The sequence below is a fragment of the Marinomonas mediterranea MMB-1 genome (genome assembly GCF_000192865.1).
Taxonomy (GTDB): domain Bacteria; phylum Pseudomonadota; class Gammaproteobacteria; order Pseudomonadales; family Marinomonadaceae; genus Marinomonas; species Marinomonas mediterranea.
This window is the reverse complement of sequence record NC_015276.1, coordinates 461,373-519,043: the sequence shown is the minus strand read 5'-3', so window position 1 is coordinate 519,043 and position 57,671 is coordinate 461,373. Positions and strand designations below refer to the sequence as shown.

Genomic DNA, 57,671 nt, shown 5'->3' with positions numbered 1-57,671 from the left:
CTTAGCATGAAGACCAACGACTTCACCCGCTTTGTCTAAAATTCCTCTGAGATCTGAGAATTTTTTGTCAGATGATGCAAGCTCATCTGTAACGTCTATACCTGATTGACTGCTTTTCAAAAGCGCAGCACTTTGTGATCGCCATTCAGAAAACAACGAATCAAAGTTTTGGAAATCTTGATAAAGCTCTGGGAAATCGCCAACATGGTCACGGTATAAATTGAATCGATCGATTACTTGTTGAGCATTTTCATCAAATTCCGCATACAGTTCATCAAAGTTTCCTTGCTTAGCAACAATTTGTTCCATCGCCAAGCGTGCTTGATAAAAGTCGCGGTCTGCATTTAAGACGACAGAAACAGCTCCGAAGTAATTCTCCGCCTGGCGGCTCATCGCTGATTTTTGTGTCTCGATTAAGGAAGTCATAACAGCAAACGTTCCAACCATAATAACGGCAAGCAACAAAAGCGGTGCAGTTATCTTGGCTCTTATCGACTGTAAGCGCATAGCAATTACCTTCATAAGTTGTTAAATACGCTTGCAGTCTAGTTAAGCAAAAAATAGCAAACAACAGCCAACAACATTTTCCTACAGAACACCTTACGAAGAATTACATAACTTCCTTCCACTTTCCTACATCCGCGTAAGCCAAAGCCTACAAAAATGTCTAGTATTTCGTCGAAATTTGAATTAAAAGAATCTAAAATCCTAAAAAAAACTCCCAAGGCCGCATACGATTGGCAAAATTATCGATTACAAATATTCACCCATATGCCGTCATGTGATTTACTGTAACTAGGCGACAGCCCAAAACATTAGGAAACACTGGAGAGCATATGAAGATTGTTAACGCTCGTTTAAGAAAGCAAAGCGACTTATTCACCGTTGAGATCAAAGAGGGCGTGTTTAACAGCATTAAAAAGCAAGCTGATTCGATCTCTGCTCTGCCAACGGACATGAATGCTAACGGCAATCTATTATGCGCCCCCTTTGTTGAACCCCATATTCATCTAGACGCCGCGCTCACAGCAGGAGAGCCGGAATGGAACCGCAGCGGCACCTTATTTGAGGGCATTGAGCGTTGGTCTCAACGCAAACCCATGCTAAATGAAGCAGATATACGAGCACGCGTAACAAAAACACTTGAACTTCTGATAGAACAAGGCGTGCAACATATAAGAACCCATGTTGATACAACGGATCCATCACTTGTGGCGCTCAAGACCTTATGCGCTATGCGTGATGAACTCAAAGACACGCTCGATATCCAAGTAGTAGCTTTTCCTCAAGAAGGCATTCCGTCCTTTCCAAATGGCGAAAAGCTAATGGAAGAAGCGATGGAAATAGGAGCCGATGTTGTTGGTGGCATCCCTCATTTTGAGTACACCCGAGAGCTTGGCGAACAATCGGTTAAGTTTCTAGTCAAGTTGGCGCTTAAGTACGACCGTCTGATTGATGTTCATTGTGATGAAATTGATGACCCAAACTCACGCTTTCTTGAGTTTCTTGCTTATGAAGCGCTAAAGCACAATATTGGTAATAGAGTGACGGCCAGTCATACCACAGCGATGCATTCCTACGACAATGCCTATTGCTCGAAACTATTCAGATTACTCAAACATTCGGGCATAAACTTTATCTCCTGCCCTACTGAGAGTATTCACCTTCAAGGACGCTTTGACACTTACCCAAAACGCCGTGGCGTGACACGCGTTAAAGAGCTCAACGAGGCGGGGTTAAACGTCAGCTTTGCTCAAGATTCTATCTTCGATCCATGGTACTCGCTCGGTAATGGTAAACTATTACGTACGTTAGATTCTGGTCTGCATATCTGCCAGATGATGGGCTATGATGACTTTATCAGCGCATTAGACTTTATCTCCGACAACAGCGCGAAAACCCTAAAGCTCCAGAACTATGGTATTAAAGTAGGCAACCCAGCAAACGCGATTCTACTAAGCGGTTTTGACGACTACAGTGTATTAAGAAACCAAGGGGATGTGCTTTTAAACATAAGGAAAGGTAACATTATTATGGAAAAGCAGCCGGCCAAGCTTTTGAGCAAAGTGTCATTACCGATTTAGTTCCGTCTTCTAACGAGATCTTAGAGCGACGTTTCAAAAGCCTTGATGCAAGCCGCTGATTTAAATACATCTATATTAAGCAGTATTTATGAAAGACAATGAAAAGCTTGCGTTGCTTAGAAATCTAAACGAAGCGCACACGTTAGGCCAAACCGAAGATTCGATTTCACGCTTCAACTCTCATTACAAATTGGCGTTCGACAAACTGGTGTCGATAAAGAAAACGGTCATTGTTGCGCTACTAAGCATCGCCGTTCTACTCGGAGCCTCTATTGCACCGAGTACATTTGGGCAATCCGATGGTAACCATATTAATGTATTCTGGCTGTTGCTCCTATTACTTGGAGCAAACACCTTAAGCTTATTGCTCTGGCTGCTTTCCTGTTTTATTCGACCTTCGGGAAGTCGTAACTGGCAGCACATCGTTCAGCTTTTAATTCGATTCGGTGCAAAACTCGCTAAGTCTGAGCCTCGTTATGTCAAAGCCTACCAAGAACTATATCTAGCAAATCAACGCGGAAAGTGGCTTATTGGTAGCTTAATGCACACCACCTGGGCCTGTTATTTAATGGGCGGGCTTTTAAGTACCGGCGTTTACTTAATGACCCATGAAGTACATTTCGTCTGGGAAACGACATTGTTAAGTTCATCAGACTTTCAGAATTTCACTCGTCTTTTAGGAGCGTTTCCTAACCTATTAGGTGTTTCTGTCCCAAGTAACCTCGAAGTACAGCTGAGCGCCTTGTCTAACACTGAATGGTCGAACGCTGGATGGTCGAACGCTGAATTGTCTAATACGGAAAGGTTACCCGCCCTTCAGCAAAAGTGGGCGTACCTTGTACTTTTTAGTATCATTCTATACGGTATCGTTCCGCGATTTCTGCTCATCACGTTTTCATATTCACGCTATAAATTCACGCTTTCACAAGCGATAAAAGCCATCCTAGCGCATGCCAAAGCCTCTCAAAAGGAACAACATCAAACCATCATTATTGATGAAGACTCAAAGGGCGCTGATATAACAACCTCTACCGCCACCAAGATAAAGTCAGCCACAGCATCGGATTTCAACGCACCTTTATTTGGCTTTGAATGGGACGGTGACAAGGTCAATGGACACTCGCTAAAGACGATCAACAATCGACAAGATCAAAAAGAACTTTTAGAGCATAACGTACCACTCTCTGCATTCAGCCTCGTCGTGAATGGAGGTAATTGCCCTGATCGTGGCTCTCTAAGATTTTTAAAACAAATGGCGCAGGCGAGCACACACTTTACGCTCATCATTGTTGGTAACACTTACGAACAACAATGGGTACAACATGCCCTAAATGCCAATATCGAAACCAATCGCTTACGCTATTGGTCTGCAAATGAGGCGCATCATCATGCCGATTAATCTACTTATCGTAGGTCATGCTAATACTGGGAAAACCTCGCTAATACGCACACTAATACGCGACAAAGGATTTGGGCAAGTCGGCAATATTGCAGGCACAACCAGACACGTTGAAGCAGTTGATATTAAAGTAGAGCGCCGCTCAGTCCTGCGTTTAATTGATACCCCCGGATTCGAGGATTCGATTGGACTTTGGGATGCACGACAGCAACCCGAATACAGCGGGGTCACGAACTATCAATGGCTCGAAACTTTCCCTGATACGGCGTTAGGACAACAGGAGTTTGAGCAAGAAAGTAAAATCATTAAGCAATTAATCAACGCAGATATCATTCTCTATGTGATCGACTCTCGACAAGCACCTCTTGGCAAATATCTCGATGAGCTGAACGTATTAGCCTGCGCTAACAAACCCATCATTCCTATCTTGAACTTCAGTCACCCTGCGACTGAGCAGCAGGATAAATGGAAATCGGTTCTCGCTGAGCGCCACCATCATGCGTTCGTAAAATACGATACCGTCGCTTTCTTTTTCGAAGACGAAAAACGTTTGTATCAAACACTGCAAAGCCTTGCTCCTAGTCAGTATGATGCACTGCAAACACTGCTCGACACACGATACGAAGCAGCAAAACAGCGTCTAGACGAAGCAACGAAGTACGTAGCTGAAATGTTATTCGCCTGTGCATCTAAACGCATAGAAAGCGCGTTATACCCGCCGGAGAAAAACGTTCAGGAAGCCTTTGAAAACGCGGTTCGATCGATCGAACAAAGTGCTATTTTGCGCTTGCTTTCTTTATACGATTTCCAAAAAGAAGACACTCTGGTCAATACACTCCCCATTGCGAACAACCGCTGGACTCAGGATCTATTTTCTCCTGAAAGTTTAACCGAATGGGGGCTTCAAGCCGGAACCAGTGCGGCTACAGGCGCAGCGATTGGCGTTAGTATCGATATACTCAGTGCCGGGTTGTCGTTAGGGACGGCAACAACCATTGGCGCATTGCTTGGCGCAACGTGGGAAACAGGTAAACATTATAAAGAAACAATAAAGAGCAAAATAACGAAAAAGCACTTACTTTGCCTTCAAGACGCCACATTGACCTTGCTTACATTCAGAGCAATTACCTTGATAAGACACTTACATCAGCGAGGCCACGCTAGCATTGAAGCGTATAAACTTGGGATGGATGTCGATGATGAACTTAAGTCACTCACTTCAGAATTGCCGACGCTTTGGAAAGCGATTCGCCAACGATCTGAACAAAATGTTATTCAATCCAGCAAAAACCAAAAACTCATTGCCGAATTAAAGTCTGAACTGAAGGTTTACGTGACCCTAGACTAGCGAAAGGAAAGGAAAGAAGAGAGGAAGAGAGAAAGCAACTGCAACTATCGCGCTTCTTTTGCTTCATGCATTAGCTGTTCACATCTAGCCACTAGGTCTGCCACATCCTCATCGGTAAGACCCTCTGTACTAATAGGTTCAAGTACTTTTACAGTAACAGAACCGTTGCTCAAACGATTGAGTTTGACTTGCCCATGAGTATCACTGCATACAACCGGAACAATCGGCACACCCGCTTGAATAGCCGCATGGAAAGCACCTCGTTTAAACGGTAACCAACCTCGACCTCGGCTTCGTGTTCCCTCTGGAAACATCCAAATCGAAAGCCCTGTTTGCTTCATCTGCGTCACGATATCTGTGATGCGGGCGATCGCTTTGTCCCTATCATGCCGTTTAATCAAAAAATTACCGCTGGCCCAATACAGTGTTCCGAAAAAGGGAATCCACTTTAAGGACGACTTCCCCACCGTTACCACGCCATGCGGCACCACATGCGCTAACGTAAATAGATCAAAGTTATTTTGATGGTTGGCCACATAGACCGCTTGCTGCACCGTCGTTGCTTTAGGGTGCACATCCGTCTTAACACGTAAACCGAATAACCTGGCCGCCGATGCGAGGATTTTCCCTAAGTAATACACACGGTCCTTTGCTCGGCGCGAAGACAAGGCAAGAAATGCACACATCACCAGTCCAGCCAATGTTACAAGAACAATAAGAATAACGAGGACACTAAGGCGTACAACCGCTAACATTAGGCGTTTTCTTTCTGGTCATTAAAATCATGGCACCAAACCATATAGTCATCTGGTGCAAGTGGTTTTGAAAAATAATAGCCCTGTATCTTATCGCAACCCAAAGTCTTAAGGATCTCAACACCTTCCTTATTTTCAGCGCCTTCGGCAGTCACTTTAAAGCCCAAGCTATGAGATAACTCGATGGTCGCGCGAACGATGTACTTATCGTTGTCATTGGTATCCAGATATTGAACAAATGCACGATCAACCTTCACTTCATTAACGGGTAAGTCACGCAGATAAGACAACGCTGATTGCCCTGTACCAAAGTCATCGATGGCCAAATGGAACTGCTTTTCTTGCAGCCTTTCCAATACCGACACAACCTTATCGGCGTCAGACATAACCGCGCTTTCGGTCACCTCAAGTGATATAGCAGAGACAGGTAAGCCTTTTTCATTCAGCTTATTTGTAAGCCAATCGGGTAGTGATTCATTAACCAAATCCAGTGCGGATAAATTCACCGCAACCGTCACTTTATCGCCACCAGCCCACCATGTTGAGACCTGATCAATAACCTGCTCTAGTACCCAAAATGTAAGTTGCTGAACGTTACCCGTTTGCTCCAACAGGCCAATAAATTCATCGGGAGGCACGAAGCCAAGTTCTGGGTGAACCCAGCGAACCAGCGCTTCAGCCTCATAACAACATCCCTCTCGTACCGCAATTTTTGGCTGATAGACCATAAACAACTGATTGTTAAGGAGCGCATTGTCGATGTCATTAATGATAGTGAGGTTTCTTTGATTGATCTCGTCCAACCCGTCCTGATAGAAGGCAATGCCCAGTTCACGCTCTTTCGCACGACCACTGGTAATATCGATACGACGCATGGCGTCATTTGCCGTGGTAATGTCCGCAGACAAGGGCAACACACCAATCGACACTTTTAATCGAATACGCTGATTAATGCCCTTTTCGATTTCATGTTGAATGATTTCTTGGAGTTTCAAACAATCTTCTTCGCGATGATGTTTGGATAGAATCACGGTGAATTCATCTCCACCGGTGCGAGCGACGTATTCAACATCAGGGCTAATGTCAGACAAGATCGTCCCAGTTTGCTTTAAGACTTCATCACCAGCGTCAAAACCCATCATGCTATTGATGTCTTTAAAGCGCCGTATATTGATACGGACTAAAGCACCACAGCTTCTTGGCAATTGACTCGTTAGTTCTCGCTCTAACGCCGAACGGTTATAAAGCCCCGTTAAAAAGTCATGAGAACTTCTGAAAATAATCTCTTCTTCACGATTGAGGATGGCCTTTTCCATCGTGTTCATGGTGTTCGCCAACACACCAAACTCACCTGCCACTTTCGGGGCGTGCTCTGTTTTCCCTAGCCCAATTGCTTGCGCATAGCCAACGAGCTTCTGTATCGGTCTCGATAGTGAACGTGCCATTACCAGCGCAACTAACGCAGCTAATAGCAAGGTAAACGCGAAAATTAACATGAGGTTATTTCGCGCTTCTTCATAGCCTTTTAACCAAGGAGCATACGGTAAATGGACAATCCCCCATTCGCCGCCCTTTTCGTCTAACTTAACCGCCGACGAAAGATACGCTTCATTGTCCGTAAACATGGGCGTTTCAATATAGTCTTTCAGTTTAGATGGCGTCACCACCCAATTAAGGTCGTCTTTTGGCAGGCTCGAAACAATGTGTTTAATCTCGGCGGATTGCTCACTCACGAAGCTGACGTCTAACTGTGTAATACTGGCAATATGCTGCGCAAAGACTTCATCCAGCTCAAACGACATCCCGACCCAAGCAATTAGATTTGGCGCACGCACAGGCACCAACACCAGCTGTGACACATAGCCATCAACGCCAACTAAGTTATTAATTGACTTTAGTCCCTGTCGTCTGGCCTCTAAAATTCGTTGAGTCACAAAGCTTATGTCTTGCACTTCCTGAGTAGAAGCAATGAGTTTGCCATTGGGAGAAAACAGCATGGCACTGTCGGATGAGATTCGCGCTCCGTGATTTTCAAGCACCGATTTAATGGTGCCAATATCCTGAGTAGCCACAGCGCGTTTAAAGCCGAAATCGGACGCCAGTATGCCAACGCCTGTGGTTAATTGCTTGGCTCTATCCCCTAGCTGAAGCTTTAAGACATTGACTGCAACATCAATAGCATGGACGCCTTGACGGTAATTATCCGCCTTAAGAGAGTTAAGGACAGCGATCGCGGTGCCCACTTGCACTACAGCAAGAAGACCGACGATGAACAATACGAGTCGAGCGCGAAAACTCTTAAACACAAAGGCTCCCTTTACTAAATGCAGCAGACCAAATTTGATAACCTAATTAAATACCATTCTATACAAAAAAACACGGTTTTATCTTGATACTCAGTTCATTAAATATGACCAGACTTCTTCCTAAAAATTCACAAACACATCGAATTAAAACATTTGTTATAATTATTAACATTTGTTATTTTCTAGATATCGTTCATGGATACAGCGCAGGCTACGATGACAGATCAGGAATCAACGGTTTTAGAGGCGATCAGACAAGACCCTCTAGCGTCACAACAAACACTAGCAAATCGAATTGGCATGAGTCGTGAATCTTTGGCGGGCCATATCATGCGGCTAACTCGGCAAGGATACATTCTTGGTAAAGGGTACATGCTTGCCAGTGAAAATCCGTTTGTTGTCATAGGCGGCGCAAATATTGATATCAACGGACGTTCGTCGAATGCATTAAAGATGTCAGATTCTAATCCCGGCTTCGTTAGCCAAAGTCCGGGCGGTGTCGGAAGAAACATAGCTGAGAACCTTGCAAGACTCGGGGAAAATGTTCACCTCGTTGCTTTAATTGGTGAAGATCAAAATGGCGAGTGGATTAACGAGCGGACACGTGACGCTGGCGTCAATACTCAAGACCTAATCCGCCACGAGCAATTACCCACCAGCACCTATCTTGCAATTAATAATGAAGTCGGAGAGCTGAATGCAGCCATTGCCGACATGCGCATAGTAGACCAGCTTTCCCCAGAACGCTTACAAACAAAAATGCCGCTACTGCAATCAGCAGGGCACATCATTTTAGACGCAAACCTAAGCGAAGATACTATTAGATGGCTTGCCACACTGACGCTAAAGACGACTTGGTGTGCCGATGCGGTGTCTGCCACTAAAGCCATTAGACTACGACCCATCTTATCAAAGCTCTCTGTGTTAAAAGTGAATCAAGACGAAGCAAGAGCCATTCTAGACTCAGACGAGCAGGATCAAACAAAGCTTGCTAAGCTGCTCTTAGAACAAGGCGTACAGCAAGTGCTGTTGAGCCTAGGAAATCAAGGCGTGCTCTATGCTTCTGAACACACTTGCTTTAGCCAAACATGTCTTCCTTCAAGCCCAGTGAGCGACAGCGGCGCGGGCGATGCGCTCATCGCGGGCTTTTTACACGCGCGACAGCAAGACCATTCAATTGAAAAGAGCCTTCACTTTGCCGCGGCTTGCGCTGCGCTCACATTAGAATCAGCGGATGCAAACCATCCGAACCTAACAAACGAACATGTTAATCACGGGATAGAATCATTATGAATCAGTACTTAGATATTCACCCTGACGTTGCCGACGCCGTCGCCAAAGGCAAACCTGTGGTCGCGCTTGAAAGCACAATTATTTCTCACGGAATGCCTTGGCCAGAAAACGCAGAAACCGCTAAAAAAGTCGAACAAGTGATCCGCGATAACGGCGCAGTTCCCGCCACAATTGCCATTATTGATGGACGCTTAAAAGCGGGTCTTAGCAACTCAGAAATTGAAACCTTGGCAAAAGCAGGGCTTTCGGTCACAAAATGCTCTCGTCGAGATTTACCCTTTGTTGTTGCACAAAAGCAGCATGGTGCGACGACGGTTGCCGCAACGATGATTGTTGCCGCGATGGCGGGCATCAAAGTGTTTGCGACAGGCGGCATCGGCGGTGTGCACCGTGGAGCGCATAAAACCTTCGACATTTCAGCCGATTTACAAGAGCTTGCTCAAACCGACGTTGCCGTGGTCTGTGCTGGTGCAAAATCCATCTTAGATTTAGCACTAACCCGTGAATATTTGGAAACACAGGGCGTGCCTGTTTTAGGCTATAACACGGACGCTCTGCCAGCCTTCTATACACGTGAAAGTGACCAAACCGTTGATTACAACCTTACATCAGCAAAACAGATTGCAGACTTCTTAAGTGCTAAGTGGGCAATGAACTTGAAAGGCGGAGCGGTAATTGCCAACCCCATTCCAGAAGAGTTTGCGATGCATAAAGAAACCATCGACAAGGCGATTGAGCAAGCGCTAAATGAGTTAGAAGAGCAAGGTATCGGTGGCAAGGAGTCGACGCCATTCTTACTGGCGCGCGTTGCAGAGCTAACGGGAGGGAACAGTCTAGCAAGCAACATTCAACTGGTTTTCAATAATGCCCGCTTAGCCGCGAATATTGCCATTGAACTCAGCAAATAAGCGGTTTTTTTAGGCAAATAAAGCGCCGTAGACCCATAAGTGTTGACTTATTCTTGGTTTATGGCGCTTTAGGCACTTTTCAGTTTTTAGACTGTTTAGTCTTTTAGGCACTAGCTGTTCCAGTAATTGGCTTGCCAATAATCGATTTGATCGCTCTCCAAGAAACTCCAAGCAATAAATCGGCTGACTTTCTGACCCTGTGCCATTTCGACTTCTTTTATCTGCTGCACGTTCACTTTTTTAAGCAGTGCTCTCAAGGCTGGTAAGTTGGCCTGTCTAGATACTAACGACGTGAACCAAAAGCACTGATCTTTCACTGCGACACTTTCTTGAATCATTCTGGAAATAAACCCAGCTTCGCCGCCATCGCACCACAGTTCAGCGGATTGCCCACCAAAGTTCAACGGTGCTTGCGTATCGGCATGCTCTCGCTGGTTGTCCATTTGACCACTTTTTCGCGCTTTTAAGCCATTTCGTTTACGTGTATTTTCTTTTTCCATACTGGCTTCACTGGTATGGAAAGGTGGATTGCATAGGGTGACGTCAAAACGCTCGCCTTCTGCCCAGACATTTTGAAAAACATGCATATTATCTGGCTGTTGACGAATTTTAATGGCTTTTTTCAATGAACCGTTGGCTTTAACAATTTCACTCGCAGCCATAACAGCGACACTATTCGCATCGACACCCACAAATTGCCAGCCATATTCTTTATAACCGACAATCGGATAGACACAATTCGCTCCCACGCCCACATCTAAGGCTTTCACCCGTTTTCCTCGTGGGATGGTGCCATTGTTGCTCTGCGCCAGTAAATCCGCCAAGTGATGAATATAATCCGCTCGACCTGGTATCGGTGGGCACAAAAAGCCTTTAGGAATATCCCAAAAACTAATGCCATAAAAATGGTTCAATAGTGCGCTGTTAAGCGCTCGAACGGCGTCAGGATCTGAGAAGTGAATGGTTTCAGAGCCGTATTGGTTCTTAAACACATACTGGGCGAGCTCAGGAAAAGAATCCACTAACAAAGCAAAATCATATCGAGATCGATGAGGGTTCCTTGGATGAAGCCCCAATGTGTTCGATTCGCGAGTTCGCTTTGAGCTGTGCTTTTGTTTCAATGTTTGTCCTGAATACCCATGATTGGAGCGTACAGTATACAACAGCTTTAAGTGCCTGCGAATACGGTGTTCACTTCTGTCCTTTTTGATGATTGATTCTCACTTAAATTCACTTTATGCATAGTGGTAAGAACCATTATGCATTGGATAAAATTCGCTACTCCCTGCATGATTGATTTTTAGAGGTTTTCCAACCCACATAAATGAGAGATTAAGGACATGCAAAACGCGAAAAGGCTATTTTTGTTAGGCCTGACTTTTAGTTCAGTCACTGTTCTATTTTGGGGAATGCTACCCATTGCTCTGAAGCTGACAACCGGTTTCTCTGATGCAGTGACACTAACTTGGACTCGCTTTTTATTCGCCGCTATTGTCGTCTTTATGTTTCAGTGGAAGTTTAAGAAACTTCACGAATTCAAACAACTAACGCGCTCTGACTGGCTACGTTTGATAGCGGCAGGTACGCTGCTCATTACTAACTATACCACCTTCGTGGTGAGCTTAGACTATATGCACCCTGGGGCTGCTCAACTGAGCTTTCAGCTCGCGCCCCTATTTTTAGCTTTAGGTGGCTTTTTCTTACTGAAAGAAAAAATACACTGGCAGCAGTGGGGCTGCTTTGCCGTAATTTTCATCGGCATGGCGATCTTCTTTCACCCCATCTTAGAACAAAGTTTCGGCGCAAACAGTGTCGACTTTGGCTCGATGGGTATCGGCTTTCTTATCGTTCAAGTGTCTTCTATGGCTTGGGCCTCGTATGCATTGCTTCAGAAGTCACTCTTTAGCAAGCTGTCGTCCTCCAATATCTTGTTGGCCATCTATGTCTATGCAAGCATCGTGATGTTGCCATTTTCGACTCCCAGCAAGCTATTGACACTTTCAGGGACTGACGCACTGGTGGTGATATTTTGTTGTGTAAACACCTTAATTGCCTACGGTGCTTTCTCACAAGCCATGCGTTACTGGCAAACAGTACAAGTCAGCGCGGCAATCGCCCTGACGCCAATTACCGCGTTTATTCTGACAGAAGTGTGCGTCTCTATTGGACTTTGGAGCGATTTGATTTACTCAGCTAACGCCGATCTATTCAGTTTGTTCGGTATTGGTGTGGTGGTATTTTCTGCTATTTCGGTGCAATTCATTACGGCCAACCTTGCTAATAAAGCCTCTAAGAAAAACGCATTAAATAAAACGGAACTGTCGACCTCATAACGTTTTTCCGAAAAAATACTGACAAGATAAGGCAAATCTTCATTTCTCACCCTACACTAACGAATAGAGACTGTAATGGAGGGTGAGTCATGAAAACAGGATCATTGTTAGTACGCGATGTAATGTCCCGTGATACTTTCTTTGTTCATCCAGAGACCAGCATCGCGGATTGCGTAAAAGGACTAGCGCAGCGAAAATTACCGGGCGCGCCAGTTGCCGACGCCAACGGCCATTTAATTGGCTTTGTATCGGAGCAGGATATTTTGCCCGCTTTGATGCAAAGCGCTTATTACAGCGAGGAGCCGCGTAAAGTAGAAACGGTAATGAAAACGAACCCATTGAGTGTCAAACCCAATGATCACATTATGGAAATCGCAAAGATGATGTCAGAGCCAAAACCAAAGGTTTATCCTGTCGTCGAAGGCGAAGAAATTATTGGTATTATCACTCGCCGCCATGTTACCCAAGCACTTTTGGAAGACTTGGAATTAGCAGTGCCTGTCTAGGACAGGCACAACAGGCTGAGAGGTTATACGAAAGAAAGGCGATCTAAAGGCATTAGGTCGCCAAGAAAAAAGGAAAGAGTGATAAACCCAGAACCATCGCAATAGCGGCAATAGTAAAAATCATCTCTACTGGATTGTGCCGTGCGTGTTGAAGAACACCGACAATCCAGTCTTTTTTACTGATTGGCACGGCAGCAAGGGCTCTCATATTCTGATCTTCCACAATCAACTGCCTTGCTTTTATCGCTAGCTGATTGTCTTTAACCCATATTCCAGCAAGGGAAATTTGCCAGCGCCCCGCGCTGGTTTCATAAAATGGAATATCGCGCTCGTCTAGCAACTGACGAATTTCATTTACCTCGTCATCAGGCACATTTTTTAGACGAAACACCAACTTAGCCATTTTTAGACACTCTTATTAAATACAGAACGAGAGGATAGGTAAGTCTTAACGACAATTCAATTCTTTATTCTGTATCAGCATTCGGTGTATTTGAACTATTAGCCTCTTTCGTATTTTTAAACGCCACTTTTACAAATTCTCTCTCAGGCAAGGCGCGATTGTAGTGATAACCTTGAATGTAACGAATCCCCAATGACGTTAGTCTCTCCATTTGATTGGACGTTTCGACCCCTTCAGCGACCAACTCAATCCCTTTCTCATTCGCTAACACGAGCGCCTGCTTAACAATATCGCCATTCGCAACATCATACCGATTAAAATGTGAAACGAATCGGCGGTCTAGTTTTAGCACATCAATGGAAGTAGACTTGAGCACCGAGGTATCGGCATAACCTAAGCCAAAATCATCCAACGAAATAGCAATGCCAAATTGACGTATTGTATTGATTAACTGGACAGTCGTTTGATATTCCAGTTCCGACAACAAATACAAACCATGGGTTTCAAGCCCAAGCCGCCCTTCTAACTCTGGATAGAGAGAGAAAAGATCTCGCAAGTCATCAATAAAAGCGTCATTGCATAGCGTTGCAAGGTCAACATTTACAAAGATCGAAATATTATCTAGCACGCCTTTGTGGTTTCGATAAGCGGCCCCAACACTGCGAATAATCATCGTTGTTAGGTCATTCATTAAGTCGTATTTCGCTGCGACAGAAACAATCCGAGTCGGTTCTACATTCCCAAAACGCTCAGACTGCCATCTTATTAAGGCCTCTGCCGAACTCACTTGGCTTGTTTTTATATCAATGATCGGCTGGAAATAAACGTCGATATCTCTGTTCGTTATCGCCTTGCGAACTCGATTATCAAAAGAAGCTTGCTTCGCCACTCTCACTTTAAACCCAGTACAGATAGACCAATAAAGCAAGATCGCAACCAATAAGGCGATGGGCAACCGATAGAGCAAGGTCGTGACAATATGACGATCTTTAACAACGACGGATATAAAAATATCTGGAGATCGAATATACGATTCGTAAGGGCGAATCAACGTACTTCCTTTTAGAAGGTCGTGCTGCCCTAACACCTCTAAGCCCACCGCGATACGGTAACCAAATTCATCCCCCAACAGACCGTCGATACCGTTTTCTAATACATGTGGAGGAGCAAGTCCGTTGATGCCTATTTGCCGCTTTTCATCATAGAGAAAGGCAAATAACGCCCTTTCTTTGATCGACTTAGACAGCGCAATAGACATCGACCGATGATCGTCCGCCGCTTCGATCCGACTGCGAATAGATCGAAAAATAGGAAAGTCACTTTTACCATAGTCAGTACAATAAACACGGTATTCCGAGTTAAATAACCCAAGTTCCGTTAAGTAGGGAGAATAAAAAGACGCTCGACGTAAAGCTTGTACAGTGTGCTTGTCACACTCAAGCTCGGGAAGGGTCAGCACGAGCCCCATTTCGTCAAACATGTGATTTATCTTGGACTGAAGCAATTGCTTTACTTCAACCCCCTTACTTTGCAAGCTGCTTTGCAACTCGTAATAAACGTATGACGGATAAATAATAACAATGAAGAATAAAAAGCTAACGAGCAAGACGCGTTTAACGCGGGTAGGTATTGCGGAATTCCCTGTCACTGAGCCCATTGATTACGATCCATCGAAGAAAATTAAAGCGCATATGATCTACACTTTTTCCAACGCCCGCAAGGCGTAAAAAGTCGAAAAGATGATCAATCCTGTGACTTTTTGACAATAGTAAGCGTAATGTATCCGACATCAACGCCAAACTTAGACATGACTGATTCGTTGATCACCACGTTTTTATCCACTAAGTACATTCTGTCATCGACCATAACCGAAATGATATCGCCATCATACGGAACCTGTAGTTCATATTTCATGAATAAAGCGTTCCCAGCAAACTTCGCCTCAGCCGTCCCGTTAACGTCATTCGCGGTTGCATCATAAGAACCACGGTCATTGGGAACGAGCTTCCACACACGCTGATGCTCTTCTCCGTCGTCAAACACGAACCACTCTTCCAGCGTTCCTTTGCCTTCTACCCAAGACCCTTTTAAACGAGCATTAAAGTACCGTATAACTTCGCCACTGCGGTTTTTTAATACGCCATGAGCGCTCAGCTCTCCATTAAAGAATTCACTAAGAATAAACTCAGGTTTGTTACTTTTGTACAGTTCGATGTTTGGCGAGCTACAAGCCGACAAAACCAGCGCGAACAAAGTGATTAATATGGCTTTCATATAGGGGCTCTTAACGTCATTCAATGTATTGGTAATAAATATCGACCGTTTGATACTTTCCGTTTTTATCCGCTATGTTTCCCCGTCCAATAAATCGAACTAATCGTTTAGTCGTTTCATCGTACGCTAGATACAGTGGATTTATCAGTAAAGACAACCACCAAGCGCTTGGTTTAACTTCGAAACACACAGATTCAGAGATTTGCTCGTCGAGGCAGGTCCGTCGTTTGATCTTAAATTCCACCGTTGTTTGTCGGCTGGGGACTAGGTAATCGACAGAATGTGTCTTTCTATTAACAAGCTCAGACCAATGCTCACGCACATATCGGTCAAATCCAGCGTCAATAACCAGTTTATTAGAGACATTAAAGGTCGCACTTTTGGTCGCCGCATCGCTACTCGCTCGATACTGAAGCTCAATTTTATCCGTATGCTTTACGCTTATTACTTCGCCTTGTCGCTCATTAAGCTGCTCAAAACTTGGCGCGTTCGAAGATTGGGCGTAATCCAACTTTTTCGTCGCGAACAAACGCCCGTCAGCTTCAAAATAGCGAACTTCATGCACCTGAGGCGCTGGAAAAAAATGCCTCTCTGTATACAACAAGACCTTCGTTTTGGGATCGAGAGCACGCCCTTCCGCTTCCAACGCAAAAGCACGATTCGATAAAAAGCTCATCACTATTAACGATGCAAATATCACGATTACAGCACGATCGCTCATCACAGAATTACGTGAGTGAGGTAGCAGAGCCCAGAATAAAAAAAGCGTTCGTTTCATTATTTTGCCTCCTATTCATGATCTAACTGTAGTTTTTGACAGAGAATAAAGCCAAGGGGCAGAATAACGGCCCAACCTACTGCAATAATGAAAACTGATCCGAAGTACGGAGCGCCAATCTCGGCGTCAGACAACTTCGCTCCACCTATGTAACTTAATACAGGGCTAATAAACCCCAAACACACAGCAAGTAAGTGCCGGCCAACTAAGAAACGTAAACAATGCGCTAGCATAGTCGCAACACTTACCCACAAGCACAGCAACCAAACAGGCGGCAACGTACCCAATAACAGCGACTCACTTGGAAATATCAGAACGCCGAAGTGAATCAGCAAGCCATCCCATACACAGCCAATCACCAAAAAAGCAAACATAAGAACGAATTCTTTGTGCTTGGTTTGCAGATACCGAGCATGAAAGGTTAAGTAAACGAGGGTACTGAAAAAAGCCACCCAACTCCCTAGCAACACACACACAAACCACAGCAATTGAAAACCGCCTGCATTCGCGACATTTTTCATGTAAACCTCGCCACTCGCCCCTCACAGCACCTTCCACACAATCCAATGAAAGGGTGTTAGATGAAGCCACCGTTACTGAGCAAATCGGTATTTAGGTTTGGCAAATACAAACTGCCCAGTACTGATCGAACGCTCTCTAAAGCCGCCTTCGCAATACACAAGGTAATAATCCCACATGCGAATAAACACATCATCAAAGCCCATTTGGACAATCTGATTTCGCTTCGCATGAAAAGCTTCCCGCCACTTCGCCAGCGTATTGGCGTAATGCTCAGTGATGTCTTCGATCGCGACAATTTGCATGTTGGTTTTCTGGGCAACCTTATCAGCAATCACCTTATTGGAGGGCAGGCACCCTCCCGGAAAAATATAGCGCTGAATAAAATCCACTGAATTTCGAGCAAAATCATAACGTTGGTCGGCAATGGTAATGGCCTGAATAACCATAAGGCCCGCATCTTTAATTAGGCTGCTGCATTTTTCAAAATAGCTGTCGTAATATTCATGACCAACCGCTTCGATCATCTCGATAGAAACGAGCTTGTCATACGTACCCGTTAAGTCACGATAGTCTTCTAGCAACAACGTGACTCGGTCACATAACCCAAGCGCTTCGACTTTTTCTCGGGCATAGTCATATTGCTCTTTCGAGATGGTGGTTGTCGTGACCTTACAACCGTAATGCTGTGCTGCATGGATCGCCATCCCCCCCCAACCGGTGCCAATCTCAAGTAAATGGTCATCAGGTTTGAGTTCCAGCTTTTGACAAATGCGATCCAACTTATGGACAGATGCGTCATGCAGGTCTGCATTTTTATCGGGGAAAATCGCCGCAGAGTACATCATGGTTGGGTCTAAAAATTGAGAGAAGAAGTCGTTCCCCAAGTCGTAATGCGCTGAGATGTTCTTTTTGGAGCCCTCCTTGGTATTGGCATTAAGCTTGTGCGCGAGCTTCGCGGCAAGACGCGACCAAAAAGGCCGTTCACTATCGAGTTTATTAAGCGTCGACAGGTTGGCCACCATAAAACGAATCACTGCCAACAGATCGGGGGTTGTCCAATAACCTTTCATGTAGCCTTCAGCGCCGCCAAGGCTCGCATTAAAAAACACTTCTCGGTACGCTCGTGAGTCCTTAACCTCAATATGAGCGTGGTATTCGGTGTCGGCTGCTTTTTGCCCATATTCTTTGATATCGCCATGATTATCGACAACCAAATGCCCAACAGTCAACCGACTTAACAAGGCTTTAACCCCACGCTGTGCAAGCGTATCTAACCAAGTGTTTTTCGTTTTAATGGTATTTGTTGTTCCAACCGTGTTCATAAACTACCTCTTATTTAAATCGGGCGCTGTTTGATTCTTGATCTCGAGCCTCTGGTTGCCTTGGATGCGGCTGAACAGGCACTCTCTTGATAAACAGTTTTAACGCTTGCCAATAAATACCAAACCCCACTTTAGCGGTCATCCACGGGAAACGCCAAAGTATGCTCCTTAAGCTCTGCGCTGAAATTTCTTCGCGCTTCAGCGATAAGGTTGCATCGAATACACACTGTTCAGTACCTTCAATGCGATTTTGCATATGCACGGCGACTTTGCTTTGTGGTGACGTACTCCGCCAGTCGTAAAAATGGTTCATCGGGTGAAAAGGAGACACATGCATCTCTTTTTGAAAGGTTATACGTTGTGTCCGTTTTGCTGGCTCACAATTCAGCACATAAGCGACGCGTTCTTCCCAAGGCGTATTGGTCACCTCAAGCAACATAGCTTGAAGTTCATCTTGTTGGTCGTAACAATAGTAAATAGAAATAGGGTTTATCAAATAACCAAAATATCGACAGTTTGTTAACAACTTCACTTTCGACAACGTTAGTCCCGTTTCCTCTTTGACCTTGCTTAATACTGCCTGCTTTAACGGAATACTGGTGTCACCAAAATAATCATCACGCTTAAACTGCGCCACGGCACGCTTTGACGTCGACCACCACCGACTTTTGCTAAACACCGAATCGATTTCATCTAGATCAAGCAACATCATAAAAACTTGATAACAAAAACCGTGGTATTTTGGGGTATACCGACGATGTCGAACATGCCCGACATAAATGCCACTGCTTAGATGAGTGGTTTCTACGTGCGGCTCTGACGCAACTACCATTTGACACCCAGACCTTCTGCAACCCGAACACCGCTCCAACAGCCATCTTCATGGAAACCATTGCGCCAGTAGGCACCGCAAAACCAAGTATTGTTCACACCATTTATGTCATGCCAACGTGCTTGTGCATCGATGCCCGCCAATGAAAAAACGGGGTGCGCGTAACAATAACGACCTAGTATCTTGCTTGGGTCGATGAGATCACCACGATTCAAGGTCACGACAAACGTCGTATCCGGCTCGTCTAAATGTTGCAGTATATTCATGTCGTAGCTTAGTGTTGGAGGCCTCTTAGAATCACTTCCAAGAAGATAATTCCAGCTCGACCAAGCCTTTTTCCGCTTAGGTAACAAACCCACATCGGTGTGCAATACCACTTCATTTTCTCGATAGGGAATCGCACTGAGAATGTCTTTTTCTTGTTGGCTTGCGTCTTCCCCTAACAAGGTTAACGCTTGGTCACTGTGGCAGGCGAAGACAACTTGATCGAAATGTTCCTCCCCCCCTTTTTCAAAAAACAGCGTGGCTCCCGCATCATCACGTTGAACTCGGTTTATTACCGTTTGAGTGCGAATTTTATCTTTAAAACTGGCCGTTAGTGGCGCCAAATAAGCAGCGGAACCACCTTCAATGACACGCCACTGAGGGCGATCTTTAATGCTCAGTAAACCGTGGTTTTTGAAAAATCGTACAAAAAATACGAGAGGAAAAGACATCATTTCTTCTAAGGTAGACGACCAAATTGCCGCCCCCATAGGAATCAGGTAATGACTCGCAAACTTTTTACCGTAGCCTTTTTCTTTTAGATACTCACCTAATGTAATGCCTTCTTTTAATGCCCCCGCTTCTAAATCGCTAATCGCGTCTTTATTAAACGCAACAATGTCCTTCAGCATTTTAAGGTAGGGAAGATTAAATAGATTACGCTTTTGCGCAAACAGAGTGCCGAGATTACTGCCCCCGTACTCAAGCCCTGTTTGTTCACAACTCACACTAAAGCTCATTTCCGTCGGCTTTGATTGCACACCTAGCTCTGTCATCAGTCGAATGAAGTTTGGGTAAGTCCAGTCGTTAAACACGATAAAGCCGGTATCAATTGACTGCGTTTTTCCATTTACGGTGACGTCTTTAGTCGCGGTATGACCACCAATTCGGCTGTCGTTTTCAAACACATGAACATCGTGTTCGCGATTCGTTAAATACGCCGTGGTAAGTCCCGATATACCACTGCCGATGACTGCAATTTTCAAAAATACTGCTCCTAGATCAAATAATTAAAAGCCATTTAATGTTTTATGTAGGGTTTGGTTTCGTTGCATTTAATCTTAGCCAAGTTTTAGGAAAAGCTCTGGCCAACCACAACATAACACTTAATCTTTTTGGGAACGCATACTCAAACGGGCGACGTTCAAGCGCGCCTAAAATTCGATTGGCTGCGACCTCAGAAGACATTAAAAAGGGCATAGAAAAGTCATTCTTTTTCGTTAAAGGTGTATCGACAAAACCCGGTAAAATGCAGGAAACATCAATATTAAATTGCTTCAGATCCATTCTTAAAGACGATAAAAAGTAACGAATGGCGGCCTTACTCGCCCCATAGGCTTCGGCTTTAGGAAAAGCCGCGTTGACGGCTTGGGAACTCACTCCCACCAATAAAGGGTTATCCGCTTTTTTCAACATAGGAAGGCACACTTCCACGCTATTCACCAAGCCGATATAGTTGATGTGGTTCATTTTCGACATCATCGTCCAATCCGGTTCGTCAATATCAAGGTATTCACACGTACCCGCATTCAAGATCGCAATATCGAGTGTGGCGCTCTCTTGTTGTAGCGCGTTTCGGACGGCATCAACGCTTTGTTCATTAGCGATATCAAATGCAACAAACGACAGCGCACCTTGCTCACTATGAAGCCCATCGTCTGAATTCAACAAAGGCTCTAGCGCCCCTTTTGATCGTGAGGAAGCAATCACTTTCCAGCCTTTGATCAGGTACTTTTCAACCAGAGAAAAGCCCAAACCTGAGCTCGCTCCCGTTATCCAAACGGTGCCTTTGTATTGGGTCGTCATAGAGTAGGCTCTCGGTTAACTTCGACGTAATTCACGGTTTTCACTTCCTGCCAAACGGTTTATTTCACATTTGCCAAGCGTTGTTTGAGCATTTTTACAAATGTTCCCATCACAGGAATATGCTCATAAATCATTTGCCCCATGTCATATACATCTTCATGGAAGTAAATTCGATCGGTATACTGGATTTGAGTCATGCCACGAACGACATGTATATCACTGCCCAATTTAGGGTGACGAAAGTACATATTCCATTTTATGTAAGCCTTATCTTCACTCACAAGTTGGTCTAAATATTCGAAACGACCATATTCAACGTTTGCACTCATTTCAGTCAGGTAAGCGTGAACGAACTCAATTCCTTGCAACTCATGCACTGGGTCTTTGAAACGCACAGAAGAAGTGTAAATATCACTAATCTTTTCAAGCTGTGGACGCTGAACATCCTCATAAAAGGCTTTAAACCTTTCGACCAGCATAATATCTTGTTCACTTTTTAACTCAGGTGCTTCTATCATGGCATTTGTTTCATAAATATTAGTTCAGTAAATTGAAGGAATTGGATAACTCATTGAAGAGCTCAGCGGTCAAACAAAGATCTCAACAATCAATACGCGTTCCAGTAAGCTCTGGATCAAATCCATCTTAAAAGTAAAAGTTACTGATCCAAGCTAAACTAACAGACGTATAGAGGTTAAACAGTAAACTGTATCCCCAGTTTGCTCGAACTTTTCGATGGAGTATGCAATGGAACAGACAAACAATAACGAGCGTAATATTACGTTATTGGACGACATGTTCTCGGTCGCTAATAATCGCGATCAAGCAGCGTTAACTCGCCTATTTGATCACTTCGTACCTCGTATTAGAGCTTTTTGTTTAACGGCTCAACCGGGGGCGAACTTAATGGCGGACGACATCGCTCAAGAGGTCTTAATACGCATCTGGAACAAAGCACATACCTACAACCCAGAATCGGCGTCTTTAAATACATGGGTGTTCACGATTGCTCGGAACGCTCGTATTGACTATCTGCGAAAAAATGGACGCTATCAAACGGGAATTGACCCTGAATTTTTATGGGATGACATCGAAGATGAAAGTTCAGACCCGTTTCGCGAAGCGCAGCAGAAACGCGATCAGGAAAATATTAATAGCAGTTTAAAGCAACTTCCATCCGATCAAAGACAGGTATTAGCAAAAGTGTATCTGGAAGGCAAAACCCACAAAGAAGCGTCAGAAGAATTAAACATTCCTCTTGGCACTATTAAGTCGAGAGTCAGACTTGCTCTCAACAAACTGACCGTTATCGTTAGGAGGTAGTTATTATGATTCACTACCACCCAAGTTTGGATCTACTGACTGAATATGCATCAGGCTCGGTTACGCTTTCGAAAGCGTTAGCTGTTTCAACGCATCTTGAGCACTGCAAACATTGTCGCGATCAAGTTCGTAAATTGGAGCAAGTTGGGGCTGAGCTGTTTTCAACTCCGTCTGTTCCTTCTGGCGTCAATCAATTGGACCAACTGAAAGCAAATCTGTTATCAAAAATAGCGATCGATAAGCAGCCTAATAATGTACAAGTGAACTCGGCCTCTAAAAGTACGGCCATAGAAAAGCGCCACTTAAGCGCCAAAGAGCACCCAAGCTTAAAAGAACAATACAAGGTACCGAAAAGCCTTCGTCAGCTGGTTCCAACCGCGTACGATCGCCTAAAATGGATGAAGCTTTCGCCAGCGGTGCAAATTGCCACGTTAAGCAATGAAAAAGACGGCACTCAGGTCGCTCTGACGCGCATAAAAGCAGGTGCGTTTATTCCATCGCATACCCACACAGGCGACGAATACACCTTGGTGCTTGAAGGCGCGTTTTCTGATGAATCAGGCGTCTACAAGAAAGGGGATTTCATATCTCGCGACGCGCGCCACAAACACAAGCCGGTCGTAACGAAAGATGCGGAATGCATTTGTTTAACGATTACCGAAGCGCCGATTGAATTCACAGGTTGGATAACACGACTGTTGAATCCTCTTGTGCGCAAGTATCACCCAAGCGCGTCCTAACCACGGCACTGAGTCAGTCATCTGTACTGAATCTATGCGCCTGTAAATCAGCTCTCCCTTGTGTCTGTCTAAGAACGAACACAAGGGAGTTTTTTTATTGTATGACAGTGGTGCTCCAAGCCCTTCCGACACACCTCACCTGCAATCTTCAAACATAGCCACTCTATAACACTGTCTTATTTTTGACATCTTAGTGTCATCCAGTTGTCACCCGTTCGTCTTAATCCTGTCACGGCTAATTCTTAATCTGGTTGGAATATGAACAAGATTACGTTTGGAGCCAGCCGTGATTCAGGTTGAACAACTTATTGCCAATAAGTCACCTCAATTTCTAGAAAGAAGTCATCTTATTACTCGTCCGACCATCAGTGTATTAAGAAAATTATTCCATGAAGATGAGGTAAACGCGTTTCTAGAAGAAAATGAAAACTCTGTTGGATTCGAGTTTATTGATCGCGTACTTGACCATTTCAACTTTGGCTATCAGGTGTCACAGGTCGACCGCCGTAATATTCCCGCTGTTGGACGTACCGTTATTGTTGCAAACCACCCTCTTGGCGCACTCGATGGCTTGGCTTTGCTACGACTCATTGGTGAAATACGCCAAGACGTAAAGATCGTAGCAAACGATTTATTGATGGGATTCGACGCCCTCAAAGGGTTAGTTTTACCCGTCGATAACATCGGTGGTAAAACAGGACGCAAGCAAGTTAAAGCCATTATGAACTGTTTGCACAACGAAGAAGCCGTGATTATTTTCCCAGCTGGGGAGGTTTCTAGACTGTCTCCCAGCGGCGTAAAAGACAAAGGTTGGAGCAGTAGTTACCTAAAGATCGCTCAAAAAACAAATAGCCCGTTATTGCCCGTTCACATCGGTGGACGTAATTCGATGATGTTTTACACCAGCTCAATTCTATATCGTCCTCTGTCAACACTTCAGCTTGCAAATGAGATGTTTCGCCAGCGCAATCGCCGTATTCCAATGCAAGTTGGGCAAACCATACCGATTCAAGAATTGGCGCAACTGCCGTTGAGCGACAAAGAGAAAAACAAGCTCGTTAAACGTCACCTTTACCGCATCGCAAAAGGGAAAAAACCGCTTCTTAAAACTGAAAAAACGGTTTCTCACCCACAAAATCGTCAACACCTAAAAAATGAGCTAAAAAACGCAGAACATTTGGGAGCGACAAAGGACAATAAACAAATATACCTCGTCGACTTCGAACAAAACTCCGTTGTTATGCAGGAAATAGGTCGTCTGAGAGAAATCGCTTTTCGTAAGGTCGGCGAAGGAACGGGGGAACACAAAGACCTCGATAAGTACGATCATTACTATCGTCATCTCGTTTTATGGGATGAAGAAGAACTGGAAATCGTTGGCGCTTACCGTATTGGGGAGGTATCCAAGTACCTTCAAGAAGGGGCCGACCAAGGTATCTACAGCTCTGAGTTATTCCGCTATAGCTGCGACATGGAACCTTACTTTGCGAAAGGTATTGAGCTTGGACGAAGCTTCGTACAACCGAAATATTGGGGAAAACGCAGCCTAGATTATCTTTGGTATGGTATTGGCGCTTATTTGAATCGCCACCCAGACATTCAATACATGTTCGGCCCAGTGAGCCTAAGCAACAGCTACCCACAAATGGCGAAGGACATGCTTGTTCACTTTTATCAAAAGTACTACGCCGACAAAGAGTTCTTAGCCGCGTCGTTTACACCATATAGAATTACGGCGGAACACAGACCGCTGTTGGATAATATCTTCTCAGGTGAAGACTACGATGAAGACTTTAGAACCCTGAAAGAGCAATTAGGCCATTTGGGAGCCAGCGTCCCTACTTTGTTTAAACAATACAGCGAACTGTGTGAGCCTGGCGGCGTGCGCTTCTTAGACTTTGGTGTCGACGCCGATTTTGGTTATTGCGTGGACGGGTTAGTACTGGTAGATCTAAAAAAAGTGAAAGAAGCCAAAAGAAAACGCTATCTAGGCGAGTAACATGACAAGGAAGGTTCTCGCACCTTCCTTGTGCTGAAACAGAGTAATTTGCACAAAAAGCAATCAGTTGAACCATTATGTTTTGTAAAATTCAGCGATTCGTGATCGTAAAAGCCGAATATGGTCTACACTCAAAGCGTCAGTTTATTGGCGTGAGACTTGCTACATGAATTATAGATCGATGGCAGTAATGGCAATGTGACATAACTAGACAGGGTATTCATGGCCTATCTAGATGTGCTGTTCATCTCATTAGTTGAAAATGGAGTTGGAAATGATTGAGAAAACCTATCTTAAAACCAAACCTCAGTGCAAAGTGAAATTTGCGCTTCCTGCTGAAAAACTGAATGGTGCCAAAAAGGTCGCTCTCGTGGGTGATTTTAACGGCTGGGATGACAAGGCAACACCAATGCGTAAGCAAAAAACAGGTGTCTTTGCCTCTACACTAAATCTAGATGTGGATGCCGACTACCAATTTCGTTATCTAGTCGATGGTGAGATTTGGATGAACGATGAATCTGCAGACGGTTACGCTCAAAGCCCTGTTAGTCATGATGCTAACTGCGTGATCTCGGTTTAATACCCGCTATATAAGACAACTTAATAATACGCATTCTGTACTCTGAGAGCGATTTCTCGCTCTCAGAGTACCTTTCTATTGTGTTATTTAGTTCGCATGATGGCCGTGCTTTTTCTCGCCTTCTTGCTTTTCGCAAGTTTGCGACGCTTTGCTTAGCGCATTCTTTTTACGGGCTTTCACTCGTGACAGATAAATGAGCTTTGCAATTAGCATTAAGCCTAATATAAGTAAAATTGCGACTCTTAAGTCCATACTAGCCTCCATCTTATACGCTTATTGAGACTCTTTTAGTTTAGACTCAGACATTCAATATATCTGTTCAATTTACAATCAACTCAAGAATACTTGACGTAGGTTACATAACACTCCTGTTATATCGTTTAAGCATTTGACACTCTGTATCACATTAGAATCTCCCCTAAAACCTGCCTAAAAACGCCATAATAAGACATTAAGTTCGAAGAAAAGCTGAAAATGTAACCGAATTTAGGTACAATTCTTTTTTATTAAACGGTCATTTAATAAAAATCACGCAATTCAAGAAATCGAGGTAAGTCATGACACATAAGCAGCAATACATTCACGGACGCTACGTTGAGTCGAGCACTGGCGAGCATTTCGAAACGATTAACCCCGCAACGGGTGACGTCATCGCCACCGTAGAACAAGCAGGCGAAAAAGAGCTTCAGGCTGCAATTGACTCTGCAAAAGAAGGTCAAAAAGTTTGGGCAGCCATGACAGGCGTAGAACGTGGCCGTATTCTTAAACGTGCTGCCGACTTACTTCGCGAGAAAAATGACGAACTTGCACTTCTTGAAGTATTAGACACAGGTAAACCAATTCAAGAAGCCAGCATCGTTGATATTGAAACAGGTGCTGACGTAATCGAATATTACGCAGGCCTAACCGACAAAGTTCAAGGCGACTATCAAGATCTCGGCGCAGGTAACTTCTATTATACTCGCCGCGAACCGCTTGGTATCTGTGCCGGTATTGGCGCATGGAACTACCCTATTCAAATTGCAATGTGGAAATCTGGCCCAGCACTGGCTGCGGGCAACGCAATGATTTTCAAACCGTCTGAAGAAACCCCTCTTACTGCCCTAAAATTAGCAGAAATATACACAGAAGCTGGGTTACCTGATGGCGTATTCAACGTTGTACAAGGTGATGCACGTGTTGGTCAAATGATCACCGGACACCCTGAAATAGACAAAGTGTCTTTTACGGGTGAAGTCGGAACAGGTAAAAAAGTGATGGCCGCGTCTGCGTCTTCTTTAAAAGACGTAACCATGGAATTGGGTGGCAAATCCCCAATGATCGTCTTCCCAGATATGCCTGTTGATCAAGCTGTTTCGGGTGCTATGGTGGCTAACTTCTACACACAAGGCGAAGTATGTACTCATGGTACACGCGTATTTGTTCACGAAGACATGATCGAAGCGTTCAAAGCGGAACTAAAAACTCGTACAGAAGCGATGATTATCGGCGATCCTACTGACGAAAATACGCAAGTAGGTGCACTGATTTCAAAAGATCACATGAAGAAAGTACTTGGCTATGTTGATGCAGCAAAAGAAGCTGGCGCGACGCTTTTATGTGGCGGTTACCAAGTCACTGAAAACGGTTTAGACAAAGGCGCATTTGTCGCACCGACTGTCTTCGTTGATTGTACTGACGACATGCCACAAGTACGCGAAGAAATCTTTGGTCCTGTTATGTCTGTTCTGACATTTAAAGACGAAGAAGAAGTGGTTCGCCGAGCTAACGATACGAAATTTGGCTTGGCAGCAGGCATCTTTACCAAAGACATCTCGCGTGCTCACCGTGTGATAAATCAACTACAAGCCGGTATTTGCTGGATCAATACATGGGGTGCATCACCAGCTGAAATGCCAGTAGGTGGATACAAAGAGTCTGGAATTGGCCGCGAAAATGGCATCGATACACTGTACCACTACACTCAAACTAAGAGTGTCTACGTTGATCTAAACGACGTACCGAACCCTTACTAGAACAGAGGTCGTAATGATGAACGAAACATTTGACTACATCATCGTTGGGGCGGGGTCTGCGGGCTGTGTACTGGCAGACCGACTGACTGAAAGCGGTGAAAACAAAGTACTCTTGCTCGAACGCGGCGGGTCAGACAAAAGCATTTTCATTCAGATGCCGACGGCGCTGTCATACCCGATGAATACTGAAAAGTACGCATGGCAGTTCCATACGGATAAAGAAGAAGGCCTAGATGGCCGCGAAATGCACTGCCCACGAGGAAAAGTACTGGGCGGTTCTTCGTCCATTAACGGTATGGTCTACGTTCGCGGTCACGCGTGTGACTTTGACGAATGGGAAGAACACGGTGCCAAAGGCTGGAATTACCAAAACGTTCTGCCTTACTTTAAAAAAGCTGAGAGCTGGACTGGCGGCGCAGACGAATACCGTGGTGGTGATGGGCCACTTAGCACCAATAACGGTAACGACATGACGCTAAACCCACTTTATAAAGCCTTTATTGATGCAGGTAAAGACGCAGGGTACGGCGAAACGGAAGACTACAATGGTTACCGTCAAGAAGGCTTTGGTCCAATGCACATGACGGTCAAAGACGGCGTTCGTGCTTCGACCTCAAATGCCTACTTGCGTCGTGCTATGAAACGCCCAAACCTAACGCTTAAAACTGGTGTTTTAAGTCGTAAGGTGATCTTCAATGGTAAAAAAGCGGTCGGCATCGAATACGATATAAACGGCAAAGTGACAAGTGCTTCGGCCTCTAAAGAAGTCATCTTGTCGGCAGGCTCGGTTGGTTCTCCGCAATTATTGCAATTGTCAGGAGTCGGGCCAAAAGCCGTACTAGACAAGGCTAATGTCCCCTTAGTACAGGACCTACCGGGCGTAGGTGAAAACCTGCAAGACCACCTAGAAGTCTACTTCCAATATCGTTGTAATGAGCCAGTCACGCTAAACGGTAAGCTTGATCTCATCAGCAAAGGGTTAATCGGTACACGTTGGATTCTCTTTAAAGACGGGCTCGGTGCGACTAACCACTTTGAATCCTGTGGTTTCATTCGATCTCGTGCTGGCTTGAAATGGCCGAATATACAGTATCATTTCTTACCTGCGGCGATGCGTTACGATGGACAAGCCGCGTTTGATGGTCATGGCTTCCAAGTCCACGTCGGTCCTAATAAGCCTGAAAGTCGAGGCAAGCTCTGGATTGAATCAAGCGACCCAGCCGCGAATCCACGTATTAAGTTCAACTACATTAGTACTGAGCAGGACAAACAGGACTGGCGCGACACCATTCGACTGTCACGTGAGATTCTTCAACAACCTGCACTAGATAAGTTCCGAGAGGACGAAATCCAGCCAGGTATGGACGTGCAAAGCGATGAAGAAATCGATCGTTGGGTAAAAGACAACGTAGAGAGTGCTTATCATCCTTCGTGTACATGCAAGATGGGATCAGATAACGACCCAATGGCCGTACTGGATGAAAACCTAGCCGTACGTGGTCTTCAGAACTTGCGAGTCGTCGATTCGTCAATCTTCCCGACCATTACTAATGGTAACCTGAACGCCCCTACTATCATGGTCGCAGAACGTGCCGCAGACATCATCTTAGGTAAAAACCTATTGCCTGCTGCTGGCGCTCCTGTTTGGATTCACCCAGAATACGAATCTAAACAACGTTAGTATCTCAGACCATAGATACATAAAAAGTCGAGACATCAGAGCCAGTTAGAGCAATCTAGCTGGCTTTTTTATTGTATTCATACTCAAACCCGCACTCTCTTTTTTCTTCTTTGTTAACTTGCTTGCCAATATGTTCAATATTGGACAGCGACATTTGCCTCGAAACACTCGCCTCAAATAAAGAAGCGTTATCCACACGCTGAAGCCACTAGACTTATTCACACCTTCCCTTAGGAAGTGGACTCTACTAAGAGATATAAAATGAAAAGTATATAACACCATAAATAACAAAAAATTAGAAATATAAAACCACAACAGAGTAAAATATAAGTTACAAACACTTCAAATTAGCCAATATAATTCCCATATATTCTGTTTATATTGGAATTTTATTATGAATGTTTGTGTTCTTGGTTCTGGCGTAGTGGGATTGACTTCCGCTTACTATTTAGCCAAAAAAGGGATTCAAGTGACGGTAGTAGACCGTCAAGAAGGACCTGCACTCGAAACCAGCTTCGCCAATGCAGGGCAAATTTCACCGGGGTACTCCGCACCTTGGGCCGCTCCTGGCATCCCGCTGAAAGCTGCAAAATGGCTTTTACAGAAGCACACGCCATTACGCGTCAATTTTGCGCCGTCTGCCGAAAAGTACAAATGGATAGCAAATATGCTAGGCCAATGTACAGAAAAGGCCTACAACGTAAACAAGTCTCGGATGATGACACTAGCAGAATACAGTCGTGATCAGTTCATCGAGCTTCGCAAAAGCATTGGAATTCAATATGACGACAGACAACTCGGCACACTCCAGTTGTTTAGAACCCAACAACAAGTCGATGCAGCGCAAAAAGACATCAAGGTATTAACCTCATTAGGGGTCAAACACGCCTTATTAACCGCTAAAGAATGTACCGACATTGAAACCGGATTGCATCCTGTAGTCGAAAAACTGGCAGGCGGCTTACGACTACCAGGCGACGAAACAGGAGATTGCTATCAGTTCTGTCAAAAACTAAAAGCAGAATGTGACGCATTAGGTGTGACGTTCCGCTTTGAAGAAAGCGTGCAATCCTTAAATACAGAACGAGGTCGTTTCAAAAGCATAACAACAGACAAAGAAACACTTAAGTTTGATAAAGTGTTGGTCTGTCTTGGCAGCTATTCGACTAAAATGATGGCTGACCTCGATATTAAGATTCCAGTTTACCCTGTTAAGGGCTACTCATTAACGGTTCCTATTCAGGACGAAGCGTTCGCGCCAGTCTCTACCGTTATGGACGAAACGTACAAGGTCGCCGTTACTCGTTTAGGTGGCCGTATCCGTGCGGCAGGAACGGCTGAAATTGACGATTTCAATATGGATCTGCCGAAATCGCGTACCGATACCATTCGACATGTTGTTGGGGATTTATTTGGTCGAAGCTGTGACCTTAGCGAAGCGGAATATTGGACTGGGTTAAGGCCAATGACACACGATGGCACACCGATTATAGGCGCAACTCACATACCAGGTCTTTACTTAAATACTGGGCATGGCACCTTGGGTTGGACAATGGCGTGTGGTTCAGGTCGAGTTATTGCGGATCTAATGAATGGAACAGCGACGGACATCGAAACCACAGAGCTGTCATTAAACCGTTACCAATAACAAAGAAAGTTTGGCCTTCGTATGCCTTTATAATCTGAGATTTATTGGGCATCTAACATTTATTGAACATCTAACATCCATTTAACACTATAGGTATTTTATGTCGATTGAACGCTATGAAACCAAAGCACGTATGAGTCGCGCCGTTGTCCACAATGGAACGGCTTACTTTTGCGGACAAGTTGCAGAAGACCGCAATGCGGACATCACTCATCAAACTCAAACAATGTTAGCAAAAGTTGATGCATTGTTAGAATCAGTAGGAAGTGATCGACAGCACTTACTCTCTGCCACTATCTACTTGAAAGACATGAGTCTGTTCGCAGAAATGAATGCGGTTTGGGATAACTGGGTGCCAGAAGGTTTCGCGCCTGCTCGCGCTTGTGTGCAAGCTCAAATGGCATCTCCTGAGCTGTTAGTCGAAATCTCAGTGGTTGCTGCAATTAGGGAACCTCTGAAAAAAGACGAACTTATGGCATGATGCTCTTTATTCCTTTCGACTAGGAACAAAATCATGAATCCGCTCAGTTTTTCCGATGCCGAATATAATAGCAAGCGTAAACAAACAAAACGCGAGCGCTTTCTTTTAGAAATGGATCGTGTGATTCCTTGAAAACGCTTAGAAGAGTTGATCTCGCCTTATTACCCAAACTGTAAGGGCAAAGGACGCAAACCCTGTGAGTTTGGCACTATGCAGAGAATCTACTGTTTGCAGCAATGATACAACTTAAGTGACCCAAGGATGGAAGCATTACTTTACGAGATTCACTCGATGCGTCAGTTTGCCAAACTGCCCTTTAGTAGAGGAACTATTCCAGACGAAACCACGATTCTTCATTTTCGTCATTTGCTTGAAAACATCAACTGACGCAGGTAATTTTAGCCGATGTTGCCGAGTATCTAAATGAAAGGGGTTTGATACTACGTACAGGTAGCATCGTGGATGCCACGATTATTAACGCTCCCCCTTCGACTAACAACAAGCAAAAGGCGAGGAATTCTGAAATGCACCAAACAAAAAAAGGTAACCAATGGTCTTTTAGTATGAAAGCACATATCGGAGTCGATGCCTGTAATGGTTTGGTTCATAGCGTCCATATCACCACTGCCAATGTTCATGATATTGTGGCGACAGAACACTTATTGCACCGCCAAGCAGCTATCCACCCAATAAGCTAAGCGATAAGGAAAAAGAGACCAGACGAACGAGTTCCAAACGCTTGTCGAGTATCCGAGCCAAAGTAGAGCACCCCTTTCGTATTATCAAACGTCAATTTGGCTACACCAAAACACGCTATAAGGGATTGCATAAAAATGGCGTCAACTAAACATGCTGATTGCCTTAGCGAATTTATATCATGCGCGTAAGGCGTTGTGATGTGTTTGCAGTACTCTTACACATAGGTCAAGAGCAACAAACACAACGGAAATGTGACGATTTATCCGAGAAATGAACTTTCTTAGGGCAAAATGAGCAATAAGTTATGCACAAGGGAGCTGTGTTTAATCAGAACAGAGGTTCCTTAGTTCAAAGTAGGTAGCAGTGCTGAGTATGATCAATGTAAATTTGACGGTATGTACTAAAGGTTTAACCCCACCGTCTACTATAATAACATCAAAATATTGTAATAGATCTAGATCGATTCGGCATTATTAGGGCAAAATCATTTGTAGCAAAAATGAATAGTGTTCTGAGGTAAATATTTTGCGCTACAACCCATTGCTGAAGAGTATATAAGAACATGGGTATTGAATGACGTCCTGCTATCTAAGGAACCTTAGGGAGCGAAGTGCATTGATTTCCCTTCAAGCGCATCTTGACCTTTTCCTTGAACGTTATCATCAATAATATGCTCTTTGGCAATGTTTTAAGCAGCGCTTAAGGAACAACCCACTTTAATCAAGAAGATCTATATAAAATTAGAATCCTTTAGATACTCCTTTTAGGAACATAAGACTCTGAAATACAAGTAAATGGATGAGGTCACCTTCGTTTATCGTCAAAAAATAACATCCAATTCCAAAGCCAGTCACACCTAACCTCTGAAGTGACGACCAAAACAGAGTTTAAATCGTGTGTTCACATATTTATGTGTTACATACAGTTAATATGTTTAATTTTGTAATATATATTGGAAAAACAATGCATTATCGCTAACATATGGCTCCTCTATTTTGTACTGTCTCCCCTATTTTCGATATACAAAATATTTTTAATATATTCTCGTTTTCCCCATTTTTCATGCAAAATTCATCAAACCTGTAACATCCTCACTTCTCTTGAAGCTTATTTTTCACAAAATATCATATTGCTATTGAGTTTATTTTACATTTTTTCTCATGGTTCTGACTTATCCACCAATAATCAATAGAAGCTGTCATAAATAGCCAAAAGTTAGATTGTATTTCAGTTTTTTTTTACACTAAACTGAATTCATGCGATTCAATTCACATTTCAAAAAATGACAAAGGAGGAATGCCGTGCATCTATCAGCCGACTACAAGGAACGAAATATGTATCCATATCCTGTTTCTGACACGAATTGACACCTCTATTTTCGCTAGTCGAGCTTTCTTAAGAAGGATCTTAAATCAGTGTTCAAACACTGGACTTAGGTTTAGTCACATGTGGCTTTAAAACAAACAACAACTTCCGTAGGAGCTGTTATGGAAACCCTAAACAAAAAGTTCGAAACTGATACGAAAGACTCAATTAACGTAAATTTACATGTGGACTCAAGCCACAATAGCCAACCGAATGCCCCAAAAGAGCCCAAAGAGCACACTGTGTGGTCAACAGTTAGTAACTTAACCGACCTTGCGCGAGACTGGATACATTTGCCCCGCGGAAGGTTTGTCACTATCACATTCATTATAACCCTATTCCTGCTTGTGCTACCTGCTACCTGCTACCTATTTATTTTTTAGACTAATACGTACTAGTTAAGGCTCGTTTCAGGACGAGCCTGCCTTTTTATTTTCCAAAGGGAGTAACCACATGTCCACATTGAGAAAAATCACTACGCAAGAACAAATAGCCTTAGTAAAAGCATTTAGGCAATACTCAGAGAAGATTCAGGGCGCAAACTACAAGTACAAAAAAACAGACCTTGAACCTATTGTAAGAGCTGTTGACGCCTTAAAAGATGAGTTTTTACCCATTTTTAGAAAGAATATGCATGTAAAAGAAAGACTTATCGATAAAACTGAAACTCAAGTGGTTCAGATATTTAAGTTCAATGACGAAGACTTACGCTCTTTATTTACTGAAAGACAACCGGCTCAATACTTATTAAATTCGCGCAATATCACGAGCACCCTGAAAGGTCGCCTGATTATATGCAGCCTCCAAAACTTAGGTTATTACGAAGCGCCCGACATTCACTCTGAAAAGGCTCTTTACGAAGTAATAGTATCTGAAATATTTAATTCTAAGCCACCGAATTTGACAAGTTTGAATTTGGAAGGCTTTTACCAGTTGGTCAGATTAAGCTTTAACAGTAGCTTCCCTGGACACGTTGCCACTTCACTTGTGGAAATCTACAACGATATTGATGTTTTACGATATCGAACGATCAACAGCTATACCCAAATGCAAAGTGGATCAGACAAAGGACTAGTAAGAGAAAGGAGATCCAGCGGTTTTCTCTTCGACTATCAAGGTCAAATCCTATTTCTAGGGTCGATCAACTATAGTCACCTACACATGTATGATATTAATCACAACCTAACTGAAAAAGAAAAAGAAAAGGATAAATATAACTATTACCCTGAAATTATCCTAGCTCACCCACACGGAGGCGACCAACTAAACCTACGCTCACTTATATTAGGTCACTACCCCTACCTATCTCTACCAGTAAGTAGTAGAGCATATTTTATTCGACAGCCTCATCTATCAGGTAAAAATATTGACGAATTAGCCAAAGAAACAGCCGAAGTGACCATAGATGGTGATAAACAAGAAATACCTCGCTACTTTGGCAACATTAATCCAGATAACTTAGACCTAACTAATCCCCTACACAAAATAGTTAAGAAGAGCCTTCCATTTATCAAAAACTCAATCGAAAGCACCTATAGTCACATGCTTACTCCTTAGCTTATTAGAGCTTTATACTAATACGATACAGACTGGTAATCCTTTCTTTTTTAGCTGCGTTCAAAAGCAGAGGTTAAAGGTAGCTTGCCTCCATTGACTGTATATGGTCTTTCATGATTTTAAAACCATTGTGTTGTACTTCTTTGAGTTTTCAAAGAGGTATTTGCTAACCCATCCATATCTTGCCGTTCGGCTGTAACGCTCAATATTTTTGTTGGGAGTTACTCAACAATTTCACTCATGACAGTCTATGAAGATAGTGAGCCACAGTCGAATGGATACCAACAACTGGATACATGACACAAAGAGAAGCAAAACGAGACATAAGTTTTTATTTGATGGATTACTATTACTGGCGTAGGCCGCATCAATATAACAACGAGATGCCACCTGCAAAAGCAAAGGGTCAACCTAATTTACTGTCCGAAATTAGTTGACCACTACATTTTTAGCCAGTGGACTTGTTCACACCTTTCCTAACTTCTTTTTAACGTGAACTGACTAACACTCTCTTCCAATGTGACCGCCAAGTCCGCCATTTTCACGCTGGAAACTCGTATTTCCGACATCAGCCTTTCGTTGCTTGATGATCCTTCTGTCACTCTATCTAGGCTTGTGCTAATTTCCTTTGCAACGTGACTCTGCGTTTCTGACGACGCAGCCGCATCCAGCGTCAGACGACTGACTTCTTCGACCTGATTCATAGATTGGTGCAAAGAAGAGCTCATTGCGGTAGCGCTTTCCGCCAAGACCTTCACGTTAGCAGCACTTTGATTCAGTGTATTTTTGGCTGCAACAGCCTCTTCCTGCAAACCACGTATGATATTCGCAATTTGTTGCGTTTCATTCTGAGTATTTTGAGCAAGACCTCTGACCTCGTCTGCCACGACCGCAAAGCCTCGACCCGTTTCACCTGCACGAGCGGCTTCGATTACGGCATTAAGCGCAAGTAGATTGGTTTGGTCAGAGATGCCTTGAATGGTATTTATCACGTCAGAAATAGCTTCAGTACGGTCATTCAATCGATCTACAACTTCTCGAGCATTTTGCACTTGAGCCGACACCTGCTCCATTTGTTTGGTTGTTTCAATCAACGCTAATGAGCTACTAGATACCCTTTCTTTGGTTTCATCAGCCGCTTCCGCTGCATTCCTCATGTGAGAAGCATCATCGGTTACGGCCCTCGCCATCGCTTGAATCGACGCACTAATCGGTTCCGTACTGGCATGTTGAATTTGGATATTCTGATTCGCATTATCAGAAATCGAAGCAAGCTGTCGTGCTATCTCTGTTAATGGTGTTCAAATCATCAATCGGGAACTGAACTACCACTACCCCTATGGTTTGAGCATTATGGTGAACAGGGGTTGATAAAAAGCCTGCTGGCGCTTGATACGATGGCAAGTACAAAGAGAAGTCGTTGAATGTTACGTCCTTCGATGTAAGCGCTTGTCGATAGGCATCCGCTAAACCCGACTGACGGAACGGCCCCGATTCCAAAGAGGTTCCAAAATCAATTTCTTTAAAAACACTGTAAACAACATCGCCTGTTGTTGAAATTAAGAACACATCGTAAAAGCCAAACTCTTTTTGAACACGACTTAAATAAGGGTGAACTTGCTTATGTATAAGATCGTATTCAGGGTAAGCATTGGCATCCAATAAACGATCTTTTTCCCCAACGGCATGGCCATTTTTCGAAATATAAGCGGACTGAAGCTGAATGGCCGCAGGAGAAAGTTCTGACACCATTGAACTCGCAGAAAAACGCGCTTGATCTTCGGGCATTAAGCGACTGCCAAACTCCGTTTTATAGAAGTTCAACAAGCTTTCTCTCTGCTCAGAAGAAGGCGATATATTTAAATCACGATAAGCCTTGTCTAACTTAGGTAAGGTATCTTCTACCAAGTGATTTACAGACAGCAACTCCACACTTTTAAATAACGTCCCCAAATATTCATAATATAAAAAATAAATATTAGTAATAACACAGCAACAAATGAGCAACGGCATTTGGTCAAAAATGGCGACAAAAAAGCCGCTTAAAACATCAAAAAAACGTCTTAAGCGGCGTATCGGTGAACAGCTTTAATTCAGTTACTGTAAAGTCGCTACTTCAATTCAAACACGGCAAAACCATTACTGTCTTCACCCACGTATATCATGTTATCCGCGGCCAAATCTTTTGCCTTAGGCGAGGTTGTGAAGGACACTTTTGCATTGCCAAAGTCGGCAAATCGCCAGTTTTGATCAGCGGCAGGGTTAATGGTTTTTTGCGTTAACAGGTAATTCGCAATCACATCGCGGTTTTTATCCGGAGCATCAATGACGGTGGTAGAACCATCTAACGCTGGGAATTTACCACCTCCAGAAGCACGGTAGTTATTCGTTGCAACAAGGAATATCTGGTTTGGATCAAGCTTATACCCATCAAATCGTACATCGGTTATTCGATGGGCATCTGGATTTACAATAACGCCTTCTGAGTCATAACGCGCAGGTTGAGCCACATCGATTTTATAATCAATGCCATCGATAACATCAAAGTTATACGTCGGGAATGCATTATTAACCAAGGCTTGTGTCACATTAACGGAAGGGTCAATTTGATTAAACTGTCCCGCCGCCCGCTCTAACCACTCAACAACTTGAGCACCGCTCAGTTTAACTACTTTCAAGTCATTCGGATAAATGTATAAATCACTCACATTCTTTAATGCGATGTCACCTTTCGGCACATCGGTGAAATATTCTGGACCACCTCGACCACCTGCTTTAAAAGGTGCCGCTGCGGAAAGAATCGGTAAACTCTCATATGAGGTCCCACGCACAATATTTTGGGTATACCAAATTTGCGCATTATTAACGATCTGAATGGAAGGGTCGTCCTGCACAAGTGCAAAAAAGCTATTAATATCAGCGGTCGACTCACCCACTTTGCGTCGCATGTAAGACAGCGTTCCCTGATGCTCCGCTTGAACGGCATCATTGATTTTTTTATCAGCCTGAACCAAGGCGACGGTTTGACGGCCCTCACGTCGAGCGATGGCGCGAACGGCACCGGTTCCGTCCACCACTTGCCAACCACCTTCGTCGGTTGATTCGACTTTTAGGTCAATGATCCCTAAATGAGAACCCCAAAAGCCTGGCATAGTAGCAGGAACACCAAAAACGGTGCCTTTTTCGGAGTTAACCCCTTCAAACGAATCTAGCGCTTTGTCTCCTGGAAAGACGCGATGAGAGTGTCCAAACATAATGGCATCAATACCATCCACTTTCGCCAAATGATACGTGGCGTTCTCTTCACCTTTCTCGTAGTGATTGTTGTACATCCCGCTATGAGGAATCGCTACGATGATATCCGCGCCTTTGCTTTTCATTTCAGGAATGTACTTATGTGCAGTCTCAAGAATGTCTTTCGCAATCACTTTGCCTGTCAGGTTGTCTTTATCCCACGTCATGATTTGGGGAGGGACAAACCCAATGTAGCCGATTTTCAAAGTGTGCTTTTTACCTTGAGTGTCTGTGACGACTTTATCTTTAATAAGGTAAGGCTGAAAGTACGGTTGATCGTTCTCTGGATTATTGTCGCCGTCGTCTGCGTAAACGTTTGCACTAACGTATGGGAAGTTCGCTCCTGCTAAACTCTTCATCAGGAAATCTAGGCCGTAATTAAACTCGTGATTCCCTACGTTTCCGACTTCATAGTTTAAAAGATTCATTGCTTTGTAAGCTGGGTGAATTTCACCAAACCTCAGGACACGTCCCTTCGCGACGTAATCACCTAGCGGTGTGCCTTGCAGTAAGTCACCGTTGTCGACCAACACCGAGTTGGCTGCCTCCGAACGCGCTTGTTTAATCAAGGTCGCTACGCGTGAAAGACCCACTGCATCACTTTGTTTATCCGAGTAATAATCATAATCCATCAGATGCATGTGTATATCGGTCGTCTCCATGAGACGCAAATCTATCGTAGCCGCATTCGCTATGCTAACGCTGCCTAAAACGGAACCTAACACAAGACCTAAACCCGCTCGTTTAACACTTTGCTTCATTGCTCTTTTGCTCCTATACCTTGCCATATTTTATGTTCTCACTCTTATCGGTGAGTAAACATGTCCACTGAGAAACTGAAAGAAATCAGTTAACCATTATGTTAACCATATGGTCAATTACTTTAATTAACGAAAATGTCAGGACGATGACAGGGGGAAAGTTCGCGGACAGGAGCATTTTCACCTACACTAAACGACGCAGGATGCGGGTACATCACACATCGTTGACTGACACGAGAAAAAGTACATGAGAAACCCTCTGATCCGACCGATACTCTCTCAACTCAGGGACCATCCTGATGGCATTTCTGAGTTTGAGCTTCTAAAAAGCTTGAAAGCTTCTCTCCCAGAGCTCAACGATCTCGCCGAAGACCCTAACTTACAACTCTTCCGCCAACACTTTTTAATCATGAATGCTTTGTATCAGTTGCAAACATCCTTGTGGTCAGAAGAGCAACTTCAGTTGGATATCAACCCAACTGTGATTAGGTTACATAAGGTACAGCTCAACCAAAGCACTGGCTCTGCGGAAGTAAACGACAGTGTGGATGCAAAGCTTGCAACCTACTATCTCGATTGGTCGGAATATGAGAATACGGACAAAGAAGAGGTCCAACGCTTGCTCGACAGTTTCTACAATGGCTTAGTCAATGAAGATGAACGAGAAGCAGCACTGAGCACCCTGTGCATTGACGAGCCAACACCGACAAAAGACATCATTAAACGCCAATACCGCAAGTTGGCGCACCAAGCACACCCTGACAGAGGGGGCGATACCGAAACCTTTATTTCACTAAGACAAGCTTATGAGTGCCTAATGCATTGAAATGCTTTACAGTTTAATCCGTATTAAAGATTTTACTTCAACACTAAAAAGCTGAAACGATATGCATACACTTTTAAATCGCGTTCTAGCAGCCGTTGTCGTTGGCTCAGTTCTAACCGCTTGTAGCACTCTTGAAATAGATCCATCTAATGACTTTCCAAACAATGGTAGAGACATTTCCGCACAGAAAAGAGAAGTCCTCTATCTTGAAGAACGGCTTATTCCGGGCATTCCACAACCAGACAATTCATTTCGCGATGGCCTTACGTCGCAAGTTCGCTATTTGAATAAAATCAAAACGCCCGATTATCAATTTGAAAACCTAAGCTTCACAAAATCTGACTTACTAAAAACGACCGAAGAGCTCCAGCGTTGGCTAGAGGATTCTAGCTATCTGCCTAACCTATCCGCGCATCAAATCAAAGGGCAAGACCAACGGGGCAATGTTCAAATTACAGGCTATTACGTACCCGTAATGCAAGTGAGCCATGTTAAAACAGACACTTACCAATACCCTCTTTACCGCAAACCCCAGCCAAACCCTGACGGCAGCTTCCCAACACGAGAAGAAATCGACTTTGAGGGAGCATTGGACGGTAAGGGCTTAGAAATCGCCTACACAGCAAGCCTAGTGGATAACTTCTTTTTGCATGTTCAAGGGTCAGGCGTCATCGAATACGAAGACGGTACACAAGCGTTGCTTTCTTGGGGCGGCGTCAATGGCCACGCGTATCGAAGTTTAGGTAAAGAATTGATAGAACGAGGTGAAATCGATCGCGAGCATATTTCCGCTCAAAGCATTCGACAGTGGCTCGCCGACCACCCTGATAGACTGCGCGAACTCCTTTCCACTAACCCAAGCTACCTCTTCTTTTCAGAAGGCAATACCCGCCCAGTCGGCGCGGCCAATGTTCCTCTTACGCCGCTTTACTCTGTCGCAGTCGATCCCAACGTCATCCCGCTTGGCTCAGTCCTATTGGGCGAAGTCCCCATACTAGATGAGACAGGGCAACTCGTTCGACATGAATTCAGGCTTTTGCTTGCGCAAGATAAAGGCGGAGCAATCAAAGGGCCTGGACACATCGACTGGTACCAAGGAATTGGCGAAGAGGCGCACTTCCACGCAGGCCAATTAAAGCACTTTGGCAGAGTCTGGTTGTTGCTGCCAAGATAAACAAACTTATTCAGTCAATATGGAACCTTTGCTCCGTGGCCTCCACTTATATGCGATCAATATGAGAAGCATATGGAGGCTTAAACTCAAAAATGAACGGAACATGGCATGCCGAACGCCTTTTAAAGGCTCTTTCCTCCCAATATAGAATAACCAACCTTGCACTGGATAACGTAGGCTGTGCAGGGCTTAAACTCACGGATGGAACACATATTCAATTCGAATGTGACAGTCAAAAAAACATCCTCAGAACCTTTATAAAAATCGGCAAGTGCGACGACTTCAACATAGAAAACGCACTCCTTTTTGAGACTCTGCTAACCCTAAATAACACCCCCTCCTCTTCTAAGCTATTGCTAGACGAGCAAAAGGCCAATATCTATTTATCTCAGTCAGAGTACATTCCAGACCTCTCCATTGAGAAACTTGATGCTCTTTTAGATGAAAATCTCACCACTAAAAATCACATCATAGAACAATTAAAGAGAGCAGAACGCACCAACACCCGAACCACACCGTCACAACATCTGAACCTTAACTATCGGAACATCAAGGATCGAATTCATGATTAATACGCAACTTTCAGTCACTACGCAGAGCGCAGCGCAACCGTCAGCACCCACTGAGCAGCCTAACAGTCCGTTAAGCAACGCAACAGCAACGAGCCAACCAAGCATCGCGACCAATCACGACAGCACCGTCTCGAAAGCCGATAAATACGGAGGGGTTGGAGAAAGTGTCACCTCTCACATCGACCCTGCGACTCGATCTCGTGCCGATTCAAAAACGCAAGCGCTTGCGTTAGAGCAAACTCAAGCGGCGAGAAACCTGTTCTATAACCCTGGCCCCATTGCCGAGCAGCAACTTGGGATGGCGGCAAATGAGCTTGGTGAGTTAATGGACATGATGCCAAATGACGAGATGCGTGGTGCGATCAGTGCTCGGTTAATTGGCAACGAAGGTTTAATGAAAGGACAATCAATTCAAGACGTTCGCTCTGCGCTCAGTCGAGTCACTCAAGGCGCTGAGGCGAGTGCAAATGATCGCGGCGCGACCGTTGAGTTAATGGGAGGAATTGGCGCCCTGTTCGCAGATACAGGGGCGACGACGGGCATGCAATCTCGATCACAAAGCCAGTCGGAAAAACTGCGAGACTTCTTGGCAGACCACATCCCACTTCTGTCCGACAGCAACATTACAGAAATGAAAGAGCTAGGCGACTCTAAAGTCACTGGCCCTCTAAAAAGTCAACAAAGAAAGCGCCCGAGTCCAGACGCAGTGCCGAGATTCGGCATGCATGATTTAGGTGCTCAAGCAGACAAGAATCTAGGCGTCTCACCAAAAAACGCTCTTGGTTCTGTGAGTTGGCAACTGGCTACCATAGACAAGAATAAGGTTGCCAGCACAGCAGAACCATTGTCTGGACACATGTCAGGCTCCCCCGCTGAAGCGTTGGCAACCTTTGATGCCTTGCTCGGTAATCAGAATGAAAAGCCCTATGTGAAAGCTCATACACAGACACGTTCTGAAGCGGCTGAAAACCCTTCATATGTTCAAAAGCAGGCCTTTCACAGCCAAGATGAAGCCGACGTTAAAAGCGCAAGAGCAGCTTGGGCGACCGGGTATTTGGTCGCGACAGGATTTCACAGTTCGGTTGAAGTAGCGGAAAGCGCATTAAAGTACTCAGGGCAAAACCCACGCCCTGAAGCGTACTCTGGGACGAGTGATGCGGCAGATTGGTTAGGCGATGGCGCAGCCACCGCGATGATAAAAGAATTGCATGAAAGTCACAGCAAAACGCCCTAATAAAATTAGGGCGTCTTAATAGAAAAACGTTATTTCTGCTCAAATAAAATAGGGATCGTAAACGACAATTCATTCTTTGAGAGATCACTCGGGGGAGCGGGAAATCTAGAGCGCTTTACCGCTTTCAACGCCGCTTTATCAAGCCGGCGATAACCCGATGACTCTCGAACTGAAGCGCTTACCAACTCGCCATTTGCATCAAGCGAAAAGGCCACTTTCACGACTCCTGTTTCACCACGACGTTGTGATGCTCTAGGATACTTTTTGTTTTTCGCTAAAATAGCCATCAACGTACTTTTATACGTTGCAATGGCACCGGGACTGCCTCCAGAACGACTGGACACCCCTGATCCTGAAGACGCTTTTAGTGACTCACTGTTGCTGTTCGTCGCAACAGAAGACGACCCTTCCGTACTAGGCGCTGAAGTCGCAGGTACGGGAGTGGCTGGAACGTCCACAGGTTCATTACTTGTAATGACCGCCTCAACAACCGGTTTTTGTATTGGCTCTGGCTCTGGCTCTGGCTCTGGCTCTGGCTCTGGCTCTGGCTCTGGCTCTGGCTCTGGCTCTGGCTCTGGCTCTGGCTCTGGCTCTGGCTCTGGCTCTGGCTCTGGCTCTGGCTCTGGCTCTGGCTCTGGCTCTGGCTCTGGCTCTGGCTCTGGCTCTGGCTCTGGCTCTGGCTCTGGCTCTGGCTCTGGCTCTGGCTCTGGCTCTGGCTCTGGCTCTGGCTCTGGCTCTGGCTCTGGTATTAGTATGTCGCTTTCTTGCTTGGCAACAACTACTTCTTCTGGAATTATTTCAGGCTCAATTGACGCAACAATTGGTTCTGGTTCTGGTTCTGGTTCTGGTTCTGGTTCTGGTTCTGGTTCTGGTTCTGGTTCTGGTTCTAACTGAGGCTCTGGAGGTTGCTCAACCTCTTCAACGTCTGTTTCTTCTACAACAGGTTCTTCGCTAATGTTTTCTTTAGCAACGGTTGTTTCGGCGCTGTCACCTAAGTCCCCCACCATGCCCAAACCAAACTCAATACCTTGAGTACCCGGTGCGACGCTACCTTCTTGCTGAGGGTTGTAGAACGCAAGGTAAAATGCACCCGCATGAAGTGATAGCGCAGCGGTACTTGCCAGCACCCAGTGACCTTTTTTGATCATTGAGCACTCCGGTTCAATTGGGTCGCAATGCTAACTTTCGTTAATCCAGATCGTCGAATTTCGGTGAAAATAGGCTTTAATGATTCGATAGAAACCTCGCCGTCTGCTTTAATTTGAACCCAAAAGCCCTCCTGATCGGGACTTTCTTCAAACGCGCTTTCTAAATATGATTGCAGTTGACCGGCGTCGAACAGCGTGTCATTTACGTAGGCTTTCCCCTCCCCAACGACAATCACGACATTTGGCTCAGTTTGAGCTCGCGCTTCGTTAATCGACACTGGCGGTTGGACTTTAATTGGATCAGATTTCTTTATTTGACCAGCAACCATAAAGAATACAAGCATTAGGAACACAACATTGATCATAGGAATCATATTGTCATCGCCACCCGCATCTCGTTGTTCGACGAACTTTTTACCTATGTTCATTTCGTCTCCTTAGACGAAAATGCATTTGCGATGGAAATATTTTCTGCGCCCAATAGCTTGAGCTGGTCAGCAAGCAACATAAGGGACTGCAATGTCACGCCCTCTTTCGCTTTAATCGCAATGGTTTTATCTTGATTTTGTTCAACCAAATCAGACATTTGTGAAGCGTTATCAATCACAAACAGTTGATTTTTAAATAAGACACGTCCGTCGTTTGATTCGAGTGTTAGTACGGCCACTCCCTTTGGCTCTGCATCTGCCTTTGGTGCTGAAGACACAGCAAGCGGTGTATCTACGATCCGCCACGGGACAAAACTAGATGTCAGCATAAAAAACAGAAGTAAGATAAACACCACATCAATCAATGGCGTCAGACTTATCCCTGTTTTTCTTTTCGGCTGCTCTAGGTTAAGCGGCATGCTTAACCTCTTTTTCGTTCTTCTGCAAAGAAGCAACTCGATTTAATTCGCGAGAGGTAAACACGCGTGTCACGGCATCATTCATATTGTGCGCAACACGCTCAACCTTACGCTCTAACCAAGCGTGTAACGTCATCACAGGCACAGCAACCGCAATACCGACCGCCGTTGTCAAAAGTGCTTGCCAGATACCACCAGACAAAACAGATGGATCGACCTGACTCCCCGCACCTTCCATTTTTTGAAACGCTGCGATCATACCTAAAACGGTACCTAACAAACCCAGTAAAGGGCTAAGGGATGCAATAATTTCAAGCGGACGTAAAAAAGATCGTAAAGTATGAAGTTGTTTCAACGCGAGACGTTCGGTTTCTTCTCTGACTGTCGCAAGGTCCATAGATGCATTTTGCAACGCTCTTATGGCAAAAGACACCACACCGTCGATCGGACGTTGTGGGCGCAAGTTTTTGATAGCGCCATCAAGGTTATCCTTACGCCACGCGTCAATTGCTTTGTCAGCCGTTTTTGTGCTTTCAGCCTTCAGGCCAGCAAACTGAATCACTTTCGCCAGTACAATCGTCAGGGCGACGACAGAGAATCCAAGAAGAATCCACACAACCGGACCTCCTACTACCAGAAAGTCGATGATTTTTTGCTGTGCTGTGGGTTCCATGATGATCTCCGGAAGCTCGTATTTATATTACACAAATGATATTGATTCTCACATTTATTTTCAATATAAACATTGTGCAAGCTTGCCAATTAGAGTGAACTTTTTCCCCTTTTGAGCCGTATTCCCCACATCGAGCAATAATAACAATACGTGGAGTCGGAAAATGTCGATGGGAATAATATGGTTTGGTGACGACCTTCGTATTAATGACAACAGTTTGTTGTATCAAGCCTCCCGAGAGGTAGACCGTTTAATCTGTCTTTACTGCTCCTCCCCTGACGATAACAACGTCGATAACTCAGATCCAATTCGGTCATCGAATACACCGAGCACATTCGATAATACCAGCATCAAACCATCGGAACATCGGACGCTATTTCGTCATATGGGAGCGTTAGATTTAGACCATAGCCTACGGCGTTTGCATAATAAGTTATGGGTAAGTTCAAAGAACGCTTCCGCTACGATTGAGTTCTTAGTATCAAAGTATCCGATCACTCATATTTACCGCCATCATCACGCTGGGATAAATGAAGCAACGACGCTCACCAAACTACAAGCTCGTTACACAGATATCCGCTGGATAACAGAATACGGTCTAACCCTGTTTAGTCGTCATGCCTTGCCTTTTTCTCTGAATGAATTACCAGAAAGCTTTACAAAATTTCGTAAACTCGTTGAAACGATCGATGTTCCAAAAACCATCAAAGCCGTCGATCGATTGCCGCCACCCGTTGCGATAAACAGCCCTTACGTGAAAACATTGCCTCACACGTCATTCGCTTTGGATGGCTCACCCTTTGTTGGAGGGGAATCATATGCCCACGCCCATCTCGCCGACTACTTTTCAAGTGGTGCAGCCAGCACATACAAAGAAACTCGAAATACAATGGATGATTGGATGTCGTCTACCAAGTTTTCACCTTGGCTCGCTCAAGGCGCTATTTCCCCTCGACAAGTGATGAACTCACTGGCTTTTTATGAATCACGCATGGGCAGTAACGATTCAACTTACTGGATCTATTTTGAGTTACTCTGGCGAGAGTATTTCCAATGGTATTCAATGAAGTATGGCGCACGTCTATTCAGCAAAAGCGGCATTCATAATAAAACTCTCAACAGCAGTTTTTACGCTGAGCGATTTCGAAAGTGGTGCGCTGGCAGTACTCCATTTCCAATCGTCAACGCAGCGATGAAACAATTGAACACGACAGGTTACATTAGCAACAGAGCCCGCCAGTTAGCTGCGAGCAGCCTTATATATGACTTAGAAATCGACTGGCGGTACGGCGCCACCTACTTCGAATCGCAGCTGATTGACTTTGATGTCGCGTCGAACTGGGGAAACTGGCAATACATTGCGGGAGTCGGAGCAGATCCAAGAGGAGGACGCCACTTTAACTTGGACAAACAAACTCAACTCTATGATCCCGATAAAGCCTTCATTAACAAATTGCAGGGCGATAGTGAGGACTCACAACTAGATTCTGTCGACGCAGCTGATTGGCCCATCTTTCCAGATGAAAGCAAAGGATTATAAGTGATGCCCTGAGCCTCCATCTCGTATCAATTTACGCTCAAGAACCAGGTGCCTTTATAAACAAAGTTCACAAAGGCACTCACTTTAAAGAACTAACCATAACAATCGAAAGAGTTAGCTTGCCAACCGCTCTCTAATGTCCGTAAGAGATTGCTCTCGCACTAAAGCTCCATCTTTAAAAACAGTTTTAAGCTCACCTTGTTTTTCTTGATCGAACGATTGCTGGTCAAAAAGTTCAAAACCCTCGCCCGTCTTTTCGACTCGTAACAACCCCCTCGCAGACTTTTTCGTGCCACTATCCGTCACAGGGTCCTTAAAGATTTCTCTTCCTTCACCATACACTTGTCCCCAAGTCGCTTTCATCGCAAACCCAAAATTATCACGAGTTAAATATTGATAAGTGTAACTTCCTATTCCTAGAACAATATTGCTCGATGCAAAACCCTTTGCTTCCATTCCATTAAGAATAGCTCGTGCTCGTTGAAGTGTAATAGAGTCACCATATATCAAGCCCACTCTTGGATTTAACGTCTTATAGCCTTTATCAGTAATATCTCCACCGAAAATATCCCACAAACATTCAACCGCCCCTTTATACTCGGGAGAGCCTGGTTCAGCGTCAGGATCACCACAAATAATTTTTACTGGATCACCGCTATCAGGCCTAAATACTACCTTTGCTAAGCCAAGAGCATCTTCTTCGCGAGCAAGAATAGTATCTTTCAAGTCCCTCGCGTAAGACGTTATTACCTGCCAAAAATCCCAAGTATCAGAAACGATACTGACTACACCTCGAGGGTATAATTCCGCAATTAAACGACGGAAAGTATCAACTTCTCCACCTTGCGTTCCCATACACATAACACTATGTTCTGTCGCGGGAACCGATACGCCAATAACACCTTCTGCGTTGTAGTAGTCTTCTGCATAATCGATAGATGCTACAGAATCTGTACCAATAAAGCTCGTTAAGTGCCCTAAACTAGACTGAGCGGCATCTTCAATACCACTCATCCCCCTGGAACTGAAGTCGTGACCTTGCAAGGGAACAAAGTCCGCAGGAGCGCCAGTTCTCTCAGCAAAATTCATTAAAAGACACTTGTATTCATAGGCAATCGTAGCCGTAGTGCAAACTTTCCAAACATCTGAGCTTAAACTTGTTTCTAAGTAGTTCGTTAACCAATAGAACGCCGGTAAAGTATTAACTATAGTAAACATAGGCACTTTAATATTGACCCGACTTCCTTCTGCCAACGCTTTGATTTCCACGGGCAAATACCCTAAATCATGCAACGCTTCAATGTGATCAACCGGAATAGCACCTTCTCCTAATGATCCGTCCATCCTACGCTTATATTTAGCGACAACTTTCTCTTTTGGCTGATTGAAAAAGTTCTGATTCCACGCCTCTATTAAGAAGCGTTTGATATAACCTTGCAGGCCAACAAATACAACCCGATCGTCAAAGCTATCTAATACTGGTGCTAAACGAGATGACCTAGGTGTGAAGTTAGAATATACATACTCAGTTCCTTCTGGATATTGGCGTCTGTGGTCGGCTTTGTAAAAATCGATTGCGCTTAATGGGTTCATAAGAATCTCCTTTTTCTGTTACTCAATTAATAATTAATGATGCTAAGCTTTGAACTTTTGAACGCCCGCTCAAAACTACTACTGGTGTATATTTCATCGATCAAACCATCAAAAACTTCTAAGCCTTTACTAAAAATGCCGTGAGTCACATACAAAACTACTCTGTCAGCTCCTTTCTCTTTTAATTGCTCCGCGATTTTGATGAACGTAAATCCTCCATCGCAGATATCGTCCGTGATTACAGCCACTTTGCCATCCAACGACTCAACTTCAACTTCCGTCTGAGTAATTCTTCCGCTACTTGGGTCGCGCTTTTTGTAACACCGAACCATCTCTGATAAAGCAAAATACTCATTTATTTCCCGGCAACGCGTTACGGCCCCTTCATCGGGACATATCAAAACGCTGTTGTCAGCCTTTAGCAGAGCGACTAAAGAATCGCTCGCTGCAATAATTTTTGCAGGAATTACATTATTTGCTTTCGTTAAATCAATACCTTTTTGACTATGACAATCCCAAACCGTAATGCTATTGAAGTCCATGGATTGTAATAGACCTGAAAAAACCTCTAACGAAAATGCCTGCCCATCTGCACAGACCCTGTCTTGGCGCGCATAAGGTAAATATGGGATTACAAGGTTAATCAAAAGCTCCCTACTAAATTGGTGACGAAGCGCATTTACTAACAGCAGTAAATCGATGATCTCTGTTGCCGTTTGAATGCGAGCCTCAATGTCAATCTGGTTCACAGGGGACAAAAAAACTGTTGGCAACTGAATGTGTCTCTCACCACCAGAAAACGTTAAAAAAGAAACATCCAATATCTCATTCTGATTTGTTTTTACTTTAAAACTCATTGTGAACCCTCCTCTTACTTGGTATTTCAATATAGTGTCCCAAGGACACTATATATGTCAACAAAATTTTATGTCTTAAAGACACTATTTGATATAATCAAAAAATAATACGCATTTATGGTGAGGAAACATGCAAGAAACTGAAGCTGACTTTTTACAAATATATGATCGCAGAGATTACTTATCCCCTTTAGTAACCGTGGATGCAGCTATCTTTACCTTTCATAATGGCGAGCTATTTGTACTACTCACAAAACGAAGCGAACACCCAGAAAAAGATAAATGGGCTTTACCAGGTGGGTTTGTCGATGAAACAAAAGACACCTCTATTGAAGACACAGTGCAGAGAAAGCTAAAAGAGAAAACAGGGATAGAAGCGCCGTATGTCGAACAACTTCAGACTGTAGGAAACAATATAAGAGATACTCGAGGCTGGTCCGTAACTGTAATTTATACGGCCTTGGTTGCCTTTCAAGATTGTCAAAGCTATGTAGAAAATATTTCTGAAGCGTCTTGGATTTTGTATAGCGAAGCGATAAGTATGGACGTTGCCTTTGACCATAGAGAAATAATGCAGGCTGCAAGAGAAAGGCTAAAGCAAAAAGCCTTATATTCGATGATACCTGCCTATGCACTGCCAGAAGAGTTTACTTTGCCCGAACTACAAGCCTGCTTAGAGGTACTGATTGATAAACCCATCCAGAAAAAATCGTTTAGAAGGCGTATAGAGCAAGCGAACTTAGTTGAGGAAGTTGGGCAAAGGCCAGCTTCAGGAAAAGGACGCCCGTCTACTAGCTATAAACTAAAAGCTAACGCAAAAGGCTTTAATTTTATTAGAAATTTAGAAGCATAATAAGAAGGTATGCCGTGAACACTAGTCACTAGTAAGTTGTGTTCACCCTCAGGCTCCGAACTATTTGGATAACCTACGGCTTATCGAAGAAATAGGGTACTGATTAACAATACCGTCCTTTGCCCAGCCTACGGCATGCGCAGCTGCTTAATCGATGTTTTGTAGATGCGGTGAGCACAGATCCCAGCCAGAATATTACCCACAAGAACACCAACAAACATGCCTTTAAGTTCGGCTATTTGAGAGCCGATCCACAAGCAAGGTAAAAAGAAAACAAACAAGCGCAACGCGGATATGATAAGTGCTCGATACGGTTTGCCTAAGGCATTACAAATACTGACCATGATCATGCAAACACCCAGAGGCCCCAAGCTAATGGGCACGATCAGCAAGTGCCAATGAAGCACGTCACCGACGGCGGTATCGCTGGTCATTGCAGAAGACAACAACCCCGACATTGCAAACGTTAACAGCGCAACAGCAGACTGGAACACCAATAGAAAACGTATCGCGATTTTAATCACGTGCTCAATATCATCAAAGGCTTTCGCACCGAGCATACGACCAACCATTGGAGGCATCGACATAGTAAGCGCTAAAGCAGTCACAATAACGAAAAACTCAAAACGAGAAGCCAGTGCCCAAGCTGCCACTGCTGTTGCACCAAATCCGGCGACTAGCTTAGTTGCAGCCATAGACGACACGGAAGGCAATAGTTGGCTCACCATCGCGGGTCCCATAATATGACCCACTTCAGCCAACGTCTTTATGATATTCAAATCGCGAAAGTTAAATGCCAACCAATGATTAGCAACCACTTTAGGGACAATCACGACAATGCCGATTGCGAAAGAAACAATGGTCGCCATTGCCGCGCCTTCTAACCCAAACCCAAACGTAAAGATGAAAATGGGATCAAGAACAATGTTCAGCAGGCTTGTCACAACCATCAAGGCGCCGGGCAACATAGTATTCCCGTTAGCACGACAAATACTGTAGTAAAAATAGATAAATGCGCCGAATAGCGCACTCAACAACCACCAAGGCCAATACGAATTTACCACAGCGTAAACGTTATCTGGTGCGCTAAGCAGGCCAAGAATAGGGGCTGTCAGTAACCATATCAACACGCAACACAAGGCCACCGAAGCGGTCCCAAGCAATAAAACCAGTCCCGCCAACTGTCTCGCGTAGTCTTGCTTTTTGGCACCAAGCGCCTTCGAGATCATCGATGTCATCGCGATACCCAATCCAACTTGAACGCCAATAAGCACCAGTTGAATAGGCATAGTAAAGCCTTGTGCGGCCAACGGTAAAACACCAAGCTGGCCAATAAAGGCACTGTCCACCAACTGAAAACTCATGATAGATAGCACGCCAAACAGCATGGGCCAAGTCATGGAAAAAAGCTGTTTTCCGAGAGACACTTCCGATTGTTGTGAAGCCATAGTTAGTCGCGTACCAAATTAATTGTTTTGTCTTATTTTAGCGTGCTGCGCGCGTGACCCTAATCACAAACGTTTAGGCGTCCGTTGCTTGATAGGCTTGACGATATCGACCACCGATATACAGCATCAGCAGTCCAGCACTTGAAAAGGCAGTGAAGCCAAACGCTAATGGCGTCACGCTACCATGATAGAACTGACCAACCGTCACAGAAGCGGCTATCGCTACCACACTAGAAAGAGACGAAATAATAGAAGCCCCTAAGCCTGCCATTTTCCCCAGCGGCTCCATGGCCATCGCGTTCACATTACCAAATATGAGTCCTTGGCAGAAAAATACAATCATCCCACCGAACATAAAGAGCCAAAAAGGCGGTTTGCCGCCAAAAAAAAACGATATGGTCAACAAGCCAATGGCGGCCGATAACATAATGCTTAAGGCGGTCGATGCTAATCGTTTTGTTCCAAATTTGCGTACAATTCGGCCATTTAACAAAGACGAGGCGCCCATCGCGACCGCCATCATAGCAAAGTAGAATGGAAACTTATCGCCAACGCCATAAATGTCCTGAAAAATAGATTGAGAGATGCTGAGATACAACATCATGCCGCTGAATAGAAACCCAGCTAAGACAGTGAACGACATCACATCGCCACGTTTTACAATGTGCTTGGCGTCTTTCAAAATACGAGCAAGATGGAACGGCTTACGCGTCTCAGGCGTTAACGTTTCTCGCTGTCGTATAATCAGCCATACTGTACCAATAAAGGCCTGTAAAATAGCGGCGACAAAAATCCAACGCCATGACCCAAGCGTCATGATTATTTGTCCAAAAAGCGGTGCAAGCATCGGAACCAAGATAAAGACCATCATGATGAACGACATCATGCGCGCCATTTCCCGTCCACGATAGAGATCTCGAATCAGTGCCCGAGACGCTATTTTGGGGCCAGCGACACCAAATCCTTGAATAACACGTCCCAACAACAACATTTCCATGGTTTGCGCAAACGTCGCCATGACACACCCAACGATATAAATGGCCACGCCAATGACGATGCTCTTTTTTCGACCTATCGCATCCGACAGTGGGCCAAATAGAAGCTCACCAAACACCATACCAAGAACAAGTGCAGAGATAATCCATTGTGTTTTTTGGTAGTCGACCACCTGCAAATCGGTTGCTATATCTCTAAACGCAGGAAGAACAGAGTCCACGCTCAACGCAGTTAAGGAAATAATAGTCGCAAATAATGCGATAAACTCTTTCTCGGACAGTCGCTTCAACGGATTATGTGTCGCTGCCGCATTCGGATCACTCATTTAATTACCTGTGCAATGTGTTTCAAAAAGCGGCCTATCATATCGTGCTTTCTATTACATGAGAGCACATGAGAGATAAAAGAGATAAAAGAGATAAAAATTATGTGATTTATACTCTTTTTTCCTCTTTATTTGTCATCCTCTTTTTAGCTGGGTGTTGTTCCCCGTTGACCACTCTTCCCATAACCCGCTTTTATAGGTTCTAACGTTTTATAAGCGCAAGACTCTCTTCCGCAAAACCTGTACCGGCTTCAGTATAGAAGTTAAAGACGTTATCGATACCGGAATCTATCAACGCATCTCTTTCATCTTGATAGCGCGCAATCGCCGCCACTTGCCCATGATACCCAGCACTACGAAGCTGCTTAGTGATGTTTGCGCTGTCTTCTGCCAACGGCAACGCAAGCAATATCAGCTTGATGCCTTTTGTATCTAAGTGCTCCCATAAGTCCAAGTCTTCACCGTCGCCATAGAATACATTTTGGTCATCTTGCTGCATTTTCTCGATTCTAAACTGATCTGCATCCATTCCGGCAACACACGCCCCTTCCATAACCCGCAGCGACTCGTAAGCTCCACGCCCTACTCGTCCAAGACCAACAACCAGTATTTCGGTTCCTGTCGGTTGAATAAAGGTATCCGCAGGTAAGCACTGAGACTTTTCGAAACGTCGAATACGCTTTTTATAATGACCATAGATTTCATGAGCCTGACGATACAGCACACTGGTCAGTACAAACGAAAAGGACACAGCAAGGGCGAGAATCACCAACCACTCTTTCGCTAACCAACCACTTTGAACACTCAGCGCGACGACGATCAAACCAAATTCACTGTAATTTGAAAGTGCGAGCGCTCCCAAGAAGGACGTCCGACCTCTCAATCGCAGCGCGGCGAATAAACCGAAAAATAGAGCAAACTTAAACAGAATAACGACTGAAATAATCAGACTGAGTCCGAGCATTTCCAAATTTGGTAAAGCACTGAATCCAATCGATAAGAAAAATCCAATTAAAAACAGGTCTTTAAAGTTCATGAGTGACTTGTTTAACTCGGACGCTTTAAAATGAGACGCGAGCAATATTCCTAATACCAATGCACCCAAATCGCCTTTCACTCCGACGTAAGAAAAAAGCTCGTACCCTCCCAACGCCATAAACAACCCCGTCAGAGGCAACATTTCTCCATGACCAGATTTTTCCAGCAATTTATGCAATAAGGGACGTAGCGGAATCAGGGCAAATAGAAAAACAGCCCATAAGGATGGAATTTTACCGGTCGCTAACACTAAAAACACAACCGCTACGATGTCTTGCATAACCAATATGCCTAAACACAACTGACCATGTCGTGTTTTCATCTCGCCAGACTCTTCCAGCAACTTCACAATACAGACCGTACTGGAGAAGCTTAATGCAAAGCCAATCAATGCGGCTGATTGAATATCCAATACATCAAAATAACCAAGTCCGGCAGTACCAATACCCAGCGAGAAAAGGCCGACAAGAATGGTCCATATTCCCATATGACTGAGTGTTGAGGCCCATACTTCACGTTTTAACAAATCAGCCACGTGAAGTTTTAACCCGATACAGAAAAGCATTAGGGTAATACCAAGGTCTGCCAAATCCGTCAGGAAGTCACTGGGTTTCATCCCCATAAAATTCAAAACGAATCCAGCGACGAGAAAACCGATCAGAGGAGGTAAATGAATTAATTTGGCACCCAGCCCACACACGAACGCAAATAAGACCCAGACGAACTCCATACTGCTCCTCAATACCCTCAATAGATAAGAAATAAGAATGAATCAGTGTACGTGGAAAGTGTGACGAAATTAACGTTTCGCGGAGAAATTAAAGTAAATCAATGTAACCATGCGCAATATAAGAGAAGCCCGACTAAGCGGGCTTCTCTTAATTAATGCTAATGCATTAAGTTTCGGCAAGTACGATGAAAGGTACTTTAGGAGATATTCTGTGAGGTACTATGAGCACTACTATGAAAACGACAAGCAAGCCTTCTTAGGTCAACTGGATCGTTCCGTAGGCCAACATCGTATTGTCTGAATTTTGCTCAGTTGTCAGCAAGAAGACGTCATAATCGCTTGCAGGAAAGACCGTATCGGTTCCTCCTGACAAAGGCGTATCCTGATCTCCTCGGCTGCTATACAGATCGTGTGATGTGAAAATCTGTGTCACTAGATCGTCAGTGAAGCAGAACTGAGTTACCAGTGTACTTTGCATATCTTCACTCGTGATTTGAACATGTATATGAACTGTTCGACCTCGGTACCATCCAGGGAAGCAAGATTTAAAGTTCACTCGACCACTGTCATCTGTTACGAGTTGACCACGATACCAAGTACTCGCTAATGCATCGTCTTCATTATTGGTACAAAACCCTGTATTAAAACTGCTAGCATCGTCGCTGTCACTTGTGTCGCCCGAATAAATACCATCGATGTCACAATGCCATGCTTCAATCGTATAGTTTTCCAAAGGCTCACAATTGCTATCAATCAAACGTAAGCAAAGTTGCATTGGCAACCCTGATAAACCAAGGGAAATGTCCTCTCCGGTAGAGTCTTGAAAATAACATGGGCCTTCGGTCGTTGACTGCGTCAAAGACACCTGACACGCGGAACTGCTTTCAAAAAGGCTATCATCTGGGTAATCGACCGTAATTAAGTCGGTGGTGCCTGATGCCCATGTGGAAGTCGAAGACGTACTCGTTGAAGAGGCTGTCGTTGACGAGGTAGAAGATGTGGCACTTGACGTTGAGCTACTGTCCCCTATTCCAGAACCGTCACAACCACTGATTCCCGAAACAACCGAGGCTAGCGGCACTAACCCTAACGCTTTAACGAACTTACGACGCTCCAACAAAAGATTCTTAAGATCTAGCGCCTGACTTTTTCCTGAAACACCCTTTCCATTTGACATTTTTTCTCTCCTGCAAACTTACGAATGATTACTCTTTCGGTAACCTGTTCGTAGATTAGCAAGACAAGTTCATGCTGAATGCGGGGGCGAGGTAAAGGGTTAGCAAACCTTCTGTCAGCAAGCTAAAGGCACGCTTACAAACCTCGCTAAAACTAAAGAAAGCGAAAACATCATCCACATTTGGTCGCAATAAAGCGGAACAAGGGGAGTTTTCAGGTGTTACTTAAAGTACCTTATTCATATAAACGCTGTACGGATCTTCTTCATAGTTTGCAAAGGGCGGACAATACTCAAAACCTTGAGAAAGGTAGAGCTTTTGCGCTGGCAAAAAAGGCTCTGGCGTGCCAGTTTCTAAACTCAGCAGGTTGTAATTTCGAGCCTTCGCTTCGTCAATGATGAACGCAAGCATCTTTGATGCGACGCCACGTCGAAGAAACTTTGGGGAAGTCCGCATGGATTTAATTTCAGCATGACGCGCATCCAACTCCTTTAAGGCGCCACAGCCAGCCAGTTCATTATCGATCCAAACGGACCACAGCGTGATACTGGGATCTTTCATCTCTTCAAGGTCTAAAGCATGAGCACTTTCAGGCGGACTTAAAGACAACATACTTTCGTGATGGAAGGTAAGTAACTCTGTAATGTCATTACTTTCTAGATTATCGACCTGTATACGCATTCTCTTCTCCTTTACTCCCTTGCACTCGTTGAGGCCTGCCCCTTTTTGGTCTCGACACCTGATAACGAATTGCTGTCGGCTTAACATAAAATCGTAAAAAATATTCGACCACGCACATGCAGTCAAATACCACCGATAAAAACTAACTTACTCAACCTTTAATAACATTGTTAAAACATTGTTTTAACGTTAAAAAACATTATATCGATTGTCAATTTGATATTATAAGCACACGTACACAGCCAACCATTCAAGCAGATATAAACACGTCGATTCTAAAAAATAAATTCATAGTATGTTTGAATTAATTGATAGTATGTTCTAAAAATATAGTTCGTAGGATATGTGCTTCAGAAACACCTATTCACGACATTTAACCCGAAGTGAACTTCGTAAAATAGGCAATATAGAACATGAAACTTTCTCGACTGATTAACTTAATCACTGTGATCATAGCGGTTGGAATGGTTGTGTTTTGCACCTTGATGTTCCAAGCGTCAAAAAACAACCTAATCGAGGCAAGGAAGCATGAAGCAACGGAACTACTCAGATTCGCGAAGCAACTCGCCGAATACGAAATAAACCGATTCGAACGAGGTGAGCTATCAAAACCAGAAGCGGAATTTGAAATAGCGACCCTATTAAGCAAATTTTCAAAAGGCTCTTCCTTTATTTGGGCAAACGA

General features: G+C 44.2%; 52 protein-coding genes and 2 pseudogenes (2 of these 54 cut by a window edge). 25 read left to right on the top strand and 29 right to left on the bottom strand.

The features are described 5' to 3' along the window. On the bottom strand, positions 1-507 hold the 5' portion of the coding sequence (locus MARME_RS02480) for a methyl-accepting chemotaxis protein (protein WP_013659696.1). Its footprint begins 1,107 nt before the window's first position; only the first 507 of its 1,614 coding nucleotides appear in the window; the start codon lies at positions 505-507; the stop codon falls past the left edge of the window. Between the two features lie 329 nt (positions 508-836). Between MARME_RS02480 and codA the strand changes: the two genes are divergently transcribed. The 3 genes from codA (at position 837) to MARME_RS02465 (ending at position 4,831) form a co-directional block, all read left to right on the top strand. Continuing rightward, a complete protein-coding gene (codA, locus tag MARME_RS02475) occupies positions 837-2,084 on the top strand; it encodes a cytosine deaminase (protein ID WP_013659695.1) in 1,248 nt (415 codons plus the stop codon). A gap of 88 nt (positions 2,085-2,172) precedes the next feature. Further along, positions 2,173-3,483 (top strand): DUF2868 domain-containing protein, encoded by a 1,311-nt coding sequence (locus tag MARME_RS02470; RefSeq protein ID WP_013659694.1) that lies wholly within the window; start codon positions 2,173-2,175, stop codon positions 3,481-3,483. Then, entirely contained in the window at positions 3,473-4,831 is a 1,359-nt protein-coding gene (locus MARME_RS02465; protein ID WP_013659693.1) for a GTPase/DUF3482 domain-containing protein, read from the top strand. The genes MARME_RS02470 and MARME_RS02465 overlap by 11 nt, the downstream gene beginning before the upstream one ends. A 44-nt stretch (positions 4,832-4,875) precedes the next feature. On the opposite strand, the gene MARME_RS02460 is transcribed toward MARME_RS02465, so the two are convergent. Then, the gene (locus MARME_RS02460; RefSeq protein ID WP_013659692.1) at positions 4,876-5,586 is read right to left on the bottom strand and encodes a 1-acylglycerol-3-phosphate O-acyltransferase; all 711 of its coding nucleotides are present in this window, start codon (positions 5,584-5,586) and stop codon (positions 4,876-4,878) included. Beyond that, on the bottom strand, positions 5,586-7,892 hold the full coding sequence (locus MARME_RS02455; RefSeq protein WP_013659691.1) for a bifunctional diguanylate cyclase/phosphodiesterase: 2,307 nt from the start codon (positions 7,890-7,892) through the stop codon (positions 5,586-5,588). The genes MARME_RS02460 and MARME_RS02455 overlap by 1 nt, the downstream gene beginning before the upstream one ends. A 195-nt stretch (positions 7,893-8,087) precedes the next feature. Between MARME_RS02455 and MARME_RS02450 the strand changes: the two genes are divergently transcribed. Together MARME_RS02450 and MARME_RS02445 are read left to right on the top strand one after the other, a co-directional pair. Continuing rightward, a complete protein-coding gene (locus MARME_RS02450) occupies positions 8,088-9,185 on the top strand; it encodes a carbohydrate kinase (RefSeq protein WP_223295004.1) in 1,098 nt (365 codons plus the stop codon). Beyond that, a complete protein-coding gene (locus MARME_RS02445; RefSeq protein ID WP_013659689.1) occupies positions 9,182-10,093 on the top strand; it encodes a pseudouridine-5'-phosphate glycosidase in 912 nt (303 codons plus the stop codon). Before MARME_RS02450 ends, MARME_RS02445 begins: the two co-directional genes overlap by 4 nt. Before the next feature lie 110 nt (positions 10,094-10,203). Here the strand turns inward: MARME_RS02445 and rlmF are convergent, their stop codons facing one another. Beyond that, positions 10,204-11,214 carry a 23S rRNA (adenine(1618)-N(6))-methyltransferase RlmF gene (gene rlmF, locus MARME_RS02440; protein ID WP_013659688.1) on the bottom strand — a complete coding sequence of 337 codons (1,011 nt, stop codon included), beginning with the start codon at positions 11,212-11,214 and terminating at the stop codon, positions 10,204-10,206. 219 nt (positions 11,215-11,433) lie between these two features. Between rlmF and MARME_RS02435 the strand changes: the two genes are divergently transcribed. Together MARME_RS02435 and MARME_RS02430 are read left to right on the top strand one after the other, a co-directional pair. Beyond that, on the top strand, positions 11,434-12,426 hold the full coding sequence (locus tag MARME_RS02435) for a DMT family transporter (RefSeq protein WP_013659687.1): 993 nt from the start codon (positions 11,434-11,436) through the stop codon (positions 12,424-12,426). A gap of 89 nt (positions 12,427-12,515) precedes the next feature. Beyond that, positions 12,516-12,932 carry a CBS domain-containing protein gene (locus tag MARME_RS02430; protein ID WP_013659686.1) on the top strand — a complete coding sequence of 139 codons (417 nt, stop codon included), beginning with the start codon at positions 12,516-12,518 and terminating at the stop codon, positions 12,930-12,932. A 52-nt stretch (positions 12,933-12,984) separates the two neighbouring features. Here MARME_RS02430 and MARME_RS02425 read toward each other — a convergent pair whose 3' ends face one another. From MARME_RS02425 to MARME_RS02380, 10 genes are all read right to left on the bottom strand, one after another. After that, entirely contained in the window at positions 12,985-13,335 is a 351-nt protein-coding gene (locus MARME_RS02425) for a DUF6164 family protein (protein ID WP_013659685.1), read from the bottom strand. Positions 13,336-13,399: 64 nt separating this feature from the next. Then, entirely contained in the window at positions 13,400-14,992 is a 1,593-nt protein-coding gene (locus MARME_RS02420; protein ID WP_013659684.1) for an EAL domain-containing protein, read from the bottom strand. Positions 14,993-15,078: 86 nt separating this feature from the next. Continuing rightward, positions 15,079-15,609, bottom strand: a complete 531-nt coding sequence (locus MARME_RS02415; RefSeq protein WP_013659683.1) for a DUF3833 domain-containing protein — start codon at positions 15,607-15,609, stop codon at positions 15,079-15,081. Between the two features lie 16 nt (positions 15,610-15,625). Further along, positions 15,626-16,387, bottom strand: coding sequence for a hypothetical protein (locus tag MARME_RS02410; protein WP_013659682.1), 762 nt, complete (start codon positions 16,385-16,387; stop codon positions 15,626-15,628). 11 nt (positions 16,388-16,398) lie between these two features. Continuing rightward, positions 16,399-16,908 (bottom strand): DUF2878 domain-containing protein, encoded by a 510-nt coding sequence (locus tag MARME_RS02405; protein ID WP_013659681.1) that lies wholly within the window; start codon positions 16,906-16,908, stop codon positions 16,399-16,401. Positions 16,909-16,980: 72 nt separating this feature from the next. Next, entirely contained in the window at positions 16,981-18,231 is a 1,251-nt protein-coding gene (locus MARME_RS02400) for an SAM-dependent methyltransferase (RefSeq protein ID WP_013659680.1), read from the bottom strand. A gap of 10 nt (positions 18,232-18,241) precedes the next feature. After that, positions 18,242-19,063: a DUF1365 domain-containing protein gene (locus tag MARME_RS02395; protein ID WP_013659679.1), complete on the bottom strand. Its 822-nt coding sequence runs from the start codon at positions 19,061-19,063 to the stop codon at positions 18,242-18,244. Further along, positions 19,057-20,313: an NAD(P)/FAD-dependent oxidoreductase gene (locus tag MARME_RS02390; RefSeq protein ID WP_013659678.1), complete on the bottom strand. Its 1,257-nt coding sequence runs from the start codon at positions 20,311-20,313 to the stop codon at positions 19,057-19,059. The genes MARME_RS02395 and MARME_RS02390 overlap by 7 nt, the downstream gene beginning before the upstream one ends. Before the next feature lie 43 nt (positions 20,314-20,356). Further along, positions 20,357-21,133 carry an SDR family NAD(P)-dependent oxidoreductase gene (locus MARME_RS02385; RefSeq protein ID WP_013659677.1) on the bottom strand — a complete coding sequence of 259 codons (777 nt, stop codon included), beginning with the start codon at positions 21,131-21,133 and terminating at the stop codon, positions 20,357-20,359. 59 nt (positions 21,134-21,192) lie between these two features. After that, positions 21,193-21,651 (bottom strand): nuclear transport factor 2 family protein, encoded by a 459-nt coding sequence (locus MARME_RS02380; protein ID WP_013659676.1) that lies wholly within the window; start codon positions 21,649-21,651, stop codon positions 21,193-21,195. Positions 21,652-21,880: 229 nt separating this feature from the next. Here MARME_RS02380 and MARME_RS02375 point away from each other — a divergent pair, with 229 nt between their 5' ends. The 4 genes from MARME_RS02375 to MARME_RS02360 all read left to right on the top strand — a co-directional run bounded on the left by MARME_RS02375 (position 21,881) and on the right by MARME_RS02360 (position 25,775). Next, complete coding sequence (locus tag MARME_RS02375) at positions 21,881-22,456, top strand: RNA polymerase sigma factor (RefSeq protein ID WP_013659675.1); 576 nt, start codon at positions 21,881-21,883, stop codon at positions 22,454-22,456. A gap of 5 nt (positions 22,457-22,461) precedes the next feature. Continuing rightward, entirely contained in the window at positions 22,462-23,196 is a 735-nt protein-coding gene (locus MARME_RS02370) for a ChrR family anti-sigma-E factor (protein ID WP_013659674.1), read from the top strand. Positions 23,197-23,482: 286 nt separating this feature from the next. Then, a complete protein-coding gene (locus MARME_RS02365; protein ID WP_013659673.1) occupies positions 23,483-25,195 on the top strand; it encodes a GNAT family N-acyltransferase in 1,713 nt (570 codons plus the stop codon). Positions 25,196-25,469: 274 nt separating this feature from the next. Beyond that, on the top strand, positions 25,470-25,775 hold the full coding sequence (locus tag MARME_RS02360) for an isoamylase early set domain-containing protein (RefSeq protein WP_013659672.1): 306 nt from the start codon (positions 25,470-25,472) through the stop codon (positions 25,773-25,775). 87 nt (positions 25,776-25,862) lie between these two features. On the opposite strand, the gene MARME_RS22235 is transcribed toward MARME_RS02360, so the two are convergent. Beyond that, entirely contained in the window at positions 25,863-26,027 is a 165-nt protein-coding gene (locus tag MARME_RS22235; RefSeq protein WP_013659671.1) for a hypothetical protein, read from the bottom strand. A 305-nt stretch (positions 26,028-26,332) separates the two neighbouring features. Between MARME_RS22235 and betB the strand changes: the two genes are divergently transcribed. The 7 genes and pseudogenes from betB to MARME_RS22360 all read left to right on the top strand — a co-directional run. After that, positions 26,333-27,790, top strand: coding sequence for a betaine-aldehyde dehydrogenase (betB, locus tag MARME_RS02355; RefSeq protein ID WP_013659670.1), 1,458 nt, complete (start codon positions 26,333-26,335; stop codon positions 27,788-27,790). A gap of 13 nt (positions 27,791-27,803) precedes the next feature. Further along, positions 27,804-29,471 carry a choline dehydrogenase gene (betA, locus tag MARME_RS02350; protein ID WP_013659669.1) on the top strand — a complete coding sequence of 556 codons (1,668 nt, stop codon included), beginning with the start codon at positions 27,804-27,806 and terminating at the stop codon, positions 29,469-29,471. 394 nt (positions 29,472-29,865) lie between these two features. Next, positions 29,866-31,119: a D-amino acid dehydrogenase gene (locus tag MARME_RS02345; RefSeq protein ID WP_013659668.1), complete on the top strand. Its 1,254-nt coding sequence runs from the start codon at positions 29,866-29,868 to the stop codon at positions 31,117-31,119. A gap of 100 nt (positions 31,120-31,219) precedes the next feature. Then, positions 31,220-31,600, top strand: coding sequence for a RidA family protein (locus tag MARME_RS02340; protein WP_013659667.1), 381 nt, complete (start codon positions 31,220-31,222; stop codon positions 31,598-31,600). A gap of 33 nt (positions 31,601-31,633) precedes the next feature. Next, a pseudogene (locus tag MARME_RS02335) lies at positions 31,634-32,497 on the top strand (IS5 family transposase). A 1,620-nt stretch (positions 32,498-34,117) separates the two neighbouring features. Next, entirely contained in the window at positions 34,118-35,221 is a 1,104-nt protein-coding gene (locus tag MARME_RS02325; RefSeq protein ID WP_013659665.1) for a hypothetical protein, read from the top strand. 272 nt (positions 35,222-35,493) lie between these two features. Then, a pseudogene (locus MARME_RS22360) lies at positions 35,494-35,658 on the top strand (IS3 family transposase); the annotation flags it as partial. 39 nt (positions 35,659-35,697) lie between these two features. Here the strand turns inward: MARME_RS22360 and MARME_RS02320 are convergent. The 3 genes from MARME_RS02320 to MARME_RS02310 form a co-directional block, all read right to left on the bottom strand. Continuing rightward, the gene (locus MARME_RS02320; protein ID WP_041647734.1) at positions 35,698-36,411 is read right to left on the bottom strand and encodes a methyl-accepting chemotaxis protein; all 714 of its coding nucleotides are present in this window, start codon (positions 36,409-36,411) and stop codon (positions 35,698-35,700) included. A gap of 67 nt (positions 36,412-36,478) precedes the next feature. Then, entirely contained in the window at positions 36,479-37,147 is a 669-nt protein-coding gene (locus MARME_RS02315) for a cache domain-containing protein (RefSeq protein ID WP_148230989.1), read from the bottom strand. Positions 37,148-37,332: 185 nt separating this feature from the next. Beyond that, positions 37,333-39,276: a bifunctional 2',3'-cyclic-nucleotide 2'-phosphodiesterase/3'-nucleotidase gene (locus tag MARME_RS02310; RefSeq protein WP_013659663.1), complete on the bottom strand. Its 1,944-nt coding sequence runs from the start codon at positions 39,274-39,276 to the stop codon at positions 37,333-37,335. Positions 39,277-39,523: 247 nt separating this feature from the next. Between MARME_RS02310 and MARME_RS02305 the strand changes: the two genes are divergently transcribed. From MARME_RS02305 to MARME_RS02290, 4 genes are all read left to right on the top strand, one after another. After that, positions 39,524-40,102, top strand: a complete 579-nt coding sequence (locus MARME_RS02305) for a DNA-J related domain-containing protein (RefSeq protein WP_013659662.1) — start codon at positions 39,524-39,526, stop codon at positions 40,100-40,102. A gap of 61 nt (positions 40,103-40,163) precedes the next feature. Further along, positions 40,164-41,276: a murein transglycosylase A gene (mltA, locus tag MARME_RS02300; protein ID WP_013659661.1), complete on the top strand. Its 1,113-nt coding sequence runs from the start codon at positions 40,164-40,166 to the stop codon at positions 41,274-41,276. Positions 41,277-41,368: 92 nt separating this feature from the next. Continuing rightward, complete coding sequence (locus MARME_RS02295) at positions 41,369-41,848, top strand: type III secretion system chaperone (RefSeq protein WP_013659660.1); 480 nt, start codon at positions 41,369-41,371, stop codon at positions 41,846-41,848. After that, on the top strand, positions 41,841-43,082 hold the full coding sequence (locus MARME_RS02290) for a hypothetical protein (protein ID WP_013659659.1): 1,242 nt from the start codon (positions 41,841-41,843) through the stop codon (positions 43,080-43,082). The genes MARME_RS02295 and MARME_RS02290 overlap by 8 nt, the downstream gene beginning before the upstream one ends. Before the next feature lie 29 nt (positions 43,083-43,111). On the opposite strand, the gene MARME_RS02285 is transcribed toward MARME_RS02290, so the two are convergent. The 4 genes from MARME_RS02285 to MARME_RS02270 are packed head-to-tail and all read right to left on the bottom strand — an operon-like array spanning position 43,112 to position 45,750. Continuing rightward, complete coding sequence (locus MARME_RS02285; RefSeq protein WP_013659658.1) at positions 43,112-44,230, bottom strand: energy transducer TonB; 1,119 nt, start codon at positions 44,228-44,230, stop codon at positions 43,112-43,114. Further along, positions 44,227-44,658: an ExbD/TolR family protein gene (locus MARME_RS02280; RefSeq protein ID WP_013659657.1), complete on the bottom strand. Its 432-nt coding sequence runs from the start codon at positions 44,656-44,658 to the stop codon at positions 44,227-44,229. The genes MARME_RS02285 and MARME_RS02280 overlap by 4 nt, the downstream gene beginning before the upstream one ends. Beyond that, positions 44,655-45,077, bottom strand: coding sequence for an ExbD/TolR family protein (locus MARME_RS02275; RefSeq protein ID WP_013659656.1), 423 nt, complete (start codon positions 45,075-45,077; stop codon positions 44,655-44,657). Before MARME_RS02275 ends, MARME_RS02280 begins: the two co-directional genes overlap by 4 nt. Further along, the gene (locus tag MARME_RS02270; RefSeq protein WP_013659655.1) at positions 45,067-45,750 is read right to left on the bottom strand and encodes a MotA/TolQ/ExbB proton channel family protein; all 684 of its coding nucleotides are present in this window, start codon (positions 45,748-45,750) and stop codon (positions 45,067-45,069) included. Before MARME_RS02270 ends, MARME_RS02275 begins: the two co-directional genes overlap by 11 nt. 169 nt (positions 45,751-45,919) lie before the next feature. Here MARME_RS02270 and MARME_RS02265 point away from each other — a divergent pair, with 169 nt between their 5' ends. Next, a complete protein-coding gene (locus MARME_RS02265) occupies positions 45,920-47,290 on the top strand; it encodes a DASH family cryptochrome (protein ID WP_223295003.1) in 1,371 nt (456 codons plus the stop codon). 114 nt (positions 47,291-47,404) lie between these two features. Here the strand turns inward: MARME_RS02265 and MARME_RS02260 are convergent, their stop codons facing one another. Beyond that, the gene (locus tag MARME_RS02260) at positions 47,405-48,883 is read right to left on the bottom strand and encodes a nicotinate phosphoribosyltransferase (RefSeq protein ID WP_013659653.1); all 1,479 of its coding nucleotides are present in this window, start codon (positions 48,881-48,883) and stop codon (positions 47,405-47,407) included. Between the two features lie 26 nt (positions 48,884-48,909). Further along, positions 48,910-49,740 (bottom strand): ribose-phosphate diphosphokinase, encoded by an 831-nt coding sequence (gene prs / locus MARME_RS02255; protein ID WP_013659652.1) that lies wholly within the window; start codon positions 49,738-49,740, stop codon positions 48,910-48,912. Positions 49,741-49,870: 130 nt separating this feature from the next. Here prs and MARME_RS02250 point away from each other — a divergent pair, with 130 nt between their 5' ends. After that, complete coding sequence (locus tag MARME_RS02250; protein WP_013659651.1) at positions 49,871-50,593, top strand: NUDIX domain-containing protein; 723 nt, start codon at positions 49,871-49,873, stop codon at positions 50,591-50,593. Positions 50,594-50,721: 128 nt separating this feature from the next. Here MARME_RS02250 and MARME_RS02245 read toward each other — a convergent pair whose 3' ends face one another. The 5 genes from MARME_RS02245 to MARME_RS02225 all read right to left on the bottom strand — a co-directional run bounded on the left by MARME_RS02245 (position 50,722) and on the right by MARME_RS02225 (position 56,986). Further along, positions 50,722-52,041: an MATE family efflux transporter gene (locus tag MARME_RS02245; RefSeq protein WP_013659650.1), complete on the bottom strand. Its 1,320-nt coding sequence runs from the start codon at positions 52,039-52,041 to the stop codon at positions 50,722-50,724. Between the two features lie 73 nt (positions 52,042-52,114). Beyond that, entirely contained in the window at positions 52,115-53,362 is a 1,248-nt protein-coding gene (locus MARME_RS02240; protein ID WP_013659649.1) for a multidrug effflux MFS transporter, read from the bottom strand. A gap of 202 nt (positions 53,363-53,564) precedes the next feature. Continuing rightward, on the bottom strand, positions 53,565-55,130 hold the full coding sequence (locus MARME_RS02235) for a cation:proton antiporter family protein (RefSeq protein WP_013659648.1): 1,566 nt from the start codon (positions 55,128-55,130) through the stop codon (positions 53,565-53,567). A 256-nt stretch (positions 55,131-55,386) separates the two neighbouring features. Beyond that, positions 55,387-56,307: a dioxygenase family protein gene (locus MARME_RS02230; RefSeq protein ID WP_013659647.1), complete on the bottom strand. Its 921-nt coding sequence runs from the start codon at positions 56,305-56,307 to the stop codon at positions 55,387-55,389. A gap of 223 nt (positions 56,308-56,530) precedes the next feature. Beyond that, on the bottom strand, positions 56,531-56,986 hold the full coding sequence (locus tag MARME_RS02225) for a GNAT family N-acetyltransferase (protein ID WP_013659646.1): 456 nt from the start codon (positions 56,984-56,986) through the stop codon (positions 56,531-56,533). Positions 56,987-57,399: 413 nt separating this feature from the next. On the opposite strand from MARME_RS02225, the gene MARME_RS02220 reads away from it, so the two are divergent. Continuing rightward, positions 57,400-57,671: the 5' end (the start) of a cache domain-containing protein gene (locus MARME_RS02220; protein WP_013659645.1), read on the top strand. 1,216 nt of this gene lie beyond the right edge of the window; the window shows 272 of its 1,488 coding nt (coding positions 1-272); it begins with the start codon at positions 57,400-57,402; its stop codon lies beyond the right edge, outside the window.

What these genes read in the sequence shown, in the direction of transcription:
- codA (WP_013659695.1), top strand. Translation starts at nt 837, where the DNA reads ATGAAGATTGTTAACGCTCGTTTAAGAAAGCAAAGCGACTTATTCACC.
- MARME_RS02470 (WP_013659694.1), top strand. Translation starts at nt 2,173, where the DNA reads ATGAAAGACAATGAAAAGCTTGCGTTGCTTAGAAATCTAAACGAAGCG.
- MARME_RS02465 (WP_013659693.1), top strand. Translation starts at nt 3,473, where the DNA reads ATGCCGATTAATCTACTTATCGTAGGTCATGCTAATACTGGGAAAACC.
- MARME_RS02460 (WP_013659692.1), bottom strand. Translation starts at nt 5,586, where the DNA reads ATGTTAGCGGTTGTACGCCTTAGTGTCCTCGTTATTCTTATTGTTCTT.
- MARME_RS02450 (WP_223295004.1), top strand. Translation starts at nt 8,088, where the DNA reads ATGGATACAGCGCAGGCTACGATGACAGATCAGGAATCAACGGTTTTA.
- MARME_RS02445 (WP_013659689.1), top strand. Translation starts at nt 9,182, where the DNA reads ATGAATCAGTACTTAGATATTCACCCTGACGTTGCCGACGCCGTCGCC.
- MARME_RS02435 (WP_013659687.1), top strand. Translation starts at nt 11,434, where the DNA reads ATGCAAAACGCGAAAAGGCTATTTTTGTTAGGCCTGACTTTTAGTTCA.
- MARME_RS02430 (WP_013659686.1), top strand. Translation starts at nt 12,516, where the DNA reads ATGAAAACAGGATCATTGTTAGTACGCGATGTAATGTCCCGTGATACT.
- MARME_RS02425 (WP_013659685.1), bottom strand. Translation starts at nt 13,335, where the DNA reads ATGGCTAAGTTGGTGTTTCGTCTAAAAAATGTGCCTGATGACGAGGTA.
- MARME_RS02420 (WP_013659684.1), bottom strand. Translation starts at nt 14,992, where the DNA reads ATGGGCTCAGTGACAGGGAATTCCGCAATACCTACCCGCGTTAAACGC.
- MARME_RS02415 (WP_013659683.1), bottom strand. Translation starts at nt 15,609, where the DNA reads ATGAAAGCCATATTAATCACTTTGTTCGCGCTGGTTTTGTCGGCTTGT.
- MARME_RS02410 (WP_013659682.1), bottom strand. Translation starts at nt 16,387, where the DNA reads ATGAAACGAACGCTTTTTTTATTCTGGGCTCTGCTACCTCACTCACGT.
- MARME_RS02405 (WP_013659681.1), bottom strand. Translation starts at nt 16,908, where the DNA reads ATGAAAAATGTCGCGAATGCAGGCGGTTTTCAATTGCTGTGGTTTGTG.
- MARME_RS02400 (WP_013659680.1), bottom strand. Translation starts at nt 18,231, where the DNA reads ATGAACACGGTTGGAACAACAAATACCATTAAAACGAAAAACACTTGG.
- MARME_RS02395 (WP_013659679.1), bottom strand. Translation starts at nt 19,063, where the DNA reads ATGGTAGTTGCGTCAGAGCCGCACGTAGAAACCACTCATCTAAGCAGT.
- MARME_RS02385 (WP_013659677.1), bottom strand. Translation starts at nt 21,133, where the DNA reads ATGACGACCCAATACAAAGGCACCGTTTGGATAACGGGAGCGAGCTCA.
- MARME_RS02380 (WP_013659676.1), bottom strand. Translation starts at nt 21,651, where the DNA reads ATGATAGAAGCACCTGAGTTAAAAAGTGAACAAGATATTATGCTGGTC.
- MARME_RS02375 (WP_013659675.1), top strand. Translation starts at nt 21,881, where the DNA reads ATGGAACAGACAAACAATAACGAGCGTAATATTACGTTATTGGACGAC.
- MARME_RS02370 (WP_013659674.1), top strand. Translation starts at nt 22,462, where the DNA reads ATGATTCACTACCACCCAAGTTTGGATCTACTGACTGAATATGCATCA.
- MARME_RS02360 (WP_013659672.1), top strand. Translation starts at nt 25,470, where the DNA reads ATGATTGAGAAAACCTATCTTAAAACCAAACCTCAGTGCAAAGTGAAA.
- MARME_RS22235 (WP_013659671.1), bottom strand. Translation starts at nt 26,027, where the DNA reads ATGGACTTAAGAGTCGCAATTTTACTTATATTAGGCTTAATGCTAATT.
- betB (WP_013659670.1), top strand. Translation starts at nt 26,333, where the DNA reads ATGACACATAAGCAGCAATACATTCACGGACGCTACGTTGAGTCGAGC.
- betA (WP_013659669.1), top strand. Translation starts at nt 27,804, where the DNA reads ATGATGAACGAAACATTTGACTACATCATCGTTGGGGCGGGGTCTGCG.
- MARME_RS02345 (WP_013659668.1), top strand. Translation starts at nt 29,866, where the DNA reads ATGAATGTTTGTGTTCTTGGTTCTGGCGTAGTGGGATTGACTTCCGCT.
- MARME_RS02340 (WP_013659667.1), top strand. Translation starts at nt 31,220, where the DNA reads ATGTCGATTGAACGCTATGAAACCAAAGCACGTATGAGTCGCGCCGTT.
- MARME_RS02325 (WP_013659665.1), top strand. Translation starts at nt 34,118, where the DNA reads ATGTCCACATTGAGAAAAATCACTACGCAAGAACAAATAGCCTTAGTA.
- MARME_RS02320 (WP_041647734.1), bottom strand. Translation starts at nt 36,411, where the DNA reads ATGGCGAGGGCCGTAACCGATGATGCTTCTCACATGAGGAATGCAGCG.
- MARME_RS02310 (WP_013659663.1), bottom strand. Translation starts at nt 39,276, where the DNA reads ATGAAGCAAAGTGTTAAACGAGCGGGTTTAGGTCTTGTGTTAGGTTCC.
- MARME_RS02305 (WP_013659662.1), top strand. Translation starts at nt 39,524, where the DNA reads ATGAGAAACCCTCTGATCCGACCGATACTCTCTCAACTCAGGGACCAT.
- mltA (WP_013659661.1), top strand. Translation starts at nt 40,164, where the DNA reads ATGCATACACTTTTAAATCGCGTTCTAGCAGCCGTTGTCGTTGGCTCA.
- MARME_RS02295 (WP_013659660.1), top strand. Translation starts at nt 41,369, where the DNA reads ATGAACGGAACATGGCATGCCGAACGCCTTTTAAAGGCTCTTTCCTCC.
- MARME_RS02290 (WP_013659659.1), top strand. Translation starts at nt 41,841, where the DNA reads ATGATTAATACGCAACTTTCAGTCACTACGCAGAGCGCAGCGCAACCG.
- MARME_RS02285 (WP_013659658.1), bottom strand. Translation starts at nt 44,230, where the DNA reads ATGATCAAAAAAGGTCACTGGGTGCTGGCAAGTACCGCTGCGCTATCA.
- MARME_RS02280 (WP_013659657.1), bottom strand. Translation starts at nt 44,658, where the DNA reads ATGAACATAGGTAAAAAGTTCGTCGAACAACGAGATGCGGGTGGCGAT.
- MARME_RS02275 (WP_013659656.1), bottom strand. Translation starts at nt 45,077, where the DNA reads ATGCCGCTTAACCTAGAGCAGCCGAAAAGAAAAACAGGGATAAGTCTG.
- MARME_RS02270 (WP_013659655.1), bottom strand. Translation starts at nt 45,750, where the DNA reads ATGGAACCCACAGCACAGCAAAAAATCATCGACTTTCTGGTAGTAGGA.
- MARME_RS02265 (WP_223295003.1), top strand. Translation starts at nt 45,920, where the DNA reads ATGGGAATAATATGGTTTGGTGACGACCTTCGTATTAATGACAACAGT.
- MARME_RS02260 (WP_013659653.1), bottom strand. Translation starts at nt 48,883, where the DNA reads ATGAACCCATTAAGCGCAATCGATTTTTACAAAGCCGACCACAGACGC.
- prs (WP_013659652.1), bottom strand. Translation starts at nt 49,740, where the DNA reads ATGAGTTTTAAAGTAAAAACAAATCAGAATGAGATATTGGATGTTTCT.
- MARME_RS02250 (WP_013659651.1), top strand. Translation starts at nt 49,871, where the DNA reads ATGCAAGAAACTGAAGCTGACTTTTTACAAATATATGATCGCAGAGAT.
- MARME_RS02245 (WP_013659650.1), bottom strand. Translation starts at nt 52,041, where the DNA reads ATGGCTTCACAACAATCGGAAGTGTCTCTCGGAAAACAGCTTTTTTCC.
- MARME_RS02240 (WP_013659649.1), bottom strand. Translation starts at nt 53,362, where the DNA reads ATGAGTGATCCGAATGCGGCAGCGACACATAATCCGTTGAAGCGACTG.
- MARME_RS02235 (WP_013659648.1), bottom strand. Translation starts at nt 55,130, where the DNA reads ATGGAGTTCGTCTGGGTCTTATTTGCGTTCGTGTGTGGGCTGGGTGCC.
- MARME_RS02230 (WP_013659647.1), bottom strand. Translation starts at nt 56,307, where the DNA reads ATGTCAAATGGAAAGGGTGTTTCAGGAAAAAGTCAGGCGCTAGATCTT.
- MARME_RS02225 (WP_013659646.1), bottom strand. Translation starts at nt 56,986, where the DNA reads ATGCGTATACAGGTCGATAATCTAGAAAGTAATGACATTACAGAGTTA.